Source organism: Ensifer sp. LC384, assembly GCF_001695865.1.
Classification (GTDB): Bacteria; Pseudomonadota; Alphaproteobacteria; order Rhizobiales; family Rhizobiaceae; genus Ensifer.
Map to the genome: position 1 here is coordinate 1 of NZ_MBST01000089.1, position 57,671 is coordinate 57,671.

Annotated in this window: 47 protein-coding genes and 1 pseudogene (1 of these 48 running past the window's edge); 18 read left to right on the forward strand and 30 right to left on the reverse strand. The window is 62.2% G+C overall.

The features are described from left to right. Positions 1-209: 209 nt before the first annotated feature. Both BC363_RS31960 and BC363_RS31965 read right to left on the reverse strand, forming a co-directional pair. Positions 210-1,235 carry a sulfate ABC transporter substrate-binding protein gene (locus tag BC363_RS31960; RefSeq protein WP_065784397.1) on the reverse strand — a complete coding sequence of 342 codons (1,026 nt, stop codon included), beginning with the start codon at positions 1,233-1,235 and terminating at the stop codon, positions 210-212. 350 nt (positions 1,236-1,585) lie between these two features. Next, positions 1,586-2,644 carry a D-TA family PLP-dependent enzyme gene (locus BC363_RS31965; RefSeq protein ID WP_065784202.1) on the reverse strand — a complete coding sequence of 353 codons (1,059 nt, stop codon included), beginning with the start codon at positions 2,642-2,644 and terminating at the stop codon, positions 1,586-1,588. A 180-nt stretch (positions 2,645-2,824) separates the two neighbouring features. On the opposite strand from BC363_RS31965, the pseudogene BC363_RS34045 reads away from it, so the two are divergent. Next, positions 2,825-3,001, forward strand: a pseudogene (locus BC363_RS34045) (amino acid ABC transporter ATP-binding protein); the annotation flags it as partial. A 222-nt stretch (positions 3,002-3,223) separates the two neighbouring features. Here BC363_RS34045 and ugpC read toward each other — a convergent pair. The 6 genes from ugpC to BC363_RS31995 all read right to left on the reverse strand — a co-directional run bounded on the left by ugpC (position 3,224) and on the right by BC363_RS31995 (position 9,442). Then, the gene (ugpC, locus tag BC363_RS31970; RefSeq protein ID WP_065784203.1) at positions 3,224-4,309 is read right to left on the reverse strand and encodes a sn-glycerol-3-phosphate ABC transporter ATP-binding protein UgpC; all 1,086 of its coding nucleotides are present in this window, start codon (positions 4,307-4,309) and stop codon (positions 3,224-3,226) included. Next, entirely contained in the window at positions 4,306-5,241 is a 936-nt protein-coding gene (locus tag BC363_RS31975) for a carbohydrate kinase family protein (RefSeq protein WP_065784204.1), read from the reverse strand. The genes ugpC and BC363_RS31975 overlap by 4 nt, the downstream gene beginning before the upstream one ends. 3 nt (positions 5,242-5,244) lie before the next feature. Continuing rightward, complete coding sequence (locus tag BC363_RS31980) at positions 5,245-6,270, reverse strand: aminotransferase (RefSeq protein ID WP_065784205.1); 1,026 nt, start codon at positions 6,268-6,270, stop codon at positions 5,245-5,247. Continuing rightward, positions 6,267-7,112 (reverse strand): carbohydrate ABC transporter permease, encoded by an 846-nt coding sequence (locus tag BC363_RS31985; protein WP_065784206.1) that lies wholly within the window; start codon positions 7,110-7,112, stop codon positions 6,267-6,269. Before BC363_RS31985 ends, BC363_RS31980 begins: the two co-directional genes overlap by 4 nt. Next, positions 7,112-7,993, reverse strand: a complete 882-nt coding sequence (locus tag BC363_RS31990) for a sugar ABC transporter permease (RefSeq protein WP_065784207.1) — start codon at positions 7,991-7,993, stop codon at positions 7,112-7,114. Before BC363_RS31990 ends, BC363_RS31985 begins: the two co-directional genes overlap by 1 nt. A 210-nt stretch (positions 7,994-8,203) precedes the next feature. After that, positions 8,204-9,442, reverse strand: a complete 1,239-nt coding sequence (locus tag BC363_RS31995) for an extracellular solute-binding protein (protein WP_065784208.1) — start codon at positions 9,440-9,442, stop codon at positions 8,204-8,206. A 231-nt stretch (positions 9,443-9,673) separates the two neighbouring features. Between BC363_RS31995 and BC363_RS32000 the strand changes: the two genes are divergently transcribed. After that, positions 9,674-10,903 carry an ROK family transcriptional regulator gene (locus BC363_RS32000; protein WP_065784209.1) on the forward strand — a complete coding sequence of 410 codons (1,230 nt, stop codon included), beginning with the start codon at positions 9,674-9,676 and terminating at the stop codon, positions 10,901-10,903. 30 nt (positions 10,904-10,933) lie between these two features. Here BC363_RS32000 and BC363_RS32005 read toward each other — a convergent pair whose 3' ends face one another. Next, positions 10,934-11,854, reverse strand: a complete 921-nt coding sequence (locus tag BC363_RS32005) for a LysR family transcriptional regulator (RefSeq protein ID WP_065784210.1) — start codon at positions 11,852-11,854, stop codon at positions 10,934-10,936. A 125-nt stretch (positions 11,855-11,979) separates the two neighbouring features. Here BC363_RS32005 and BC363_RS32010 point away from each other — a divergent pair, with 125 nt between their 5' ends. Beyond that, positions 11,980-12,855 (forward strand): pirin family protein, encoded by an 876-nt coding sequence (locus BC363_RS32010; RefSeq protein ID WP_065784211.1) that lies wholly within the window; start codon positions 11,980-11,982, stop codon positions 12,853-12,855. A gap of 91 nt (positions 12,856-12,946) precedes the next feature. Continuing rightward, positions 12,947-13,636: an isochorismatase family protein gene (locus tag BC363_RS32015; RefSeq protein ID WP_065784212.1), complete on the forward strand. Its 690-nt coding sequence runs from the start codon at positions 12,947-12,949 to the stop codon at positions 13,634-13,636. Between the two features lie 124 nt (positions 13,637-13,760). On the opposite strand, the gene BC363_RS32020 is transcribed toward BC363_RS32015, so the two are convergent. The 8 genes from BC363_RS32020 to BC363_RS32055 all read right to left on the reverse strand — a co-directional run bounded on the left by BC363_RS32020 (position 13,761) and on the right by BC363_RS32055 (position 22,357). Beyond that, positions 13,761-15,020 (reverse strand): M20 family metallo-hydrolase, encoded by a 1,260-nt coding sequence (locus BC363_RS32020; RefSeq protein WP_065784213.1) that lies wholly within the window; start codon positions 15,018-15,020, stop codon positions 13,761-13,763. After that, on the reverse strand, positions 15,017-15,568 hold the full coding sequence (locus BC363_RS32025) for an L-2-amino-thiazoline-4-carboxylic acid hydrolase (protein ID WP_065784214.1): 552 nt from the start codon (positions 15,566-15,568) through the stop codon (positions 15,017-15,019). The genes BC363_RS32020 and BC363_RS32025 overlap by 4 nt, the downstream gene beginning before the upstream one ends. A gap of 357 nt (positions 15,569-15,925) precedes the next feature. Next, on the reverse strand, positions 15,926-17,287 hold the full coding sequence (locus tag BC363_RS32030; RefSeq protein ID WP_065784215.1) for a BatD family protein: 1,362 nt from the start codon (positions 17,285-17,287) through the stop codon (positions 15,926-15,928). After that, positions 17,284-18,855, reverse strand: a complete 1,572-nt coding sequence (locus BC363_RS32035; protein WP_065784216.1) for a VWA domain-containing protein — start codon at positions 18,853-18,855, stop codon at positions 17,284-17,286. The genes BC363_RS32030 and BC363_RS32035 overlap by 4 nt, the downstream gene beginning before the upstream one ends. Next, on the reverse strand, positions 18,852-19,856 hold the full coding sequence (locus BC363_RS32040) for a VWA domain-containing protein (protein ID WP_065784217.1): 1,005 nt from the start codon (positions 19,854-19,856) through the stop codon (positions 18,852-18,854). The genes BC363_RS32035 and BC363_RS32040 overlap by 4 nt, the downstream gene beginning before the upstream one ends. After that, positions 19,843-20,370 (reverse strand): DUF4381 domain-containing protein, encoded by a 528-nt coding sequence (locus tag BC363_RS32045; protein ID WP_065784218.1) that lies wholly within the window; start codon positions 20,368-20,370, stop codon positions 19,843-19,845. Before BC363_RS32045 ends, BC363_RS32040 begins: the two co-directional genes overlap by 14 nt. A gap of 2 nt (positions 20,371-20,372) precedes the next feature. Continuing rightward, entirely contained in the window at positions 20,373-21,368 is a 996-nt protein-coding gene (locus tag BC363_RS32050; RefSeq protein ID WP_083223538.1) for a DUF58 domain-containing protein, read from the reverse strand. Positions 21,369-21,385: 17 nt separating this feature from the next. Further along, the gene (locus BC363_RS32055; RefSeq protein WP_065784219.1) at positions 21,386-22,357 is read right to left on the reverse strand and encodes a MoxR family ATPase; all 972 of its coding nucleotides are present in this window, start codon (positions 22,355-22,357) and stop codon (positions 21,386-21,388) included. A 309-nt stretch (positions 22,358-22,666) separates the two neighbouring features. Here BC363_RS32055 and BC363_RS32060 point away from each other — a divergent pair, with 309 nt between their 5' ends. Both BC363_RS32060 and BC363_RS32065 read left to right on the forward strand, forming a co-directional pair. Further along, positions 22,667-23,596 carry a formylglycine-generating enzyme family protein gene (locus BC363_RS32060; RefSeq protein ID WP_065784220.1) on the forward strand — a complete coding sequence of 310 codons (930 nt, stop codon included), beginning with the start codon at positions 22,667-22,669 and terminating at the stop codon, positions 23,594-23,596. A gap of 145 nt (positions 23,597-23,741) precedes the next feature. Next, complete coding sequence (locus BC363_RS32065; RefSeq protein WP_141690529.1) at positions 23,742-24,704, forward strand: HAD family hydrolase; 963 nt, start codon at positions 23,742-23,744, stop codon at positions 24,702-24,704. Between the two features lie 60 nt (positions 24,705-24,764). Here BC363_RS32065 and BC363_RS32070 read toward each other — a convergent pair whose 3' ends face one another. After that, positions 24,765-25,445, reverse strand: coding sequence for a hypothetical protein (locus BC363_RS32070; RefSeq protein WP_065784222.1), 681 nt, complete (start codon positions 25,443-25,445; stop codon positions 24,765-24,767). Positions 25,446-26,026: 581 nt separating this feature from the next. Between BC363_RS32070 and BC363_RS32075 the strand changes: the two genes are divergently transcribed. Next, positions 26,027-26,302, forward strand: a complete 276-nt coding sequence (locus BC363_RS32075) for a hypothetical protein (RefSeq protein WP_065784223.1) — start codon at positions 26,027-26,029, stop codon at positions 26,300-26,302. Between the two features lie 218 nt (positions 26,303-26,520). After that, a complete protein-coding gene (locus BC363_RS32080; protein ID WP_141690522.1) occupies positions 26,521-28,290 on the forward strand; it encodes a hypothetical protein in 1,770 nt (589 codons plus the stop codon). 42 nt (positions 28,291-28,332) lie between these two features. Here the strand turns inward: BC363_RS32080 and BC363_RS32085 are convergent, their stop codons facing one another. The 9 genes from BC363_RS32085 to BC363_RS32125 form a co-directional block, all read right to left on the reverse strand. Continuing rightward, on the reverse strand, positions 28,333-29,361 hold the full coding sequence (locus tag BC363_RS32085) for an NADP-dependent oxidoreductase (RefSeq protein WP_065784225.1): 1,029 nt from the start codon (positions 29,359-29,361) through the stop codon (positions 28,333-28,335). A 223-nt stretch (positions 29,362-29,584) separates the two neighbouring features. Continuing rightward, the gene (locus BC363_RS32090; RefSeq protein ID WP_083223539.1) at positions 29,585-30,946 is read right to left on the reverse strand and encodes a PLP-dependent transferase; all 1,362 of its coding nucleotides are present in this window, start codon (positions 30,944-30,946) and stop codon (positions 29,585-29,587) included. A 42-nt stretch (positions 30,947-30,988) separates the two neighbouring features. Beyond that, positions 30,989-32,026 carry a 2-oxoglutarate and iron-dependent oxygenase domain-containing protein gene (locus tag BC363_RS32095; RefSeq protein ID WP_065784226.1) on the reverse strand — a complete coding sequence of 346 codons (1,038 nt, stop codon included), beginning with the start codon at positions 32,024-32,026 and terminating at the stop codon, positions 30,989-30,991. A 599-nt stretch (positions 32,027-32,625) separates the two neighbouring features. After that, positions 32,626-32,904: a hypothetical protein gene (locus tag BC363_RS32100; RefSeq protein ID WP_141690523.1), complete on the reverse strand. Its 279-nt coding sequence runs from the start codon at positions 32,902-32,904 to the stop codon at positions 32,626-32,628. A gap of 78 nt (positions 32,905-32,982) precedes the next feature. Further along, positions 32,983-33,708: a TfuA-like protein gene (locus BC363_RS32105; RefSeq protein WP_065784227.1), complete on the reverse strand. Its 726-nt coding sequence runs from the start codon at positions 33,706-33,708 to the stop codon at positions 32,983-32,985. After that, positions 33,705-34,955 carry a YcaO-like family protein gene (locus tag BC363_RS32110; RefSeq protein ID WP_083223540.1) on the reverse strand — a complete coding sequence of 417 codons (1,251 nt, stop codon included), beginning with the start codon at positions 34,953-34,955 and terminating at the stop codon, positions 33,705-33,707. The genes BC363_RS32105 and BC363_RS32110 overlap by 4 nt, the downstream gene beginning before the upstream one ends. 18 nt (positions 34,956-34,973) lie before the next feature. After that, on the reverse strand, positions 34,974-35,195 hold the full coding sequence (locus BC363_RS32115) for a hypothetical protein (protein WP_065784228.1): 222 nt from the start codon (positions 35,193-35,195) through the stop codon (positions 34,974-34,976). Positions 35,196-35,231: 36 nt separating this feature from the next. Further along, positions 35,232-37,103, reverse strand: a complete 1,872-nt coding sequence (locus BC363_RS32120) for a hypothetical protein (RefSeq protein WP_065784229.1) — start codon at positions 37,101-37,103, stop codon at positions 35,232-35,234. Positions 37,104-37,132: 29 nt separating this feature from the next. Next, positions 37,133-37,591, reverse strand: coding sequence for a helix-turn-helix transcriptional regulator (locus BC363_RS32125; protein ID WP_065784230.1), 459 nt, complete (start codon positions 37,589-37,591; stop codon positions 37,133-37,135). A 259-nt stretch (positions 37,592-37,850) separates the two neighbouring features. On the opposite strand from BC363_RS32125, the gene BC363_RS32130 reads away from it, so the two are divergent. The 6 genes from BC363_RS32130 to BC363_RS32155 all read left to right on the forward strand — a co-directional run bounded on the left by BC363_RS32130 (position 37,851) and on the right by BC363_RS32155 (position 46,675). After that, on the forward strand, positions 37,851-40,442 hold the full coding sequence (locus BC363_RS32130; protein ID WP_065784231.1) for an SH3 domain-containing protein: 2,592 nt from the start codon (positions 37,851-37,853) through the stop codon (positions 40,440-40,442). Positions 40,443-40,599: 157 nt separating this feature from the next. Continuing rightward, entirely contained in the window at positions 40,600-42,705 is a 2,106-nt protein-coding gene (locus BC363_RS32135) for a mechanosensitive ion channel family protein (protein WP_141690524.1), read from the forward strand. Positions 42,706-42,730: 25 nt separating this feature from the next. Beyond that, positions 42,731-44,185 carry a lytic transglycosylase F gene (locus BC363_RS32140; protein ID WP_065784232.1) on the forward strand — a complete coding sequence of 485 codons (1,455 nt, stop codon included), beginning with the start codon at positions 42,731-42,733 and terminating at the stop codon, positions 44,183-44,185. A gap of 248 nt (positions 44,186-44,433) precedes the next feature. Continuing rightward, entirely contained in the window at positions 44,434-44,718 is a 285-nt protein-coding gene (locus tag BC363_RS32145; protein WP_065784233.1) for a hypothetical protein, read from the forward strand. A 92-nt stretch (positions 44,719-44,810) separates the two neighbouring features. Then, complete coding sequence (locus tag BC363_RS32150; RefSeq protein ID WP_065784234.1) at positions 44,811-45,908, forward strand: glycosyltransferase family 4 protein; 1,098 nt, start codon at positions 44,811-44,813, stop codon at positions 45,906-45,908. Further along, positions 45,905-46,675: a polysaccharide deacetylase family protein gene (locus tag BC363_RS32155; RefSeq protein ID WP_065784235.1), complete on the forward strand. Its 771-nt coding sequence runs from the start codon at positions 45,905-45,907 to the stop codon at positions 46,673-46,675. Before BC363_RS32150 ends, BC363_RS32155 begins: the two co-directional genes overlap by 4 nt. Here the strand turns inward: BC363_RS32155 and BC363_RS32160 are convergent. Further along, positions 46,662-47,492 carry an MBL fold metallo-hydrolase gene (locus BC363_RS32160; RefSeq protein WP_065784236.1) on the reverse strand — a complete coding sequence of 277 codons (831 nt, stop codon included), beginning with the start codon at positions 47,490-47,492 and terminating at the stop codon, positions 46,662-46,664. The genes BC363_RS32155 and BC363_RS32160 overlap by 14 nt on opposite strands. A 379-nt stretch (positions 47,493-47,871) precedes the next feature. Then, on the reverse strand, positions 47,872-50,376 hold the full coding sequence (locus BC363_RS32165) for an autotransporter outer membrane beta-barrel domain-containing protein (protein ID WP_161952506.1): 2,505 nt from the start codon (positions 50,374-50,376) through the stop codon (positions 47,872-47,874). A 547-nt stretch (positions 50,377-50,923) separates the two neighbouring features. Here BC363_RS32165 and BC363_RS32170 point away from each other — a divergent pair. Next, entirely contained in the window at positions 50,924-52,090 is a 1,167-nt protein-coding gene (locus tag BC363_RS32170) for a DUF3095 domain-containing protein (RefSeq protein WP_065784237.1), read from the forward strand. Here BC363_RS32170 and BC363_RS32175 read toward each other — a convergent pair. Next, complete coding sequence (locus tag BC363_RS32175) at positions 52,087-53,424, reverse strand: nucleotide sugar dehydrogenase (RefSeq protein ID WP_065784238.1); 1,338 nt, start codon at positions 53,422-53,424, stop codon at positions 52,087-52,089. The genes BC363_RS32170 and BC363_RS32175 overlap by 4 nt on opposite strands. 389 nt (positions 53,425-53,813) lie before the next feature. On the opposite strand from BC363_RS32175, the gene BC363_RS32180 reads away from it, so the two are divergent. The 3 genes from BC363_RS32180 to BC363_RS32190 form a co-directional block, all read left to right on the forward strand. Further along, positions 53,814-55,163, forward strand: coding sequence for an adenylate/guanylate cyclase domain-containing protein (locus BC363_RS32180; RefSeq protein WP_065784239.1), 1,350 nt, complete (start codon positions 53,814-53,816; stop codon positions 55,161-55,163). Positions 55,164-55,171: 8 nt separating this feature from the next. After that, positions 55,172-56,122 (forward strand): polysaccharide lyase, encoded by a 951-nt coding sequence (locus tag BC363_RS32185; protein WP_083223543.1) that lies wholly within the window; start codon positions 55,172-55,174, stop codon positions 56,120-56,122. A 125-nt stretch (positions 56,123-56,247) separates the two neighbouring features. Then, positions 56,248-57,671 carry the 5' portion of an ABC transporter ATP-binding protein gene (locus BC363_RS32190; protein WP_065784240.1) on the forward strand. The gene runs 469 nt beyond the window's last position, so only the first 1,424 of its 1,893 coding nucleotides appear in the window; it begins with the start codon at positions 56,248-56,250; the stop codon falls past the right edge of the window.

The following is a 57,671-nucleotide window of genomic DNA, read 5'->3' on the forward strand; positions in this document are numbered from 1 at the left end:
CGCCAGACCGAACCCCGGAAGCACACTCGGCTGGCGAAACCGCCAGCGCCTGTTGTGGCCATGCGCACTCAAATCCAGCTCACCTCTTCCATGCGCCCGGTCAAACCGAAGCGGTCCCCTGATGCCCGCAATTCCCCTGCAGGCTTGTCAAAGCAATCGGCCGGATCGGATGGCCCGGCCGATTGCATCCTGTCGCAAGCAAGGCGCGGTTATTGGCCCGGCTTGTAGATCTGATCGAACAGGCCACCTTCGCCGAAGAACTTTGGCTGCGCTTCCTTCCAGCCGCCAAAGTCGTCGATCGTCACGAGCTTGACGTCACCGAAGCGGGCGACATCCTTGGGATCGGCGACCTCCGGCTTGAACGGGCGATAATAGTGCTTCGCCGCGATCTTCTGGCCGGCATCACTGTAGAGGTAACCGAGATAGGCCTCGGCGACCTTGCGCGTGCCCTTGGCATCGACATTGCCGTCGACAAGCGCGACCGGCGGCTCGGCCTTGATCGAGATCGTCGGCGTGACGATGTCGAAATTATCGGGCCCGAGTTCTTCAAGCGAAAGATAGGCTTCGTTTTCCCAGGCCAGCAACACGTCGCCAAGGCCACGCTGCACAAAGGTGGTGGTCGAGCCACGCGCACCGGTATCGAGCACCGGCACGTGCTTGAACAGCTCCGTCACGAATTCCTGTGCCTTGCCATCGTCGCCGCCGTTGGCAGCGCGTGCGTAGGCCCAGGCTGCGAGGAAGTTCCAGCGCGCGCCGCCCGACGTCTTCGGGTTCGGCGTGATCACCTGAACGTCGTCCTTGACGAGATCGCCCCAGTCCTTGATGCCTTTCGGGTTGCCCTTGCGCACCAGGAAGACGATCGTCGACGTATAGGGTGCGCTGTTGTTTTCGAACTTGGTCTTCCAGTCCGTCGGGATCTTGCCGGTTTCCTTGGCGATCGCGTCGATATCCGCCTCGAGTGCCAGGGTGACGACGTCTGCCTGCAGGCCGTCGATCACGGAGCGAGCCTGCTTGCCCGAGCCGCCATGCGATGTCTGGATCGTCACGGTTTCGCCGGTGTCCGCCTTCCACTTTTCAGCGAAGGCTGTGTTGAAGTCCTTATACAGTTCACGTGTCGGGTCATAGGACACGTTCAGGATCGTCGTGTCGGCAAAAGCCACACTTGCAGCGCCAAGCTGCAGGCCTCCGACGACAATTGCCAGTCCCACAATTCCGGTAATTCGTCCAAAGCCCATCTCGACCTCCATCGGTTACCAGATAAAACTATCAATTTAATCGACTGTCACAACGCAAACTGATGATGCCGGAAGTGGCTATTGGGAAAAGTCCTATCGTTATTGTGCCTTTTTCGGGAACGGTTTGCCCAATGCCGGTTTGCCCGCCGATCTTCGCTGCTCGGCGAACGGGCGGGAGAATAGCATGGCGTCTTGTCAGCCGCGCCCCAAAATTCCGCTCGGTGATTCTCCGGGGCTGCCGCTTGGCCGCGGCTTCGACAATGCGATCCACGGGAATCTGCCCCGTCAGGCGGACGGCCAGCGTTGGAAAGGTCGGCCAGACGGCGATTGCGTCCGCTAAGGCAAGCTGACTAGAGGACGTGGCCGCGCGCGACGATCGGCCAAATGGTCTTGGGCTCGTCGCCTTCGACGATATGCACGGCGTCGACCATGTTGGTGACGACGCAGGCGTGGTTGGGAATGATCCGCAACTGCTCGCCAACAGTCAGGCCGATCGGTCCGTCGCTCACCAGCCGGCCATGTTCCTCCGAGAGCTGGTCGATGCGGATGTCGTCGCGGCCGAGCACATGACCATAACCTGTCAGACCCAGAAGGTCGGCGGTCAGGACCTTGCTGCCGGCATCGATGATCGCGCGGTGTTCCGACGGCACAGAGACGACGGTGGCGAGCACGGTGAGGGCACAGTCGTCCCAGGTTGCGACGCCGTGCGAAACGAGGGAGCGATCGTTGTAGATGTAGGTGCCGGGCCGATATTCGGTCGCAACCGGCGCGCCGGCCGCATGCATCATGCTGGGCGTGCCGCCGGAGGTGATCGCAGGCACGGCGATGCCATCCGCCTCGATCAGGTGCTTGGCTTCGCTCATGAAAGCCTGGACCTTCGCCTCACCTGCGATCGGCGGATAGGTCATCAGCCCCGCAAATTCGATGCCCTTGGCATCGTTGATCCGCTTTGCCAGACGCGCGGCATCCGCGGGCGTGCCGACGCCGCAGCGGTCCGCGCCGGTATTGCATTCGACGAACACGCGCAGCGGCTTCACCTTGTCGGCGAAATGGCCGGAAAGCCCGTCGATGACCGTCTCATTGTCGGCGACGACGGCCAGCGCGATGCGCCGGTTGAGGCGTTCGAGCCGGTTAAGCTTTGGCGTGCCGAGGATGTTGTAGGTGATCAGCACGTCGTTGATCCGCTCGCTGCCGTCAACCATGGCTTCGGCTTCGGTCACCTTCTGGCAGGTGATGCCGACGGCGCCTGCCTCCAGTTGCAGCTCAGCCATCTGCGGTAGCTTGTGGGTCTTGATATGCGGCCGCACGCGGATGCCATGCGCGTCCGCGTAGCCCTGGAACGTGCGGATGTTGCGTTTGGCAATCTCGATATCCACCAGGACGGCGGGTGTTTCGATCGGCAGGGGCATCGCTCATCAATTCCTTTTATCAGGCGCGGCACACGACGAAGCTACATCATCCGCCCTTGACAAGTTATGACCATCGGCTTTTGAGACGTCAATCCGTTGTTCAGGACTATAGTCCGTTATATTGGAGCAGTAATCACACCCCCCAAATGGGAGAATGCAGGTAATCAAGGGGCTCGCGGAGACGGGATGAGCATGTTGCTCGTGACCCACGCGATGCGGTTGGCCTATGAGGTTTCTTCGCGCGTGATCTTCATGAACCAGGGATGCATCGGTGAAGAGGGCAATCCGAGGGAAATGTTCCTGAAGTCGCAGACCGAGCGCCTGGCCGAGTTCCTGAAAACGTCGTCGTTCAATTGAGACCCAGCCACCGGTCGCAAGGCTCGGCCATGGGATGCGACGCGGAAACGCGCCTTCGCCGGTCTTGCGGCCGTTCTAGAGCAATTCCAGGAAAAGTGTGAAACGGTTTTCCGCCCGGAATTGCGTAGTTTCAAAGAGTTAGATCATTTCGCTGTTTCAATGAAACAATGAAATGATCTAGACTCTGGACACGCAGCGAGACCGACTGAACCTTGCCTTGCATTAGCCTAGAAGCAGCGATCGCCCGGTTTCCGGGTCGAACAGATGCAATGCGCCCTCGTCGAAAGCGAATGTCCGCTCTGCATCGATCGAAAGCTGCGTGCGCGGCGGCAGGCAGGCGGTGATGCGCTGGGCGCCGATGCGCGCCGTCGTCACCAGTTCGGGGCCGGTCAATTCGACCACCTCGACGCGCGCCGTCAGTCGCAGCGCATTCGCCTCGTCCGTTGCCAGCCGCAGCGCCTCCGGGCGGATGCCGACCTTGACACGTTGGCCATTCGACACCTTGCCGTGAAAACGCGTCGGCAGGGCGATCGGAGCGTCGCCGCCTTCCACGCGCAGACCGCTGTCTGATATGCCAGCCTCGAAAATGTTCATCGGCGGCGAACCGACGAAGCCGGCGACATAGAGCGTTGCCGGGCGATCGTAGATCTCTTCCGGCGTGCCGAGCTGTTCGATACGGCCATCGCGCATGACGGCAATGCGCGTCGCAAGCGTCATCGCCTCGATCTGGTCGTGGGTGACATAGACCACGGTCGTCTTCAGCAATTGGTGCAGCCGCTTCAGCTCCGTGCGCATCTCCATGCGCAGCTTGGCGTCGAGGTTCGACAGCGGTTCGTCGAAAAGGAAAACCTGCGGGTTGCGTACCAGCGCGCGGCCGATGGCGACGCGCTGGCGCTGGCCGCCGGAGAGCTGGCTCGGCTTGCGCCCGAGCAGGTTTTCGATCTGCAGCAGCCTTGCCGTTTCGTTGACCGCCTTTTCCCGCTCGGGTGCCGGAACTTTACGCATTTCGAGACCGAAGCCGATGTTTCGGGCGACGCTCATGTTCGGATAGAGCGCATAGGACTGGAACACCATGGCGATGTCGCGATCCTTGGGGTGCACGCCGACAATCGAGCGGGTGCCGATGCGAATGTCGCCGCCGCTGGGTTCGGCAAGGCCGGCAATGATGTTGAGCAGGGTCGACTTGCCGCAGCCCGAAGAGCCGAGCAGCACGAGGAATTCACCGCTTTCCAGCGCGATGTCGATGCCCTTCAGCGTTTCGACTTCGCCGTAGCGCTTGTGAATGTTGCGGATCTCAAGCGCGCTCATGCGATCGTCTCCTGAAGAAAGGCGGACAAGGGTTTTCCGTAGCTGCGCGGCAGCGTCGAGATCGCCTGCGAGGCGATGGTGACGCCGGTGCGCAGGCAATCCTCAAGCGCCCCCCCGGCGGCGAGGGCGGCGAGGAAGCCGGCGTTGAACACGTCGCCCGCGCCGATCGTGTCGATCACTTTGACCAGGGGGGCGGCAACGGAGACGATGTCTCCCGTCGGGCCGAGCGCCAGGGCGCCATTCGGCCCGCGCTTGACGACGACGATCGCATCTTCAGGCATATGCGTCTTGAGCGCGCGCGCTGCCTCTGCGGCATCGGCAAGGCCGGTCAGCGTCGTCGTCTCGACCTCGTTGAAGAGCGCGAGGCGACAGCGCTTCAACCAGCCGATGGTCGCGGCACAGTTGGCATCCGTCCAGCCGTCGAGCGGCCAGCCGGTGTCGAGTGCCACGGCGATATCGTGCGCCTCGGCCCAATCGAAGAAATCGTCATAGGCCGCGGTCAGCGCATCGGTCAGGAACGAGCCGGCAAGCAGCGCCAGGCCGCCACGCAGGCGCTCGCCGTCGAGCATTGCGCGGACCTCGTCGAAACTGAAGAGCGGCAGGTGCCCGCGGGTGGTGAAGAAGGTGCGCTCGCCGTCCGGATGAGTGATGCCGACCGACAGTGTCGTGCCGACGTTCTCCACCGGCCAGGCACTTGCCCGCGCGGCAAAGGCGTCCCTCAGCCAGGTGCCGAACTGGTCGTTGCCGATGTTGGCGGCAATCGCATAGTCGACCCCGAGCGAATCCCAGGCAAGCGCGCTGTTGCCGGCGCAGCCGCCGACGCGCAGCTCGTCATGATCGACGATGATCTCGGTCCCGGCCTTCGGCCAGGGAGCAGCCGGACCGAGGATGAGATCGACGTTGACATTGCCGATGACGACAAGAGGACGCATGCTTCATTCGCTCCGGGTAATCTTGGTCGATCGGACCGGCGTTCCGGCATCGGCGACACGTGCCTCGGCAAAGGCGATCATGAACGTTTGTGCCACCGGCAGCATCGCAAAGATCGCCGCCATGCCGGCGGCCGGTTTGTAGGAAAGGGTGGTCACGCCAGGGATCGGTGCCTCGCCGGAGGCATCGAAGACGACGACCGGCGAACCGGCTTCGGCGGCGGAAACCGCCATGGCGCTGACGAGACCGGCGGTCGCGTCGGCGGCGCGAAACAAAACGAGACCGACCGACGGCCCGAGCATTTCCATCGGCCCATGCCGCAACTGCCCGCCTTCGAGCGAGAAGCAGGGTAGCCGGGACAGCTCTGCCAGCCCGAGCCCGATCGCTTCGGCCAATCCTTGCAGCTGGCGCCCCGAGGTGACGACAGCGCGAACACCTGCGAGCGTCGCCAGTGCTGCCGCCAGGTCAGGCGCCTGGCGGTTTTCAATCGCCAGCAGCGACGGCGACGGATCGTCGTCAAGGGCGGCAAGGATCGCGAGATGCAAAGCAAAGCTGATCGTCAGGCTGCGCGTCGCGGCAAAGGCCTTCTCCGTGCCGCCGACGCCGACCAGAGATGGGGCGTTCCGGGCCAAAAAGGAGTCGCCTTCGAGGGTCAGACCGAAGGTATCGCCGGTCGCACCATTCGTCTCGGCGAACCAGCGCAGAACCTCGGCGCTTTCTCCGGACTGGGACGTGACGAGGATCGTCTTGCCTTCGATTGCCAGCGGTTGCCCAAGCTGTTCGGACAGCGGCAGTGCGATCGCATCGATGCCGTGGGCACGGTAGAGCGGTTCGACGGCGCGGCCGACCGCATGCGAGCCACCCATTCCCAGCAGCAGCAGCCTTCCGGTCGCTTTGAGCGACGCGGCGATCCTGCCTGTGAGCGCCTGTGCGGCGTGGAACGAGGCGACGGCGTCTGAAGCCTGGCGGGCCATTTCGTGGTCGATTGCAATGAGCCCGGCCGGGCGGTTTCTGGTATCGGTCATGGTCATCCCTTGACGCCGCCGCTGGTGAGCCCGGAAATCAGGGCTTTCTGCATGATAAGACCGATCAGCACCGGGGGCAGGGCGGCCAGCACTCCGGCGGTTGCGATCAGTCCGTAATCGGAAACGCGGCCGCCGGCGAGATCGGCGATGGCGACCGTCAGGGTTTTCGCGCGCAGGTCCGAGGTGAACAGCAGCGCATAGAAGAATTCGTCCCAGGCAAGCAGGAAGGCAAAGAGCGCCGATGTCGCCATGACGGGGGCGGCGAGCGGCAAGGTGATCAGCCTGAGGATCTGATCGAGCCTGGCGCCGTCGATCATGGCAGCGCTCTCGATCTCCTTCGGAATGGAATCGAAGCCGGATTTCAACAGCCACGTGGTGAAGGGCGCAAGGATGGTGAGATAGACGAGCGCCAGGCCGAAGACCGAATTCAACAGGCCGAGATAGGCAAGCCCCATATAGAGCGGCACGGCCAGCGCCACTGGCGGCAGCATGTAGGTCGCGATCACCGCATAGAGCGACCACGAGACTGAGGGCGTGCGCGACACAGCCCACGCCGAGGGGATGGCGACAGCGATGGCCGCAACCGTCGCCATGCCGGCGACCTTGAGGCTGTTGAAGAGCGAAGCGACGAAGGCGGCGCCGGCGGTGTTTTCGAGCGTGCTCAGCAACAGCCCGTAGCGCGAAAGGTCGATCTCATCAGGCCACCAGCTGAGCGGCTTTGCCGAAAGGTCGGCCGCAGACGAGATGCTCATGATGAACAGCCACAGGACGGGCGCCAGGATGACGGCCGCCAGCAACAGGGCGCCGGCGTAGACGAAGGCGGTGAAGAGCGGGCTCTGGCGTTCCATCAGGTGGCTCCTGCAGCTTTGCGGACCAGAGCCGCATAGGCAACCGCCAGGATCGTGACGAGCAAGGTGACGATCAGCGCCAGCGAGGCGCCGGATCCTGCCCGCTGAAAGGAAAAGGCTTCCTGATAGACGAGGATCGACAGCGTGCGCGTGCTGTTGGCCGGACCGCCGCGGGTCATCACCCAGATGATGTCGAAAACCTTGAAGGCTTCGATCGTCCGCAGCACCAGCGCCACGAGCAGTGGGCCCGCGAGATAGGGCATGATGACGTAGCGGAAGCGATTGAACGGGCCGGCGCCGTCGACGAGCGAGGCGGCCGTGATGTCGCGTGGCACGGCCTGGAGTGCCGCAAGCGCGATCAGGGCGACGAGTGGAAAGTTCTTCCAACAGTCGGCAACGATCAGAGCCGTCAATGCTGAACCGGGTTCGCCGAGCCAGGAGCGATAGCTGTCGATCAGCCCGATCTGCGTCAGGGCCGCGTTGAGCGCGCCATATTCCGGATTGTAGATCAGCCGCCACAGCGTCGCGTTGACGACCGTCGGCAAGGCCCAGGGCAGGATCATCAATGCGCGCAGCGCCGTGCGACCGCGGAACTGCTGGTTGAGCAGCAGCGCCGCCAGCACGCCGATCACCATTTCGGCGGTCACGGAGACAACCGCGAACCAGGTGGTGGTGACCAATGCCCGCTGGAAATTCGAACCGCCGAGAACCTTGGCATAGTTGTCGAGGCCGACGAAACTGCCTTCGGTGCCGACGAGCTTTGCGTCGGTGAACGAAAGCCTGACTGTGTCGACCAGCGGCCAGCCGATGACAGCGATCATGACTACGAGCAACGGCAGCATCAAAAGCCACGCGCGCGTTGTTATCCAGGTACCGGACATGGGATGGGAACCTTTTGGGCCATCTACAGTGTCGCGCGTCAGATATGACGCGCAATGGACGCTGTAGCGCTTTAAACCTGCCGCATAATTTTCTCCTTAAATCGATTCCGATTTAAGGAATTATGCCTTAGGCCATCATGCTATTGCCGGCGAAACCGTTCCGGCAAGTCCCGGGCGGCAGTGCCACCCGGGAGGTCGAAGCCGAAGCGATCAGAGTCCGCTGTTTTCTGCGGCGGTCTTGAGCGCATCCTCGGCGGATGCTTGGCCAAGCAACGCTTCCTGGATCGCCTGCTGCAGGGCTGTCGAAAGCTCCTGGTATTTCGGCGTCGTCGGGCGCGGATACATGGCTGCAAGACCGAGCTTGGCAGCGGCGATCAGCTCTTCCTGGCCCTTGGTGACGGTGGCATCTTCATAGGAAGAGGCCCAGATAGGCAGGCTCAGCTTGGCATAGGCGTTCTGCGTCTGCTGCGAGGTCATGTGGACGATATACTTCCACGCCTCGTCCGGGTGCTTGCTGGTCGAGGTAACGCCGAGACCCATCGAGCCGTTGACGGCCGAAACCTCGCTCTTGCCTGCGACACCCGGTGCCGGCACGACGCCGACCTTGCCGGCGACCTTGCTTTCCTTCGGGTCGTTGGCGAGGTTGTACATGTAGGTCCAGTTGAGCGCGAAGGCGGCTTCACCGTTCTGGAAGACCTTGCGAACGTCTTCCTCAAGGAATTCCTTCGAGTTCGGATTGGTCAGGCCGGACGAATAGCTCGTCACCATGTAGTTGAGCGCGTCGAGACCGCCGCCCGAGGTAAACGCCGGCTTGCCGCCGTCGATGAACTTGCCGCCATAGGCGCTGACAAGCGTTGTGTAGTCGCAGATCGCGGCTTCGGCTTGCGACCAGCTCCAGGCGATCGGCGCTGCGACCAGCCCCTTGTCCTTGATGACCTTTGCCTGTTCGGCCAATTCGTCCCAGGTCTTCGGCGGCGCCTTGATGCCGGCTTTCTCAAGGATTTCCTTGTTATAGAACAGGTATTTGGTGTCGAGGATCCACGGCATGCCGTAGCGCTTGGCGTCATATTCGACCGTCGTCCAGGCGCCCGGCAGAATGCCTGATTTCATTTCGTCGGTGATGCGGTCAGAGACGTCGACCAGCACCTTGTTGGCGGCGTATTCCGCCGGCCAGATCACGTCGAAGAGCACGACGTCGTAGCCGCCGCCGGTGCCCTGCGCCAGCACGGTCTTGTCGTGCAGGCCTTCATAGGGAACGAATTCGAGATTGACCTTCACGTCCGGGTTGGCCTTGGTGAAGGCCTCGGTCATGGCGCGGACATCGGCCTCGCTATAGGCCGCCTGCGCCATGAACAGCGCACTGAGCGTGGTTTCGGCATAGGCGTGGCCGGCAAAGGACAAGCCGAGCAAGGTCGCGCTGAGCAACGTGGTCTTAATGGATTTCAACATTCCTGCCTCCAATAACTGAGTGGTTCAGTTTTCCCGGCACACCTCCCCGGTGGGCCGAATATGAGAAATCCGCCCGCTTGCGGACGGCCGTCGACATATCTATCGGAGCGCTCGTAACGGCCTGCGGCCGCCACCTTCGTTCCCCCGGAGCTCGTTGCGGCTCCCAATTAAGTCAATTGTCTTGACTTATTTCTTGTTCAATATTCTAACAGTGTCAAGTGGGGTTTTGGAATGAATGATTTACGGCCGATCCGGGCCAAGAGCGGCACCAATCAGGAAGGGGCGAGCGCCCACAACCGTCGCGTCATGATCGATGCGCTGCGGTTGAACGGGCAATTGTCCCGCGCCGACCTTGCCCGCGCCACGGCGCTGACGAAGCAGACGGTTTCAAACATCATCGACGAGCTGGAGCGCGACGGGCTCGTCCAGTCGCTGGCAGCCGTTCGCCACGGCCGGGGACAGCCGTCGACGCCCTATCGCCTCGTTGCCGAAGGTGCCTTTGCCATCGGCCTGCAGATCGATCGTCACGTCACCCGCACCATCGCAGTCGATCTGGTGGGCACGGTCCTTGCGCGTGGGGAGGCCAACCTTCCTGCCGGCGGACCGGCGACCGGCGTCGAGACCATTCTCGACCTGATCGAAAAGACCCGACACGACCTTGCGTCGATCGCGCCGCAATCGGAGGATCGCCTGGTTGGCCTCGGTGCGGCGATGCCCGGTCCCTTCGGCATCGAAGCCGAGGACGACGATCCCTGGATGATGGCGGCCTGGCAGAATTTTCCGCTGCTCGAAACGCTTGCCGCCGGCACCGGCCTCGACGTTGGTCTGCAGAACGATTCCGCGGCCGCAGCCACGGCCGAGCGTTTGGTCGGCGCCGCGCATGGCGTCGATCACGCGATCTGCATCTATCTCGGCTACGGCCTTGGCGCCGGGCTGATCCTCAACGGCGAGCTTTATCGCGGCGCCAACGGCAATGCCGGCGAGATCGGCATGATCCTCAGCCGGCCGCGCGGTGTTGCCGAGCATGAGCGCACGCCGCTGGAACACCGCGCGTCGATCGCTTCATTGTGCAAGTTGCTCGAACTCGATCCGGCCGACCCGAACCTCTATGCCCGCATCGATGCGGCGGTGGCCGGCGAGGATGCCCGGTTGGCCGGTTGGCTGGATGCGGCGGTTTACGAGTTGCGTGCGGCCGTCCAGGCGCTCGAAACCATCTTCGACCCGCAGACGGTGATCCTTTGCGGCGGACTTCCGCCTGGCTTGGCGCAGTTGATCACGAATGCGATGCAGCCGCTGCTGCCGTCCCTCGCCGATCGCCGCGATCGCAGCCTGCCGCGCCTGCAGATCGGCTTTACCGATCCCTGGGCGGTCGCGATCGGCGCTGCCGCCGAGCCGATCAGCCGCACTTTCGACCCGCGCTTTTCCGCGATCCTGAAGATCCGTACAGCCGACCTTTCCTGACGGTGCCGTCAGCGCCGTGTGCGGGCACAATCACGTCCCCGGTTCGTCTAGGCGAGCAAGTTCGGCATATTCGGCCGCGAGGAAGTCGAGCAATGCCCTCACCGAGGGAAGCAGTCCGCGCCGGGATGGAAAAGCGGCGTGAATGATTCCGGCCCGGGGCGCCCAGTCGGGCAGCACGTCGACCAGTGTTCCATCCTTCAGGTCCTGCCGCACGACCATTGCAGGCAGTTGCGTGACGCCGACGCCTTTCAGGGCGGCAAGGCGCAGGGCCACCATGTCTTCGGTAACGAGCCGCGGACTATGGCGCACGATGGCATTGGCGCCGTTCGGCCCGTCCAGGCACCATTCATGCTCCTGCCTGTTCGAATTCCATGCAAGGCTCGGAAGGGCCGTGAGATCGGCCGGCGTCAGCGGCCGTGTGTCATGACCGAGCAGTCGGGGGCTGGCGACCAGACGTTGTGCGCTTTCGGCCAGCCTCTTGACCACGAGATCGCTCTCCTCAAGCGGAGGGAAACGGACGCGAATGGCCACGTCTATGCCTTCGCGCAGCACGTCTACCTGTCTGTTGGTGCTTTCGAGCACCACCTCGACCTTCGGGCAGCCGGCCATGAAGCGGGCAATCATCTCCCCGACCTGGAAATAGAGGACCGAGGAGGGACAGCTGACATGCACGATGCCCTGCGGCTCGGAGCGCGTGCGGTCGATCACTTCCTGCGCTGCTTCCGCCTCAACCAGCATTGCCACGCAATGGCGGTAATACTCCCTGCCGATCTCTGTCACGACAAAGTGGCGCGTCGAACGCTGGACAAGGCGGACACCGAGCCGCTCTTCCAGCATGCCGATGCGACGGCTCAGCCGCGAACGCGGCATGTTGAGCTTGCGCGCGGCAGCGGCGAAGCCGTTCTGCTCGACGACATCGACGAAAAGCTTAAGGTCGTTCAAGTCCTGCATCGTGAATTATTGTCCTATTGATAGGACACTATAGTCCCATTTGGCTGTCTACCGCCAGGTTTGTCGCGGGAATATGTTCCTCTCAACGTCATCGCTTGCAAGGCGATGCACAAGGAGAAACAGACATGCGCAAGATACTCGGCATCTTTGGAAACCCCCGGCCACATTGGGTCGGCGATGGCTTTCCGGTCCGCTCGCTGCTTTCCCATGACAGCGTCGGCGAACATGCAAGCCCGTTCCTGCTGCTCGACTATGCCGGTCCGACGGAGTTCGCACCGGCCAGCCGCCCGCGTGGTGTAGGCGTGCATCCGCATCGTGGCTTCGAGACGGTCACCATCGTCTACAGGGGAGAAGTGGACCACCGCGACTCCGCCGGCAATGGCGGCCATATCGGCCCGGGCGACGTTCAATGGATGACGGCCGCCGGCGGCATCCTGCACGAGGAACATCACTCCGAGGCATTCACCAAACAGGGCGGGACGCTGGAAATGGTCCAGCTCTGGGTCAACCTGCCGGCGCGCGCCAAGTCCACAAAGCCGGGATATCAGACCCTGCTCAACCGCGACATTCCCGAGGTGGTGCTACCGGAAGGGGCCGGCACGCTGCGGGTCATTGCCGGAGAATTTGATGGTCGCGACGGACCGGCCAAGACGTTTACGCCGATCAATCTTTGGGACCTTCGCCTGAGCGAGGGCGGTTCGCTCGCGCTCGATCTGCCCGAGGGCAATTCGGTCGGTCTGGCGGTGCTGCATGGTACCGTGCTCGTCAACGGCAGCGACCTGATCGGCGAGGCCCAGTTTGGGCTCATGAGCCGCGAAGGCGGTGCCATTACGCTCGATGCCAGCTCCGATGCGAGCGTGCTCGTGCTGAGCGGCGAGCCGATCGACGAACCGGTGGTCATGCATGGCCCCTTCGTGATGAACACCGCCGACGAAATCCGTCAGGCCTTTGCCGACTTCCAGAACGGCAGCTTCGGTGCCGTCTCGGCGCCGGCGCTTTGAGTTCTCGGAGGCTCGTTTCCTTCGCGCCGAGCCCCAACCTGGCCACGATCGGCCCGAGCGCGCGGAGATCAATCGCAAACAGGAGACAAACATGAGCACGCCCAACACAATCGCAAACTTCAACGGCGCCCGTCCGGTCATCGATCCGGATGATGCGGTCATGCTTCTGATCGACCATCAGAGCGGCCTGTTCCAGACCGTCAACGACATGCCGATGCCGAAGCTGCGCGCCCATGCGGCAGCGCTTGCCAGCATGGCAACGCTGACCAAGATGCCGGTCATCACCACGGCATCGGTGCCGCAGGGACCGAACGGCCCGCTGATCCCGGAAATTCATGCGAACGCACCGCACGCCAAGTATGTCGCCCGTCGCGGGGAGATCAATGCCTGGGACAATCCGGACTTCGTGGCGGCCGTCAAGGCGACGGGCCGCAAGACGCTGATCATCGCTGGCACCATCACCAGCGTTTGCATGGCGTTTCCGGCCATCAGCGCCGCGCATGAGGGCTACAAGGTCTTCGCCGTCATCGACGCGTCGGGCACCTACTCGAAAATGGCGCAGGAGATCACGCTTGCCCGTGTCGTTCAGGCGGGCGTTGTCCCGATGGACACGGCCGCGGTCGCCTCCGAACTGCAGCGGACCTGGCACCGTGACGACGCGCAGCAATGGGCCGAGATCTACACCAAGATCTTCCCGGAGTATCAGTTGCTGATCGAAAGCTACCTGAAGGCGCAACAGGTCGAGAAAGATCACGAGCGGCTGGATTCGACCCGCGGCTGAACCAGTATATCGCATAAAAACAATGGTTTACAGCGTGGCTAGCGAAGCCTAGAGATCGCGGCGTGCTTTAGCAAGTCTTCAAATCGGCGTCGCCGGCAGGGAAGCCCTGCCGGCGGCCTTGCCGTTATTTCAGGTCGATCTGCAGCACGGTCTGCAACAGAACCCCGGCACCGCGCGCGCATTCCTGAGGCGAGGAATATTCTGCCTCGTTGTGCGACAACCCGTCCTTTGAGGGCACGAAGATCATCGCGGTCGGGCAGATGCCGGCAATATGGGCGGCATCGTGACCGGCGCCGGAGACGACCTCGGTCGCGGAGTATCCGAGCGCCCGGGCGCTGGCGCGCACCGCATCGACGATGGCAGGATCGAAGACCACCGGTTGTTTCGACCAGATGGGATTAAGTACGGCCTTGGCATCGATCGCGCCGACGGACCGCTCCAGAGCCGCCTGCATCAGGTCAAGCCCTTCTTCCGATGGGTGGCGCATATCGATCTGCAATTGCACCGCGCCGGGCACGACATTGCGCGAATTGGGGCCGACCGCGACAAAGCCTGTTGTGCCGACGCCGGGGAGATGTCGGTGCGCGATATCGCGCACGGCAAGCACGATCTGAGAGGCCGCGACCAACGCGTCATTGCGCTGCGCCATCGGTGTGCTGCCCGCATGGGCTTCCGTCCCCGTGATTGCGACATCGAACCACCGTACACCCTGCACGCCGGTGACGATGCCGATCTGCGTTGCCGCCGCCTCCAGCAGCGGACCCTGCTCGATGTGGAGCTCGACATAGGCGGCAAAACCGACTTGCCCGACAGGAGTTTCGCCGCGATAGCCGATGGTTTCGAGCGCCGTTTGCACGCTCGTTCCATCCTGGTCCAGCACGGCATCGATCGCTTCCAGGCGCGATGCGCCGGCGAAGACGCCGGAACCCATCATTGCCGGCGAGAAGCGCGAACCTTCCTCGTTCGTCCAGTTGACGACCGTGAGGTTGTGCCGCAACACCGTTGCGGTCTCTTTCAGCGTGCGGATCAGTTCAAGCCCGGCGAGAACCCCCAGGATACCGTCGAACCTGCCGCCCTGCGGCTGGGTATCGAGATGGCTGCCGACGGCGATCGGCGACAGCGACGGGTCTTCGCCGGGGTAGGTGGCGAAGATATTGCCGATCCGGTCGACTTCGATCATGCAGCCAAGCGAACGGCATTCTGCGACGAACCAGTCGCGGACTTGGCGGTCTTCCTCCGTCAGCGTCAACCGGGTGACACCACCCTTGTCGGTGCCGCCGAAGCGCGCCGTGGAAACGATATCCGCCCACAGCCGGTCGCCGTTGATCTCAGGCATGTTGGTGCCCGTGGCCGGCGTGTTGCGCGCGTGTCCGGCCGCGGTCATTTCTTTTCTCCGGCCGCTTCAGTATTCAATCGGTAGCGGAAATCGCAATGGGATGCGCCCTGCATCACCGTTTGCGTGCGCTCAAGCGTGATGCGCGGATCGTAACCGGTGCAGAACACGCCGTCGCGGTTGCAGGACAGCAGATGCCCGATATGGCCGAGCCCCATCTCGCGATAGGTCTCGGCGTATCGACAGCGTTTGACGTTGTAGTGGAATTCGTCGTCGGTCGCCTTGGTCACCTCGATCGTCAGGGCATCGTCCTGCGTCCAGAGATCCTGCAACTCCTGGAACGTCCGAAGATTGGTGCCGCCGGGCGTCTTGGCGGCAAATGCCTTGCCGGCCTCGATGGCGGCTTGGCTGACGGCCTTGTCGATGATCGCCTGGGCGCGCTCCTCGCCGATCTCTTCGCGCATCGCCTCATAGATCGGCGCGATGATCCCGGCCTCGATGCGCCGTCGTGCGAGAATGCCCAACTCGCCTTCCATCGCCGCTCGCGAAGTCGCGGCGCTTTCTGTCTTGTCCGATTCCGCCTTGTCCGATTCCGCCATGAAGATACCCTGCCTCCCTGCCCAACAGATGATTGGATCGATTGAGGTACAGGATACACCGCGAGCGAGGCCGCTGTGTTGCAAATCCGTGCCATTCGCAAAGGCAGCTGCGCAAATATTTCGCGCCGCTTGGCATTTTCCGCGGAATTACTCTTGGCTCGTTAGGGCTCTCCGAACGGCTTGCGCCCATCTGGCGAAAACCGTTGTGCTCAAATCAGCGACATCAAGCGATCCGTTATCGTTCGCTGCTCGAAACAAACCACCGATAATAAGCGTTGGCCGGTTCGATCCGCATCAACAACCCCATATCGCGAGCCCATTCGGCGCGGCAGCCGGCATAGGCGGTGAGAGGCGCTCTCATGCCTCCCTTGGTTCGGCGCCGAGCGCCGGGTTGAGGTCAGGCAGTTCGTTGGCCGGCGCCGGCTCGTCGTCGGAGGTTTGCTCGAGCCAGAGCCGCCTGGCCCTGCGGAGGCCGGTTCTGAGCGGCAGGAGATTGGCCTTCTGCGCCGTATTCTGTGCGCTTCGATAAAGTAACCGCTGGTGCTCGGCGAAGGCTGCCCTTGTCTCCACGTCTGCGAAGCGGTCTAGCCAGCGGGCTAACGGTATGTTTCCCGTCTTTCGCGACCACGCGTCGATCGCCGCCTCAAAACGTTGGGCGTCGCCACTGCGGCATCCCTCATCGACGCGATGGAAAGCCGTGGGTTCGGACTGCGCCCGCCGCATCCGTGCTTCGTCAAGCCACGCCTGAATACGGCCGGTCAAATCGGCGGCAACGTGGATCAGAAGCGCCAGCGCGGTCACGGCCAGCAGGGCGGCGCCCCACCATTGCCAATCGAAGGGTGCTTTCTCCGGCGGTGGGGAAGGCGGGGCTAGAGCGGTCGCATTTGCTGGCGCTGCCGCAACCGACACCTTGGCCCCAGGCGCTTCGGCCGTTTTTGTCTTGCCGACCGTCGGATCGAACCACTGCACGGTGATCGCGGGGATCGCGTAGTTTCCCGCTTTTGCGAAGACATAGGTGGCCGTGTCCTTGCGGACGCCGCCGCGAAATTCGCCGCGGTCCGATCTGTCCTCGGAGAGGACGGGGTCGTGGACATAGACCTGCACGCCGGCCGCCGCCTCGAAGGTCGGTTCGGGGATCATCATCGCCGCCAACCCTTCCGCATGGACGGTGACAGTGCGCACCAGGGCATCGCCGGCGCGCAGGCTCGCCGGGTCCCGGTCGAAGGCCTGGGTGATCGTCACTTTCGCGGCGGTGACGCCGGCTTGGCCGTCAGCGCCGCCGGGCACTGCCGTCACCGTCAGGCGCAGCGCCGGCAGTTTAACGCGGCCTTGTGTAGTTTCGCCGGGGACGGCCGCATAGCCGAACGGGATATCGACAGGCGGCAATACGTAGTCTCCGGCCGCCTGCGGGGTGATCACATAGGTCTTGCGGATGCCGGAAAAGGCGGCGCCATCGACGGTTTCGCTCAGGTTCATGCCGCGATCATCGGGCATAGCGACAACCGCCCCCGGCAGGTCGAACAGCGGAAATTGCGGCGCCGCGAGGAAGTAGTTCGGCACAAAAACATCAACGTCGACTTCTACCTGCTGTCCGGCGTAGATCGTTCCCTTGGTGGCGAGCGTGGCGCGGGCAAATGGCTCGGCGGCAAGCGCGAAGTTCGCCAGCGACAGCCAGAGGGTGAACAACCCGAGGAGAATGGGCAAGATGCGAAGGTTCATGGTTTCGCATCCTTCGCTTCGATCGCGAATTTCCGTGCCAGCAGATCGGCCGGAGAGACCTGGATATTGCGCATCCACATCTCGGTGGTCTGCGGCGCCCCCTGGACTGTGGCCTCCTTGCCCTTTTTGCCCTTGTCGTCGAACTGGACCTGGTCGGGGTCCATGCCCGCCTGTTCCTGCTGTTCATCCTGTTCTTGCTTGTCCTTGTCGGCCTTGCGTTTCTCAGCCACCGCCAGGTTCTGCTTGGCCTCTAGCCAGTCCGGGCGCCGTTTCAGAGCCTGCTGGTAGGCGGCGATCGCTTCTTCAGCCTTGTCGAGATGCATCAGGGCGTTGCCCTGATTATAGTAGCTTTCGGCCGTGTCAGCCTGGGCAAAGGCGTCGATGGCATCCTGGTAGCGCCCGATACGATAGGCCGCGACGCCCTGCCAGGCCGGATCGGTGAAATCGCCGGCCGCCCCCTGGAAGTCACCGCGCTCGAAGGCGCGCTGGCCCTGCTGGTCCGGTGTAAACCAGAGATCGGCAAAGCTGCGATCGGCTGCCTCCGCCTTTGCTCCCGATAACACCGTGCCGACGGCAATCAGATAGACTGCCCAGCGCACCGTCCAGCCCCGACGGAACCAGAACGCGGCGAGGAGCGCGATCGGGATGGTCAGCCACCAGCCGGCGTCGTACCAGCGCGTCACACCTTCGGCGGTCTTTTGCGCAAAGCTGCTCTGGATCCGCCGCACGATCCAACGCACGTCGCTGTCGTCGAGCGTGACCGTCGCGACCTCAGCATTCGAGGCCGCCTGCAATGCCTTCAGTGCATCGATATCCAGTTTTGCGTGAACGCGCGCGCCTGACGCATCGGTCAGGAACTGGCCGTCGGCGGTCTTCACCGGGCCACCGTCCGCGGTGCCGATGCCGAGCACCATCAGGTCGTTGCGGCCCTTGTACTGCGCAAAGGCTTCGAACGCCGTGCGCTCGACGCCATCAGTCATGAACAGGATCGTGCCCGGCACGGTTTCGCTGGAAAGGGCGTTTTCCGTCGCTTGCAGCGCTTTGCCGGTGTCCCTGCCGGCAACCGGCATGATGCCCGGCGACAAGGCTGCCAGATAGGTCTTGACGAGGTTCGCATCGTCGGTGAGCGGCAGCACCATGTGGGCCGTACCGGCATAGGCAAACAGGGCGGTGCGCGCGCCCTTTCGCAGCGAAAGGATGTCCTGCACCTTCAGCTTGGCCCGCTCGAGCCGCGTCGGCGAAACATCGGTGGCATTCATCGTTTCAGTCAGGTCGATCGCGATCGCCAGCGGCGCGGTATCCTCGACGAAGGGTGGCTTTTCGCGTTGCCATGTCGGACCGGCAGCTGCGATCGCGGCGATCATAATCAGGCCAGCCGTCAGATGAACGGGATGAAAGCGGCGCTTCCCGGCTTTCTCGATCAGCAGGTGATCGAGAAGATGCGGCGCAATCATGTCCCGCCATTGGGAGCGCACGTCGGTGCGTCTACCGATCAGAACGACGAGCAAGGGCGCTGCTGCCAGCGCCAGCAGCCAGAGTGGTCTGAGGAAATGGAAGTCGGCAATCATGCCCCGGCCTCCCGTTCGCGACGCCGGTCCGCATGCGCTGACAGCAGCCACATGATCGCGTGATAGGCGAGGACGATGATCAGCGACGCACCGAGCGGATAATGGAACAATTCGATACGTGGCCGCCAGGATAGGGTCTTCTGGTTCGCAGGCGTCAACTGGTCGAGCAACTCGTAGATGTTCTGGAGCGACGTCTGGTCCTGGCCGAAGAAGTAGCGACCGTGCGTCGCCGTAGCGATCTGTTGCAGGATTGATGTGTCGAGCTTCTGCTCCCCTTGCGCATTGGGATCGCCGATACCGACAGTGTGGATGACGATGTGTTTTTCGGCTGCGATGCCGGCGGCCTTGTCGGGCGGCATCTTGCTGGCCGTGTCGTTGCCGTCGGTCAGCAGGATCAGGACCTTATCCGGCGCCGTGCTTTGGTCGAACATCTTGATTGCAAGGCCGATCGCATCGCCGATCGCGGTGCGCGGCCCCGCCATGCCCGGCAGGCTGTCGGCCAGCATCGCCTTGACGGTCTTGTGGTCGAGCGTGAACGGCACGAGCGGGTAGGGCGCGTCGCCAAAGGCGACCAGGCCGAGCCGGTCGTCGGGGCGCTTGTCGATGAAGTCGCCAACAACCGCATGCACGGCATCGACACGGGTCTGCAGATTGCCGCCGGGATCGTGAAAGTCGCGCGTATCCATTGATTGCGACAGGTCGATCGCCAGCATCAGATCGCGCTGCGGTTCGATCTTTTCGATCGGCGGTTCGATATATTGCGGCCGTGCCAGCGCCAGCACGATCAGGACCCAGCAGATCGGCGCAATCAGCTTTTGCCCGAGGTTTGACTTGGGCACGACCGATCCTTCGGTCGCGCCGATGCCCGCCGCCGCGGTGATGTCCTTGAAGAACGGGATCCGGACCGCCGCCGATTGCTCGCGATAGGCGGGGAGGAGCCACCAGATGACGACGGGAAGCGGCAGCAGGACGAGCAGCCAGGAATGATCAAGAACGTACATGGTGCGCCTCGATCCAGTGCCGCGCCGCAGCGACGTGAGCCTTGGCTTCGGCCTCGGGAACAGATGCCAATGCCGCCGGTCCGCGGTATTCCGCCTCTTCGAAGAAACGCGCCGCGGCTTCGGGAAGGACAGGGCCACCGGAATGGGCGTCGAGAAAGCCGATCCAGCCTCTGCCGCTCAGATTGGCAATCGTCTCGCGGGGCCAGACCGCGAGCGCGGTGCGCTTGAGAAGGGCGGGCAGGGCAGCGAGCGCATCGCCACGTGTTTGGGCCGTGCCGATGCCCTCTTCGATCAGACGAAGTTCGCCAAGCGCCTCGCGACGATAGCGATTGATCTCACGGTATCGATACCAGCGCCAGAGCGCGAAGGCGATTGCCAGGACAACGAGCGCGGCGAGCACGGCCCAGGCCCAGGTCTGCGGCAGCATGGAGACGCGCGGCGGCAAGGCGATATCGGCAAGACCGCGGAGCGCGGCAGCGAGACCAGGATCGACCGATGGCGTGGCGCCTTCCATCGCTACCGTCTCCGCTGACGCCAGGCCAATTGGCCGAGCATGTTGCGCAATTGCGGTGCGATCTCTTCCGCCGAAGAAATGGGCAGCATCGGCAGGCCCAGGTCCTGCTGCCATGCCAGCAGCGCACGCCCGCGCTTGCGGGCGAAGCTGTCGATCGCCTCGCGGACGTTTCCGTGGCCAAATTGAAGCTCGGCCTGCTGAGCGCCGCCACTGACGACGATGTCGCCCTTGCGCGGCAATTCCAGCATGAAGGGGTCGTAGATCAGGATAGCGATCACGTCATTGTGGGCCGACAGCTTGAGCAGCATGTCGCGCGTTTCCAGACCGTGCCCGTCGAAATCGCTGATGACGATGATCAAGTGATCATGCTTGGCGATATTGGCGACGGTCGAGAGCACGAGGTCCAGTTGCTCGTCGCCCCTTGCTACCTGAGAGGCAGCGGTGAGCGCCGTATTGTGGCGAACGATGATGTCGGCAAAACGAATGACGGCCTCGCGGCTGTGATAGGGCCGGACCTCGTCGACGGTCTCGTCTCCGAAGACGAAGCCGCCGACCCGGTCGCCGAGCGCGGTGATGCGCCAGGCGCAAAGGGCCGCCACCTCTGCCGCGGCCACCGACTTCATGGCGCGGCGGCTGCCGAAGAACATGTTGATGCGTTGGTCGACGATAACAAGGGCCGGTCGATCCTTCTCCTCGTCATAGACCCGCACGACGGGCTTGCCGGTGCGCGCCGTCACCCTCCAGTCGATGGTTCGGATGTCGTCGCCCGGCAGGTATTCGCGAAGTTCCTCGAAGGAAAGCCCGCGGCCGCGCATGCGCGATTCATGGCGTCCAGCCAGCAAGCGCCGAACCGGCGCCTTGCGCAGGAAGGTCAGATCGCAGGCAATCGCTTCGAGCCCGACCAGTTCGTCGACGGAGGTGTAAGCGCCTGATGCTTCCCCTTTTCCGGGATGGGCGATGCCCTTCGATCGGGCGAATGCGGACAGGGATATTGCCATCGGCCCTTCTCCATCTCTCAGGCGACAGCGACTTGCTGCACGATCCGGTCCACGACCTGGTTGGCAGTGGTGCCGCCGGCATGGGCTTCATAGGAAAGGACGAGACGATGGCGGAAGACGTCGTGTACCGTTGCCTGCACGTCGTCCGGCGTCACGAAGTCTCTGCCCTTCAGCCAGGCGTGGGCGCGCGAGACCTTGTCGAGACCGATGACGCCGCGCGGACTGATGCCCACCTGGATCCATTTGGCCAGGTCCATGTCGAGCTTGTCCGGGTAGCGCGTCGCCATGACGAGGGCGACGATGTAGTCCTCGATCGCGCCCGAGACGGTCACCGTCGAGATTTCCTTGCGTGCCGAAAATACCGCGGCCTGCGCCAGCTTTTCGTCGGACCTGGCTTTGACGGCGGCAGCCGTTTCTTCCGACCGTACCAGCCGCATGATCTCGGCCTCCGACTTGGCGTCGGGGTAGTCGACCTGGATGTGCATCAGGAAGCGATCGAGCTGGGCCTCCGGCAAGGGGTAGGTGCCCTCCTGTTCGATCGGGTTCTGTGTTGCCATGACCATGAAGAGGTCAGGCAATTCGTGACTGGCCCCGCCGACCGTGACTTGCCGCTCCTCCATCGCCTCAAGCAGGGCGGACTGCACTTTCGCAGGAGCGCGGTTTACTTCGTCGGCAAGGATGAGGTTGGCGAAGACCGGGCCTTGCTGAAAGCGGAACTCGCCCTTGCCGCCTTCCGTGAAATAGACTTCCGAACCGGTGATATCGGAGGGCAGAAGGTCCGGTGTGAACTGGATGCGCGACAGCTCGGCGTCGAGGTTCTTCGCCATGCTCTTGATCGCCCGCGTCTTGGCAAGCCCGGGCAGGCCTTCGACCAGCAGGTGGCCGTTGCTCAGCAGGCCGAGCAGCAGGCGTTCGATCATGCCTTCCTGGCCGACAATGGCTTCGCCGATCCGCTTGCCGAGCTGTTCGATGTCGTCACGTGTACCCATGAGATTTAGCCCCTCCCGCCTGCCCGGCGGCGCCAGCCCTTGTGAACTCTCCGCCGAGATTAAGGTTACATGTGGCCCGATGGAAAGAACGTAACAGTAACGAAGCGGGCGATTGCGGTTCTCGATCACTCCGCGGGCGCGGCAAGCGGCGCCCGAATTCAATTCATGTTCCGTCGTAACAGTTACGTACTTTGGCGTCGGAAAGTTTGCGTCTAGACTTCGGGATATCAGGATGGTCGAGACATCTGCCCGGGAGATCGAACCCATATGCAAGCACTAGCCACAAGACCGACCCCCGACGAAACGCCAATGGCGATCAGCGCGCGCGAGCCGATCTGGATCGACGGCGGCACCTTCACCATGGGATCCGACAGCCATTACCCCGAAGAGGCGCCGGCTCACCCGGTGAAGGTCGATGGCTTCTGGATCGACGTCACGCCGGTCACCAACCGGCAGTTTGGCGCATTTGTCGAGGCGACCGGTTATGTCACGGTCGCCGAGAAGGCTCCTGATCCGAAGGACTATCCGGGTGCCAAGCCGGAAATGATGCGTGCGGGTTCGGTTATCTTCGACCCTCCCAAACGTGTCGTCAGTCGGGATTCCTCACAATGGTGGGATTTCAAGTTCGGCGCCGATTGGCGACGGCCCTATGGCCGGCAAAGCAACATTCGCGGCAAGCTCGACCATCCCGTCGTGCACATCTCCTATATCGATGCCATGGCCTACGCGGCCTGGGCCGGCAAGGAGCTGCCGACGGAAGCCGAGTGGGAGTTTGCGGCCAAGGGAGGCCTTGAGGGGGCGGAATACGCATGGGGCGACGAACTGGTTCCGGAAGGTCGCTTCATGGCCAATACCTGGCACGGCGCCTTCCCGACCGAGAACCTGCGTCCTGACGGTTTCGAGCGGACGTCGCCCGTCGCCAGCTTCCCACCCAACGGTTATGGCCTTTACGATATGATCGGCAATGTCTGGGAATGGACAAGCGACTACTGGTCGAGCAACCACCCGGAGCCTGCGCAAAAAAACTGCTGCATCCCCGCCAATCCGCGCGGCGGCGGGGCCGAGGCGAGTTACGACCCGAGGCAGCCGGACATCCTGATCGCACGGCGGGTGGTAAAGGGCGGGTCGCATCTCTGCGCGCCGAATTACTGCCGCCGCTATCGCCCGGCAGCCCGCCATGCGCATGAGGAGAATGCGGCAACGACCCATATCGGTTTCCGCTGCATCCGTCGGCCCTAGGCGTTCCGCGCTCAAATTCTGTTTCAGTTGAGGAGGACACCCGATGCCCATGACAATAGGACCGCTTGCGTCGATTGCGGCGAATGCGCAAGGGAGAGGCTGGCGGCGGCGAACCTTTATGGGTGCTGTGGCATCGCTGGCGTTCATGCTGGCCGCTCCGGCGCTTGTGGTGGCTGCCGATGCGCCTCCAGCCGGTCTTCCCTCCTGGAACGACAGCGAGGCGAAATCGGCCATCGTCGACTTCGTGACGCGGGTGACGACTGAGGGTGGCCCTGATTATGTCTCCGAGGCAGACCGCATAGCGGTGTTCGACAACGATGGTACGCTCTGGACCGAGCAGCCAATGTATTTCCAGGCGATGTTCATCAATGATCGCATCAAGGCCCTGGCCCCGGAGCATCCGGAATGGAAGGACAAGGAACCCTTCGCGTCGCTGCTCAAGGGCGACATGGCGGGCGTTGCGGCGGCCGGTCAAAAAGGCCTTGTCGAGCTTGGCATGGCGACCCATGCGGGCATGACGACGGACGAATTCGCGAAGATCGTCAAGGACTGGTTCGCGAGCGCGAAGCATCCCCGTTTCGACCGGCCCTACAACGAGATTACCTACCTGCCGATGAGAGAGGTGTTGGATTATCTCCGCGAGAACGGCTTCAAGACCTACATCGTTTCGGGCGGCGGCATCGAGTTCATGCGGCCAATGACCGAGCAGATGTACGGGATCCCTCCTGAGCAGGTTGTCGGCAGCACCATAGCCACCAAATATGAACTTCAGGGCGACACGCCGGTGCTGATGCGCGAGCCGACGGTGGATTTCATCGACGATGGCCCCGGCAAGCCGGTTGGAATCAACAGGTTCATCGGTCGCCGCCCGATCTTCGCCGCGGGGAATTCCGACGGTGACTACGAGATGCTGCGATGGGTTACGTCGGGCTCGGGCCCAAGCTTCGGGATGATCGTGCATCACACGGACGGCGAGCGGGAATGGGCCTACGATCGCCAGTCGCATGTGGGCAAGCTCGACAAGGCGATGACCGAGGCGGAACAGCGAAAGTGGCTCCTCGTCGACATGAAGGCCGACTGGAACAAGATCTACGCTTTCGAGAAATAGACAGAGTAGCGGCAATATCACTCGCCGCCGACATAGCGGCGAGTGATGCCGATATGCCTGCTACTTGGATGTAACCTGCGTGAAGGCGATGCCATCGATATGGCCGTCCTTCAGTCGATAGACAAGCGATTGCATGACTATCGTGTTCTGCTCGCCTTGCTGCTCGTGGGCGTAGCGCACCATGCCCTGCTTGGGACCTGCGCCGAAGCGTTTCTCCAGCGCTTCGGTGCCGTCCTTCAAAGTCGGTACCGGCAGCAACAGGGGCGCGAGCGCCACGATCGGGGTGTCGCACGTGTCGGCGTCGCCGGAAACTTCTTCGGTCGAGATGAACGTCACCGCCTTTTCGGCGGGTGCTGAGGCGTCTCTGCCATTGGCGACGAACCAGATCCGCCGCGGCAGATCACCGGTCGAAAGCTCGTAGCACAGCCAGCCGATCGATAGGCCCTCCACAGACCGGCTGCGGAGAGTGCCTCCGAACGCGGTCTTGACCTCGTCGAGAGTCGTCTTCTCGAGCACGATCGAGAGCGGGCCCGCGTTGACGAGATTGTTGAAAGGGGTTTCGAATTGGAACGTCTGAGCTGTTGCCGTTTGTCCGCCGAGGACGAGTGAGGGCAGGCCGCTCAATTTGTCGTCGCTTGCCGCAAGCTCGGTGCTCAGCAACGTCAGAAAGGTCGCGGTGATTCCGGCAAAAAGGAACGTCGCCCCGGATCGGGCATGAGATGTCTTGTCCAAGGATCGCATGGAAATCTCTCCGTTATACTCAGCATGCGCTACGGCCCGTCGCCGCATGTCGTCGCGGGCATTCTAAACATCGCAGTCGTCCGCATCGAAGTACGTAACAGTTACAATCGGCGGCAATCCAACGTCGACGCTTGCCATATTTCGGCTGTGTCACCCGGCTGGGCCAACAGTAGCGCACTATTCAAACCAGACAAGTTGCGGCGATTGCGGTTCGGCGGCGCTCCGTCGGCCCATGACAAAGCGGTTGCGGCGGAAGTCCCCTGACCCTAGGCCGACGAGACGTCAGCGATACGCTTCCGGCTCGCGATCTGGCGTCCGTCAAGCACGCGGAGCCAATGTTACTGTTACGTACTTCCGGAAACGAACGGTTCCTGCGATTTTGTGGGGCAGGAGAGGTATAGGCGGAAGTTGGTCATCTGCCTGACCTGAGACTGCATCCGTCTGGCAGATATATCTCAACGTGACGTTGGCAATCAGAGTAACGGCGGCACTTCTGGATCTGTGCAAGAGGCGCGCGAGCGGGTTCTTTGCGCGCAGGCATGGCATGAAGCATCGATCATCGTTCAATCGGGTAGAGCACAATGCCCAACGAAGCCAAGCAACGCGGACTGTTGAAGCTGATGCTCAAGCTTCCGGCGTTGCGCGGCCAGTTGCAACTCCTGAGCACCAAGAACATGCCGCTCGCCAGCCTTTGCGAGGCATATGACGAGGCGACCTCCATGCTGGATCGGCAGCGTCGGCGTGATCTGCAGGATGCTTCGATGGTGGCGGAGTACGAACTCATCTGTCTTGAGATCGAGGAAGAAGTGATTTCGATCTGCCTATCCGGTGCAGGCAGTGAATCTAATCCATTATGATTAGTAATTTATTCGCGCGGAATCGAAGTTTCTATCGCGTTACCCCTGTAATCTCACTGGTTTTCCAGTTTACTTGTTGTTGCATTTTGAACCTTCGGCATTTCATTGAAAAATGTTTTGTGACGGCCCGATATTTTTCTTTCCGCCGCCAGTCCTGTGATCTAGAGTTCGCTTCGCATTTGCACTCTCTTTTGGGTTGTAGGTAGATGGGGCGTGTTATGAACGCAGGACAAGACGCGGACCGAGCGGCTTACTGCACTGTTGTTGAGCGCGCGGCACGCGCCGAGCTCGACCGCATGTTGGGCGACCCGCGCTTTCATGGGACTGAGCGACACCGCAAGCTGTTGCGATACCTGGTTGACGAGTTCTTCGCCGGGCGCTCAGCGTCGGTAAAAGCCTATACGATCGCGATCGACGTCTTCGCCCGGCCGAGTTCTTTCGACCCGGCGACCGATCCGATCGTGCGCGTGGAAGCGTCTCGACTGCGCGCAGCCCTGGCACAATATTACGAGGCGCTTGGCGATGAAGTCGTCCTGCGCATTGAACTCCCGAAGGGCAACTACGTCCCGCTCTTCGTCAAGGCTGAAGGCAAGCCGCCTGAAGCCTCGCTCGCTTCGCCGACGGTGCCGCTTGGTGCCGCTGCGCCGCCCGCGCAATTGCATTCGGCTGCCGTTGTCGGCCGCCGTATGCCGATGGCGAGTGTTGCCATTGGGGGTGCCGGAGTTTTGGCGATGGCGGTCGCGTTCTACACTTCGACGGCCGACCATTTCCCATGGAAGCCGGTCTTGTCCGAAAAGCCGACCGTCGTTGTCGATGTTCAGCCGCAACGGCCGAAGGATCACCAAGAGCTGAGGAAAGCCGGTGGCTATCTGGTACATGCGCTGTCACAGTTCTCCTCGGTGCGGACGCTGGCGCAGGAACAGCCTGCCGGCATCGACGTCGCTTCGGTGACGGGTTGGGTTGCGCCTGGTCCGGCTGTCCGGCTAGAGAGCAGCAAGGAATACAGACTGTCGATCAGCTACACTGTCACGAACAATGTTCAAGAACTCAGCTGGCAGGTGGTGGACCCGCAAAGCAACGAGGCTCTGCGTTCCGGTGTGTCGAAGGTGCCGATCGAAGGCGACGACGCCGACGAGATTCAGCAGACGCTGGTGGTGAGGCTTGCACGCGCGCTTGCCGGCGAAGACGGTGTCATCACCAGTCTGGAGGCGGCACGTCAGATCACCGCACCATCCCTCGGTTACGGTTGTGTTTTGCAGGCGGATATGGCCCTGGCGCGGACCGATCCTGAAAATCTCGCGAGCGCGCTTGCTTGCCTCGAGCGGTCGCTTGCCTACAAGGAAAACGACCCGGATGTCTCGGCAAGCCTGGCAATGATCCTTGTGGCAAAGGGCGAAGCGAGCACCTCAGCGATCGCTGCCGACAGGGCATTGAAGCTTGCCGACACGGCCGTCGCGCTCGCCCCACAGGCGAGCCAGAGCTACGTGGCACAGATGATGGCGCGCTTTGCGGCGGGGGATATTGAGGCTGCCTTTCTTTCCGGTCAGCGCGCCAGCGCACTCAATCCGCTGGACGAGGCCATTCCGGCGAGACTTGGGCTGTTGCAGTATATCTCGGGTCACTGGGGCGAAGGTGTCAGATTGGCGCGCCTGGCCGAGACGAATGGCGAATACATACACCACGATGCCGCCCTCACGCTGGCGCTCGATGCCTATCGCGGACGCCGTTATGATGAGGCCCTGCTTCGTTTGCGCCAGCTTGCAGACTCGTCGGATCGGGCCGTCAATCTGCTGCGCTTGGCCGTCGCCGGACAGCTCGGCTTGACGCAGGAGGCGGCCAGCGCACTTGAGGAAGTCCGCTCGCAGATGGGGCCCACCGAAATCTCGCTGTTGGCAGAGCCGGTCACAAGAGGCTATGCGCCCGAACTATCAGCGCTCATCGAAGATGGTCTCGGCAAGGCCGGTATCCGGCTTGCCGGAAATCCGTAGAGCAGAGGCATGTGGCGGCAAGACTTGCTGCCGCTCCAGTCTTCAGTTCTCTTCGGCGACGCGAATGACGAGCTTGCCGAAGTTGCGGCCCCCCAGCAGTCCGATGAAGGCGGTGGGCGCATTCTCAAGGCCGTCGACGATGTCTTCCCGGTAACGAATCTGGCCCGAGGCAATCCATCCAGCCATGTCACGGTAAAAGTCAGGACGCTGGTCTGCGAACTCCCTTTGGATGAAGCCGCGAATGTTAAGGCTCTTGCTCAAAACGTCACGCATGACGAGGGGCAGGCGGTCGGCACCAGTCTGTTCGCCGGGACGGTTGTTGTATTGCGCGATCAAGCCGCAAACGGGAATGCGGGCGAAATCGTTGAGGAGGGGGAACACCGCATCCCACACATGCCCGCCGACATTCTCGAAATAGACGTCGATCCCACCAGGGCAGGCGGCTGCCAGTTGCTCGGCAAAATCGGCCGCGTGGTGATCGATCACCGCGTCAAAGCCGAGCTCGTCGCGAACGAAAGCGCATTTCGCAGCGCTGCCTGCAATCCCCACTGCACGAGCGCCCTTGATGCGCGCAATCTGCCCGACCGCCGAACCCACAGCGCCGCTGGCCGCGGCAACCACCACGGTCTCGCCCGGCTTCGGCCTGCCGATCGTCAGCAGGCCGGCATAGGCGGTAAAACCCGGCATGCCCAGGACGCCGAGAGCGGTTGACAGCGGCGCCGCCGACGGGTCGAGCTTGCGTAGGCCCGCACCATCGGAAAGCGCGTAGCTCTGCCAGCCGGAATGCGAAAGCACGAAGTCACCCTCGGTGAAGTCCGGGTGACGCGAGCGCACCACGCGTGCCACCGTTCCACCCTCCATCACGTCGCCGATCTCGACGGGCTTGGCATAGGATTTTCCGGCATTCATGCGACCGCGCATATAGGGATCGAGTGACAGGTAGACGATCTTCAGCAACACCTGGCCATCGGCAGGCTCTGGTACCGCTGCATGCCCGATCTTGAAGTTGTCGGATGTGGGCTTGCCGTTTGGGCGGGAGGCAAGAAGAACCTGGGTGTTTTCGGACGTCATGCTGTTTCCTTCCGTCGCTGGCGCAATCACGGGGAGACAGCGCAGCGGGTTGTGTTTCTGATCGGGTCCACCTTCGCGGGCTGGGCGGAAGACGGCAAGCCGCGGCTTCTGGCCTTGGACCGGCTATCCGAATTGTCGAAGCATTCGCCCGGGCAGCGGACATGTCAAAGGCCCAACCGCTATCGACGGTTGGGCCAAGGAGCCTGTTGTCGACATCGCCAGGTTAGGCGGCGTCTATCGCCTGTTTCAGGTCGGCGATGATGTCGTCGGGATGCTCGATGCCGATCGACAGCCTGACATAACCGGGCGTAACCCCGGTTCTGAGCTGGTCTGCCTCGGAAAGTTGCGAGTGGGTTGTCGTTGCCGGATGGATCGCCAGCGACCGGGCATCGCCGATGTTGGCGACGTGGTAGAGCAGTTGCAGCCCGTCGATGAAGCGACGGCCGGCCTCGCGTCCGTCCTTCAGTTCGAAACCGACCAGTGCGCCATAGTGGCCGTGGCGCAAGTATTTCTCATTTCGCGCCTTGGCTTCTCCATCCTGGAATTTCGGAAAGATGACACGCACGACCTTGGGGTGGCTGCGCAGGAAATCCGCGACCTTGATGGCGTTTTCGCTGTGCTGGCGGATGCGCAGCGGCAAGGTTTCCAGCCCCTGGATGAACTGGAACGCATTCTGCGGACTGACGGCGGCGCCGAGGTCGCGCAAGAGAACGGCGCGGGCGCGCAGGATGTAGGGGTGGAAGTCGATGGTGGCGGCCTTCTGCAGCCATGTCTTGCCCTGATAGCTCGCATCCGGTTCATGCAGATTGGGATGGCGTTCGGCATGTTCGTGCCACGGGAAGGTGCCGCTATCGATGATGGCGCCGCCGATAGAGGTGCCGTGCCCGCCGATATATTTCGTGGTGGAATAGACCACGATCGCCGCGCCGTGATCGAGCGGCCGGATGGTCAAGGGTGCGGCCGTGTTGTCGACGATCAGCGGAATGCCGAACCGGCGGCCGATCTCGGCGACTTCGCCGATCGCGAACACCTCGAGGCTCGGATTGGGGAGCGATTCCGCGTAGTAGGCCCGCGTCCTGTCGTCGGTCGCCTTCGCAAATGCCTCTGGATCGGACGCGTCGACGAAACGCACCTCGATGCCGAAGCTTTTCAGCGTCGAGGCAAAGAGCGCCCAGGTTCCGCCGTAGAGCCCTGTCGCGCTAACGATATTGTCGCCCGAGCGGGCGAGGTTGAGGACCGCAAACGCCGACGCCGCCTGGCCAGAGCCGAGCGCGAGGGCCGCCGCACCGCCCTCGATTTCAGCAAGACGCTGCTCGAATGCGTCCTGCGTCGGGTTGGAGACGCGTGTGTAGAGATGGCCGGCAGCCTCAAGCGCAAACAGCTTGTCGGCGCCATCGGTGCCCGGCAACTGGTAGGAGGTCGTCTGGTAGATCGGCACGGCGACAGCGCCTGTGACCGGATCGAAACGATAGCTGCCGCCATGAAGCGCCAGGGTTTCGGGCTGAAGCGGCCGCGACGTATCGCGCAGGCCGCTCGGTGCCTTGATTTCGACTGCAGCTTCCCTAGGCTTTTGATGGATCGTCATGGATTGCCTCCTTCAGTTTTTGAGTGGTTGCAATGGAATCGATCAGGCCGGCACCGGCGCCTTTAGCTGCTCGACAAGATCGGCATGGTGGGCGGCAGCGACGTCGGGGTGCGATCTGAGGCGTGATTTAAGGACATTGCGCCCGACCTCATGGAACAGCGGGTTGAGCGGATCCTGCGTCACACCGCGAACCTCGGCCGCAAGCTCGGTTGGGAGATCGAGAACCGGAATGGTGGAGGCGAGGTTGGCGCCGAGGAAGAAGGCGACCGACCGGCGATCGCCGCCGGCGGGCGGCGTGACGACGCGATGGATGTTGGCGAGCAGGTAGCCGTTCGATGCCAGTTCCAGCAGCTCGCCGACATTGATGACGAAGGTGCCGCGCTTCGGCGGCGCGTCGATCCAGCCACCCTTGCCGTCGTCGACCTGAAGGCCGCCGACCTCGTCCTGAAGCAGGATGGTGACGAAACCGCCGTCCTTGTGAGCGCCGACCCCCTGGTCGCTTTCGGTCTTGTCGCGGCCGGGATAGCGGATGATCTTCAACAACTGATTGGGGCCGTCGCGGTAGATCGGCTCGAACACATCGGAACGCTGTCCGAGCGCTTCGGCGAAAACCTCGATCAACCTGATACCTAGTTGTGTCACCGCCTCGATCCAGGTGAGGATCGCCGGCTTCAGTGCAGGCAGGGCGTCCGGAAACTGGTTGGGGCCGACCAGCCGCTTCCACGGCGCATCGCTTGCCTTGATCTCGAGGCGTGCGCGCTCGGGTCCAAAGTCCACCTGCTCCCGCCAGTCCTGCGTTCCGCGGGTATATTCCAGACCGGCGCGATTGTAGCCGCGAAAGTGCGGCGACTTGCGCATCTCGATCGCCAGCTTGTCGTGTTCCGGCAGGGCGAAGAAGCGCCGGGAGAGATCGAGGACGCCATCGATCTGCTCCTGCGGAATGCCGTGACCTTCGAGATAGAAGAAGCCCACCGAGCGGGCGACGGACCGCAATTCTTCAAGCGCCGTCGCCCGCCCGGGGTGGCCCGCCGCAAAGCGTGTCAAATCGAGAACAGGCAAGGTTGAGTTGGCGTCGGTCAATGGTGGCTCCCTTCATTTTCTACGCTGCGGCGCTCGGGTGGTGCCGTCATCACCTGTGTGAAGCGGAACCACTGAAATGGCCGGTCGCAAATCGTGAGGGAAAGCCTACCTGTCGCAGTCATTTATTCAATATTGTCTATTGAAAATATAGACTAAATATCACGCTTTGGGCGCAGAAGCATTTGGGCAACGACCGCGTCGCGAGAATTTCCATCCTGATTCGTTCGGCCAAGGAATCTCCGCACCCCCGCCCTGACGTGGCATGACCAGCAGAAAGGCTTGCGACCGGCGCACGCCGGTCGCAACGGATAGACAAAAGCAAAGCGAAGAATGCGACCGCGGGACCGTGTAATGACGAGGGTGCCGCAGCTCGCATTACAGCGCCGCGCGTCTATTTAGACGCGCGGCGCTGTAATGCATGTCGCCGGAAGGTGTGCAGCGGTTTCGTCACAACGAGATGCGAAAAAGCCAAAACTTAAAGCAGGTTGCATAAAACCGTTCGTGTGCAGCGTGCTTTAAATGGAAGAGCCCTGCTTTGCGGGAGCGCGAAGCAGGGCCTTTTCTGTGCCACCAGCGAAATTGATGTCGACGCCGCCTGCTCAGCAGTTTCCGAGGCTGGCGCGGCTCATGAGTTCGTTGGTCAGCAGTGCGGTCTTGTCGCCGCATTCCTCGACTTCCTTGAGCAAAGCGGCCAGCGCCAGCTCGAGGCAATATTGAACGCCTTCGACATTCAGTGTGCGCGAAGAATCGCGTGCGTAGGTGACAAGGCGGGCCAGCGCCAGCAGCTCCTTTTCCTTGTCTTCAGGTTCAAAGGACATGGCGATCGAAGATTGCATGATTTTCCCCAGTTCCCTGCGGATCAGCGCGATCCACTTCAACATGTCAAATCATAGCGTGACTTTTTGTCAGCGCGCGTGACACGAGCGTGACACACGTTGCATGGGAAATCCGTATTCTTAGGATGAAGCGACAAGTTGATTGAGCAACCGCTTCCAAAGGCTTGTGGAATTGAATGCCCAGCCTTCCGGCGGCGCTCCCCGCCGGTCAGGGGCAGAGCAGATGGTATCGAGCAGTTCCAGGGCGTCGAGGCGCTTCTGGTTTATCGTTCCGCCCGCCAGAAGCGCTTCGATCCGTTTGTGATCCGTGCCTTCTGGAAGCTTCGCACGCGCCACGATCGTCGGCCAGCAGCGGTGCTTGTAAAAGATCCCGGCGGCCGCCATCCGCAGTTGTGCGGCAGACGCCGCGTCGATCTGTTGACGCGCGCGCAAATCCTCAAGTGTCGCCACGACATTGACCAGCGGCAGGGTCAAAGGCAGATAACGCAGTTCCGCCGGGCCGTGCAGAAGGGCGACATCGGCATCGTCATCAAGCTCGCCCGCCACATATTGCCGGTAGATCCTGCCGATGCCGATCATGCCGAAAGCTGCGCATTCGGCGGCGCGAAGCGCGCCCATGCTGGCCGCGCCGTAGACGCCTACACCTTGGGAAAGCGCAAACAGGATCTCCTTGTGCCAGACGGGCGCTACCTGTTCGAAATGACCATCGACGAGCCCGATGACGGTTGCGCCGTCCTGCGTGGCGCGCAGGATGTCTCCTTGCACGGCCGGTGGACGCAGTACGATGTCGGTGCCGATAAGCGCTTGCGCGTCCGGCAAGGTCGGCCCGGCAAAGAGGATCTTCATGCGATCTCCAGGGCGTGCGACAGTGCCCGTGCGCCGAAACGGCGCTTGCGTGCTCCATCAGGATTTTCGAGTTCCGGCACGAAGACTTTGACCACGGAAAACGGCAGCGGCTCGGCGAGCAGCGGAACGGCAACCGCGGTGGAGATGCCGGCGCGGGTGAGCGCTTCAACGACGTGCCCGAGCAGCGAGTTTTCGCCGTTGCCTGCAGCCCAGGCAAGCGGGTTCCGGGTGCCCGGCGAGGCCTCGAACAGTTGCTGTGTCTCGGGTGGCAGCCTGCGGGTGAAGGTTTCCGGAAAAACGTCGTCGCGCGCGCCGCTGATATAGGTGAGGCGCGACTGCGCGGCCTCGGTAATGGCCCGGATCGCGGCGCGTCGCGGATCGGGATGGGCGCCATGCCCGATGGTGACGTCATGATAACGCGGTTCTTTGGCGTCGCGGATGCCGGCATCCGCGATAACGGCGGACAGGCAGGGAATGCCGATGTCGCTGGTCATGTCGAACAGGCGAAGCGTCAGGCCCGCGGTGGCGATCCGGTTTGTCATGTCGTCGAGGACGGGATCGTCGAACAGATCGACGTCTATGCAGGTGCGCAGTCGCGCGGCTACGGGCAGCAGCCGCCACAAGGTCTCAGCATCGCGTTCGATGCGTTCGAGCAGCCCGTGCAGGATCGCTTCACCTTCGGTGTTGCCGGAAGCAAGACCGTCCGACGACTGCCAGTAGCGGCAGCGCTCGAGCGTGCGGTCGAGCAGTGCAGCGTGAAACGGTACGAAGGTCGTTTGCTGACAGAGAAGATCGACGCCGCGCAGCCACGCCGTCGGTTCGTCATCGCTAAGATCGGCCTCGCCCGCTGCGACAAGGCCGGGAAGGCCGAGCGCTCTTTCGCCCTTTTCCAGCAGTGCCTGTCGCGTCGCTGTCAGCACCGGTGCTGACGGGTTGCAGGCGACCGCCCGCTCCAGGGCTTCCATCGCCGCCGATACCTTCGCATCGATATCGGTGATACCCTTGCCCTGGTTGATGACGATCGATCTTGCGTTCGGCGAAACCGCGTTCCAGACGGGTATGCCGATACTGTCGAGCCCGGTCAGGCGGGCAAGCCGGCTGATGCCGAAGACAGGTAACAGAGGAGCGATGCGAGCGAAGGTTTCTTCGGGCGCACAGACACGGTCGGAGTAAATGTCGGCATCGTCAGGATTGTCTGAAGCCGGGCGGCTTTCGCTCGCCCGATCTGAATGTGAGGCCGAAACCATGCGCGGGCGCGCCGAGACTTAGCCGTCCATGAACCCGCCGGAGACGGAGCCGGCGGAGTTGGCGCGAACGGCGAAGTTGACGCCCTTGACCACCGTGGCGCCGGCATTTCTGTGCTGGTTCGCCGAAGCCAGGGCGCCTGTGAGCGGCTCTGCGATGCGCGTGACGGTACCCGTCCCGAGGTCGGCAAGCCACAGCCCATCGTCACCTTCAACTCCAAATACAACTACCTGAGTCGTCATCAACCTTCCCCTTATCCCTCATGTGGTGGTGATACGTTAGAAACCGGCCTTGCGCAGGCCTTCGCAGTAATGGGTCCGCTGCCATTCCTCGCGGAACGGAACGATGGCGATCCATTTGTCTAGGTTGAAGTCCGGATGGACCTCAAACGTCTTGCGCACGTATTGGCCCGCCTTCTTGCGATTGCCGAGCATGCCCCAGCTCGCCGCGGCGAGACGATCGGCGGGGGTGGGGTCGCGCATCCGCTCGATATAGGCAAGCGCCTGATCGTACTGAGCAAGCGAGTAACAGGCGCCGGCAGCCGTCCAGAAATATTCGTCCGGCGCCATCGGATTGAGATTGATCGCCGTTTCGATCTTGCGCAGCCCCCCATCCGGACGCGAGGCCTGCACGAGCGTATCGGCGTAGCTGGCAATCACGTTGGCGTGCTGCGGGCTGAGCGCTTCGGCCTTCTCATGAAATTCGATGCTCTCGTCGAATTGCCGGCTGTAGAGTTTGACGACACCGAGCTCGCGGTAGCCGGCCGCGAGCGTATCGTCGATGGCGACCGCGTCGCGGGCGTACTGTTCGGCAAGGGCCAGGAGTTCGCTGTCGCCGCGGGCGGTCAGAAGCCACTCCACGAAATAGGTTCGGGCAAGCCCGCTCATCGCCGGAGCCAGATCGGCATTGTGGCTAAGTGCCTCGCGGAAGCTCTTTCGGGCACGCCGGACCTCCGGCAGATTGAGTTGCTTGAGATAGCGTTGGCCGAGCAGGTAGTTGCGATAAGACCCGCCATTGCTCTCATAGGTCTTGCGCATGGTCTCATTGCGCTCGACCTGGCTGGCAATGGCAAACGCGATCTGTCGCGCGATCTCCTGGCGCGACTTCATCAAGCCATCGTCATCCAGCGTGAAGCGGTCTGCCCAGATCACTTCGTCATTGGCAAAGAAGATCAACTGCGTGAACAGCGTCTGTCGACTGCCCTCGTTCGTCAGCCGGGTATCGAGGATATAGCTGATGGCGTGTTGTTCGTAGGTGCTGGCCTTGTCTGCCTGCAGGCTGATCTGCGCTGCCGTGTAGGGCGCAATCACCGAGACCGAGCGGAGTGCGCAAAGTCCGATCGTGACGTCCTCGATCAGGGAATGAGCGAAAAGCGTTGCAGCCGCGTCGGCATTGCCGGCACCCGGCGGCAGTAGCACCACACGCGGCGGGCGCGTCTCGCCCATGGTCTCCAGCAGTGGGCTGTTGGTCAAAGCGGACGGTGGCGACGCCTTGGCAGTTGCGGCCACCAGTCCGCCGCCCGGCAGAAGGCGCGCGTCATACTGGCGGCCCTCCGAGGCCAGGACGGCCTTGAGGATCTTGCGAACCTCGTCGTCGTCGGGGTTCTGCTCCAGAACTTTGACCGCAGCGGATTTGACGAGCTTTCGATCTGTGCCGGTCGCATTCTCGGCCGCGTCGACCAGGCTCTCGCGCAGCAGCGCCGTATGATCGGCGCGTTGCTGCCCGATCCAGTCGTGAAGCGCTCGGCCCTGCGACTTCAAGTCCTTGAGAAAATCGTCACGGAATTTCTCCGCGGCCCACCGAAAGCGCGATAGCGCGTCCTTGTCGGCGTGCCGGCCGATGTCGTCGAGATCGCTCGCAACCGCATCCGGCTCCAGCCGGACCGTCGACGGCGAGAAGCTGAGGAACGTGTGGCCGAGTTCTTCCTGCCGTGACGTTACGCGGGAGATCGTCTTGCGTAGATTGACGAAGGCCTGGCTCGGAACGATTTCGTCCCACAGAAGCTTGGCCACATCGTTTCGAGACTGCTCGCGATGGCCGCCGGCGATCGCCTGAGCGAGAATAAGCAGACCCTTTTCCGGGAAGGCAACGTCGCACTCGTCTTCGTCGACAAGGCGCAACCGCCCCAGGGTCTGCAATCTGAATTTCATCTGGCTATCTCATCGGCAACCGGTGGCGCCTATCCATGCAGGTCGGGGGCGTGCGCAGCGCTGCCGTGGGCGGCGACTGTTTCTGCCTCGGGCGTCTGTGCGACGGCGGCCACCAGCGAAATGATCTTCTTGCGCAGGATCGGGTCGGTGATCTTCAGGAAGGCCCGATTGAGCGCAATACCCTCCTTCGACGACACGAAGGACGAGATTTCGTTGGGCTCGCGCACATCGCCAAGACCAGCCCGGGGAGCTGCACCCTCTTCGCCTTCCTGGAAGAAAAAGCTGGGGTGAACGCCGAGAACATCGGCGATTGCCTGCAACCGACTCGCTCCGATGCGATTCGTGCCCTTTTCATACTTCTGAACCTGTTGGAACGTGATGCCGAGGCCGTCCGCCAGCTTCTCCTGGCTCAACCCGGCCATCAACCGACGCATCCTGACGCGGGAACCGACAAAGACATCAATCTGGCTGGGTGCTTTTGTGTTCACGTGTGTTTCCTCCGCATGTAGGCGTGACCAAATCATACATATGAGTTTGCTCGAATAAATGACTGGATGCAATCACTACGCGCCAAAACACGGATAATTGCGCTGCGTGACGCCGAACGCTCCCATTGCATCGCCGACGTTACGGCCGTTGTTACTGTTACGTACTTGCGCCGGGTCGCGGCGGAGCGATGTTGTTGAGCAATGAGGGCCATGCCCGCCTGCAACAAAGTCAATTGCGGCAACGTCGGAGAAACCAAAGATGCGCACATTTCCCCTGACCCTGACCCTGCTCGCCCTTGCTTCGGGAACGGCTGCCGCAGGCCCTGCCACGACGACGGCATCGGTCAATTTTCGCGCCGGGCCGGGCACCGGGTTCGACAGCCTCGGCAAGATCGCCGCGGGCGCGCAGGTCGACGTCAAGGAATGCGACGATGCCGGGACCTGGTGCGCCGTCAGCTTCGAAGGGAATGACGGTTTCGTCAGCGGCAAGTACCTGGCCGATGCCGATCCGAAGGGCCTTGGCTGGCCGCGCGCCTACAAGACCGACAAGGGGGCGACGATCACGCTCTACCAGCCGCAGGTGAACGCCTGGAAGGATTTTACCGATCTCGACGCCCTGATCGCCGCCGAATACAAGCAGTCCGACGATGCCAAGCCGATCTTCGGTGTCATCGGGGTGACGGGCAAGACCGTGGCGGACAGCGGCTCGGACGAGGTGGTCGTCTCCGACATCAAGGTCGACGAGATCAATTTCTCGGTTCTCGATCGCCAGGAACTGGCCGACCTCGCCTTGGAGGCCGGCAAGGTGATGCCCGTCGGCACCATAACGCTGTCGGAGGACAAGCTGACCGCGAGCCTTGCCGACTATGAGCGGCTCGGCAATGTCGAAGGTCTGAAGGCCGATCCGCCGCCGATCTACGTCAGCAAGGTGCCGGCGCTGCTGGTGCAGACCGACGGCAAGGCGGTGTTCGCGCCGGTCAAGGGCGCCGAAGGCCTCTCCTTTGCCGTCAACACCAATTGGGACCTGTTCAAGCTCGACGCCGACAGCACCTATTATCTTCGCAACGAAAAGGCATGGCTTCAGTCGAAAGACCTGTCGAGCGGCTGGCAGCCGGTAACCTCGCTTCCCGATCTGTTCGGCAAATTGCCCGATGATGACAACTGGAAGGACGCGAAGGCGGCCATTCCGCTGGCTGCCGGAGAGGGCGCGGTGCCCAAGGTCATCTATTCGGACACGCCGTCGGAACTGCTCGTCTTCGACGGCGAGCCGAAGCTCGAAGCCGTGCCGGGCACCGGTCTGAAGATTGCGACGAACACCGAGAGCGATGTGTTCTATCTGGCTCAGGATTCGAACTGGTACGTGCTCGTCTCCGGCCGCTGGTTCTCGGCTGCGTCGCTCGATGGCCCCTGGACCTTCGCCACCCCCAACCTTCCCCAGGATTTCCAGAATATTCCGGAGGATGCCGCCTATTACACGGTCCGCTCGTCGGTTCCGGGCACCTCGGAAAATGCCGAAGCCAGGTTGAAGGCAAGTATTCCCGAAAAGGCCCGCGTCTCGCTGGACGGTTCGGTGAAGGTTGAGGTCGCCTATAGCGGCGACCCGAAATTCGAGAAGATCGACGGAAGGGCGCTCACCTATGCCGTCAATACCAATGAAACGGTGATCCAGGTTGCCGACAAGTACTTCGTGTTGAAGGACGGCGTCTGGTTCGTCGGCGATACGCCGACCGGTCCGTTCACCGTGGCAAAGGCCGTCCCCGACGAGATCTACACGATCCCGCCGTCATCGCCGGTCTACAACGCTACCTATGTCCGCATCTACGACACCGAGCCGGACGCGGTTTGGTTCGGATACACCATGGGCTATCTCGGGGCCTACCTCGCCTGGGACACGTTCGTCTACGGCACCGGCTGGTACTATGACGACTACTGGGACTATGGTTGGGCCGGTGGCGGCTACTGGCCCTATTATCCACGCCCGGTAAGCTATGGCGTCGGCGCGTTCTACAATCCGGCGGTCGGCACGTTCGGCCGCTATGGCTACGCTTATGGTCCCTATCGCGGTATCGCGGCCGGCGCTGCCTACAACCCGCGCACCGGCACCTATATCCGTGGCGCCGCGGGCTACGGTCCGGCAGGCGAGCGCGGCTTTGTCGCTGCCTACAATCCCCGCACCGGCAATGCGGCGATCGCGCGTGGCGGGCACAATGTCTATGGCAGCTGGGGTACGGCCGCGGTCAAGCACGGTTCGGATTTCGCCCGGATCAGCGGCGGCTCGACCGCCGGCGGCGCCGGTGCCCATTGGCGCACCTCCGACGGCAATCACGGCTTCGTTGCCGGCGGCAAGGGCGGCGACGTCTATGCCGGACGCGATGGCAATGTCTATCGTCGCGACGATGGCCAATGGCAGAAGCACACACCGGACGGCTGGCAGCCGGTTCAAAAGCCGTCGATCCAGGATGCGAAGAGAGCCGGTCAGCAGTTCGCAACCCAGCACCCCGATGCGGCGCAGAACCTGAACAAGCGCATCGACGATCGCGGTCCGGCCGGTGGCGGGAACGCCATCGGCAATCGTGCGCCGGACCACCTGGCGATCGATCGCGCCGGGCGCCAGATCGGCAACCAGCGCTCCTTCGAGCATCAGTCGTTCGACCAGCGTCCGTTGAATTTCCCGAGTAGCGGGGGCTTCGGCGGGGGTGGGTTCGATCGCCCCGGCGGATTTGGCGGTGGCAGCGGCGGATTTGGTGGCGGTGGTTTCCACGGCGGAGGCGGGTTCTCCGGAGGCGGTGGCTTCCACGGTGGGGGCGGCGGCTTTCATGGTGGCGGCGGTGGCGGTTTCCGCCGTCGTTGATCTGAAAAGGCGCACCGAAAACGGAAGTTGGCATAAACGCCGGGGACTGTGTTAGCGTTTGTGCGGATGAGGACAGGAATCGATCGGCGCTCCGCCGGTCGCTGGGGGTATGATCAGCATGTTCGGTGTCAGTTCGCCACGTGGGTTCTGGGGCTCAATGGCCCGTATTCTAGCTTTTTTGACGGTGTTTCTGGGACTTGTGTCCGCGAGCCAGGCTCAGACCCAAGCCACCGCGCCGGCCGCAGAGCCGGCCAAGGTTCAGCAACTGATCGAATTGCTCGACGATCCGGAGGTCCGGCAATGGCTGGCCACCAGACAGCCGGCGACACCAGCCGGCACGACGCCTGCGGCAGCGGCACCTGCCGATGCGGCGCCGGCGAGCGGGTTTGCGGCCCGCTGGACGACCGAACTCCGCCGCCACATGACCGGCATCACCAACGCGGTGCCGCGCATCGGTGCCGAGTTCGATGCGGCGCGGACCCGTCTCCAGGGCGAGATGGAGAACCATGGCACGGCGCCGATCCTCAAAGGGTTCTTCTTCATCCTGTTGATCGGTTACGGCGCCGAATACCTGCTGCGTTATCTGCTGAGACGGACATTGAGTTCTGCGCAGTTGACCGGGCCGGCGCGTTCGATGCTCGTCAAAGTGCTGCCGCTGCTGGTGTTCGCGATCGCCACGACCACCGTGCTTGCTGTGGCCGACTGGCCCTCACGGCTTGAAGAGACCATCGCGCCGCTGCTGGTTGCCTGGATCGGGGCTCGCCTGCTTATCACCATCGCATCCGCGGTGCTGTCCGGCGGGCCGGTTGACGCGACGGATCCGGCCGGCCGGACTGGCTATCTCTCGCTGACGACTGAGGATGCCCGGTTCTGGTACCGCTCCTCGGTGGCGATTATCTGCGCGGCCGCCGCCATATGGGGCATTGGCGACGCCATGCACGCCCTTTCAATCTCCGCAGACGTGCGCAATCTGATTGCCGCCGCCCTCGGTCTGGTCGTGCTGGCGCTTGCCATCCTCACCGTGCTGCGCCGGCCTGTCGGCGCCACCACGGGCTCGCGCCGCGTTGTCGGCAACATCCTGATGGTCGCCTTCCTGGTGCTGCTCTGGCTGCTGTGGGTGGCGGACATGCGGGTGCTGTTCTGGATCGGCCTTTATGTCATCGGCCTGCCGTCGCTCCTGCGTTTCACCAGTGCCTTTGCCAAGACGATGCTCGACACGGCGGCGGACGACGACATGCGGGTGATGCGCAACGTGCTGATTGAACGCGGCGCCAGACTGGTGATCATTGCCCTGGCGGCGGGATGGCTGGCGCTTGTCTTCCGCGTCAACGCGTCGATGATGGTGCAGGACGATGCCCTCAATCGGATCTTCCGTGGCGTGCTTGCCGGTGTCGTCATCGTGCTGGCGGCGGATCTGGTATGGCAGTTGATCAAGAGCCTGATCAGCCTGCGCGTCAAGCATGCCGCCGTCGAAACGACCGATCCCGCTCAACGGGCCCGCAACACCCGCCTGCTGACGCTGATGCCGATCCTGCGCAATTTCCTGGCGGCCTTCATCCTGGTGGTGGCGGTGCTGATGGTGCTCTCCGGCCTCGGTGTGCAGATCGGCCCGCTGATCGCCGGCGCCGGTGTTTTTGGCGTCGCCATCGGCTTTGGCTCGCAGACCCTGGTCAAGGATGTCATCAGCGGGATCTTCTACATGACGGATGATGCGTTCCGTATCGGCGAGTACATTCAAAGCGGCAGCTACAAGGGCACGGTCGAATCCTTCAGCATCCGTTCGGTGAAGCTGCGGCATCATCGCGGCCCGGTCTTCACCGTGCCGTTCGGCTCGCTTGGCGCCGTCCAGAACATGAGCCGCGACTGGGTGATCGACAAGTTCATGATCAACGTCTCCTACGAGGCCGACATCGCCAAGGTGAAGAAGGTGGTGAAGGGCATCGGCGCGACGCTTCTCGAAGATCCGGAACTCGGTCCGATGATCATCGAGACGGTGAAGATGAAGGGCGTCGAGACGTTCGGCGACTACGGCATCACCTTGAGCTTCGCGATGACGACGAAGCCGGGACATCAGACGCAGATCCGGCGCCGGGCCCAGGCGATGATCAAGGAGGCGTTCGACAAGAACGGCATCTCGTTCGCCTCGCCGACGGTGCAGGTGGCCGGCGACGAGCAGACCGCGGCCGCGGCTGCGGCGACGCGCGATGCGATCGCCAAGAAGAATGCGGCAGCAGCGCTCGGTGAGGGCGCACCGCCGGAATAGGGTTTCTCGGGCTGGGGAGGCCAAGATGAAACGGCTTGCATTGTTCATGCTGCTCTTCGCGATCGTTGGCATCGGGAACCTGCAGGCGCAATCGAACGAAAGTACGTTCCAGGCGATCATCGCCCCGCATCTCGGCGATCTCGACGTCATGGAGAAGCGGCGCCTCATTCGGATCGTCGTTCCATTCAGCAAGACCATCTACTTCATCGATCGCGGCCGGCAGCTTGGCACCGCGGTGGAATTCGGGATGGCATTGGAGAAGGAACTCAATGCCGGGCGGAAGAGGGAGATCGAGAAAATTCGCATCGCCTTTGTGCCTGTGCCCCGAGCGCGGCTATTGACGGCGTTGGAGGACGGGCGTGGCGACATCGTGATGGGCAACCTGACGATAACGGAAGCACGATTGGCGAAGGTCGATTTCACTGCCCCTTTGTTCGATGAGGCCAAGGAAGTGCTGGTAACCGGCCCCTCTGCGCCGGCCATTGCCAGTGTCGACGATCTGAGCGGACAGGAGGTCCGCGTGCGCAAGTCCAGCAGCTACCATGAGCATCTGGTCGCGCTGAGTGCCGGATTCGTCAAGGCCGGCCGCGCACCGATATCGATCAAGGATATGGACGAAAATCTCGAGGACGAAGATGTGCTCGAGATGATCAATGCCGGTCTGTTGCCGTGGACGGTTGTCGACAAGTACAAGGCCGACATCTGGGCTACGGTCTTTAGGGATATCAAGGTACGCGACGATATCCTGGTGTCAGATCATGGGCAGATCGCCTGGGCGATCCGCAAGGATAGTCCCAAACTGAAAGCGACGCTCGATGCCTTCGTCAAAACGCATCGCGTCGGCACGACCTTTGGCAATATCCTGAAGAATTCCTACTACAAGAGCGACAAGATGCTGAAGCGCGCCTATGCGCCGGCCGATGTCGAGCGGTTCCAGAAATTGGTCGAGATTTTCCGCAAGCACGGCGACACGTACTCCTTCGATTATCTCATGCTGATGGCGCAGGGCTATCAGGAGTCCCAGCTCGATCAGTCCAGGCGCAGCCCGCGTGGTGCAGTCGGCGTCATGCAGCTCCTGCCGTCGACGGCGGCCGACAAGTCCGTTGGCATCAAGGGGATCGACAAGGACCAGGATCTGAACGTCCAGGCAGGGTCGAAGTACCTCCGGCACCTGGTGGACACGTACATCGCCGATCCCGCGATCACGCCGCGCAACCAGCTCCTCTTTGCATTTGCAGCCTACAATGCCGGCCCGGGAAACTTGCGCAAGTTCCGGGCGAAGGCGAAGGATATGGGGCTCAATCCTGACCTCTGGTTCGGCAATGTCGAAAATGCAGCCGCCGAGATTGTTGGGCGCGAGACGGTTCAGTATGTCGGCAATATCTACAAGTACTACGTGGCCTACGGGCTGTTGGCGGAACATGCCAAAGCGGCGCCTACGGCACAGGCACCGGCTGCTACCGACGCTGGCGTAGAGTAATTTCGCATCACGTCTGCTTGAGCGGCTCGGCGCCTTTCTTGACGACGGCAATCCGAAGACTAGGTCCAGACCCTAGATGGAGCGCAAGGCGGCAGAAGCGGTATTGCTTGATCGCTCAAGTTGGAGCCGAGTTAAGGAGTTATGCCGCGAGTTTAATGTGCTATCGCGACCTTTGCAGGCGATCCCCAACGCGCGACGCTGTGGGCCCAAAGCACCTTGTTTCAGGCCGGCCTTAGGAGGCATTGGTGATGATTGATCCTAGACATGTGTCTCGTTTCGGCGGGCCGTTGGTGTTGTTCGCGGTGCTCGGCCTGGCACTTGCCGGCTGTACGACGCCTGACCTGGCGCCGATTCCGGGCAGCATCACCTATGGCGGGCAACCGCGCACCAAGCTGACGAAAGCACCGGTCGGCAGCATCGTGCCGCATAATTTCATGAGCGGAAACAGCTTCGTCAAAGAGACTTACATTATCCAGCCGGACCGATCGCTCAAGCTCGTTCGGAGGGATTACTACGACATACCTATCGATTGATCCGGTGAGGGTCCGAGTGCAGCCCAAAGGCTGCGCTTGCACTGCCCGCCGCCGTTGACAGCGCCAAAGGAAGGCGCGATAGCTCGCTCTGCATGAAAATCGCCTTTTACGCGCCGCTGAAATCCCCCAGCCACCCTGTTCCATCCGGTGACCGGCTGATGGCGCGCATGCTGATTGACGCCCTACGGCAAGCGGGGCACGAGGTGTCGATTACCAGCGAGTTGCGTAGCTTCATGGCGGACGCTTGCGAGGCGCAGTTCGCATCGATCACGGCAGCCGCAGTTGGGGAAGCGGAGCGGATTCGCACCCTCTGGCTGGCCGAAACGCCGCCGAATGCCTGGTTTTGCTATCACCCCTATTACAAGGCACCTGATCTGATAGGGCCGGGGCTTGCGGCCGAGTTTTCCATTCCCTACGTCACGGCGGAGGCCTCCTACTCTCTCCGTCGCAATGAGGGCGTCCGCGCCGTTGCCCAACGCCATGTACTGCGCGCGATAGAGCAGGCGGCGGTCAATATCTGTCTGACGCGGCGGGACCGCGATGGTCTGCTGGAGGCAGCGCCCGATTGCCGGCATACAATGCTCCCTCCCTTCATCGATACGAGCCCGTTCTCGTCGCAATCCCACGCAGCCGTTGATGGCTGCCGTCTTGTCGCCGTGGCGATGATGCGCAGCGGCGACAAGCTGAACAGTTACCGCATGCTTGCGAGCTCGCTAGCGTTGCTTGTCGATCGGCCCTGGACAATGACCATTGTCGGCGACGGGCCGTGCCGACAGCAGGTCCGCGATGCTTTTTCTGCATTGCCCGCGGATCGGTTGTTCTGGCTTGGCGAAAAGGACGCGCGCGACATTCCCGCCATCCTCAGCGAAAGCGGGCTTTATCTTTGGCCCGGCTGCGGTGAAGCCTATGGGCTGGCCTATCTCGAGGCGCAGGCGGCAGGGCTGCCCGTCATAGCGCAGCGGACGGCCGGCGTGCCGGAGGTGGTGAGGGATGGCGAGACCGGATTGCTGACGCCCGAGGGCGACGTCGAGGCCTACGCCGCCGCGATCCGCCGCCTGATCGATGAACCGTTTACCCGCCAACAACTTGGCGACGAAGCTCGACGCTTCGTCCACGAAGAGCGATCCTTTCCCGCTGCGGCGAGGCGATTGGGTGAGATTTTCGACGAATTTCTGGAGAAGACCACTTGACCGTTGATGCTGGCTGGCAATCGCTCGTCGATGAACTCGACCGCGCTCGTGTGCGGGGACGAAAGGTCGATTTCTGGCTGAGGGATGACGACGCCGTCGAGCCGACTGCGCTGCTCGACCGGCTGCTTTTGCTTGCGGCAAGCCATGCTATCCCGGTGACACTCGCCGTGCCGCCTGCGCCGGCTACCGACGCGCTGGCACGGCGTGTCGCTGGCATTGCCGATATCAGCGTGGCGGCCCATGGCTGGGCGCACCGCAATCATGCGCCACCCGAGGAGAAAAAACAGGAACTCGGCGCCCATCGGCCGCACGCCGTCATCCTCGATGAACTGCGCCGCGGGGTCGAGCGTTTGCAAACGCTTTTTCCCGAACATTTCGTTCCAATGCTCGTTCCGCCTTGGAATCGGATCGACTCCGCCTTGCTGCAGCGATTGCCGGAGATCGGATTTTCTGTCCTCTCGGTGTTCGGACCGGAGAAGCCGTCGCCGTTCCCGCTCGCCAACACTCACGTCGATGTCATGGATTGGCGCGGTACGCGCGGATGCCGGGACCACAGGCTCATCATCGCCGATATCGTCGAGCGCATCCGGCAGGTCTGCGGCGACATTGAGGGTCGGGAGGATCAGTCGGGCCGCACGGTCGGGCTGCTGACTCATCACCTCGTGCATGACGAGGCCGTGTGGGATTTCCTTGAAATGCTCTTTACCGTCACTGCCGGACATACCGGTTGCCGTTGGCGTCAGGCGTCTGATCTCATAGGTCGATGATCTGTCCGTCGCGGGCAGCGAACGCGCCGGCGAACATGGATCGTACGTCGACTTCCATTGCGTCCAGCTGTGCATCTGTTCGAGCGGGATCGTGATGGAACATCGCCAGGCGCTTGACGCCCGCCGCCATGGCGAGGCGCGAGCCATGGACCCCGGTCGAATGACCATAGCCGCGATAGTGCGTCATCTCGCTTTCGAGGTAAGTGCAGTCATAGATCACCATGTCGGCGCCGGCGATCAGCTCAAGCACCGCCGGGTCGAGAACGCCGGGTTCATGTTCGGTGTCGTAGACGAGCGCAACGGCACGGCCGTTCCATTCGACGCGGTAGCCGACGCAACCGCCGGGGTGGGTAAGGCTCGTCGTGCGGATCGTCACGCCCTCGCGCGGGGTCAGCACGTCTCCGGGCTTGAAGTCGACGCCTTCGAGGCTTGCCTGACAGATGTCCGGATCGACCGGGAACCACGGTGGCCGCATGAAGTCGCGGATCATTTCCTTGGTCGTCATCACGCCGTGCAGGTGTCCCGACCAGAACCGCACGGACGACTGACACTTGTAGATCGGCTTGAAATAGGGAAGGCCGATGATGTGGTCGTAGTGACTGTGGGTGAAGAAGAGGTCGTAGTTGTCGACGCCCTCGGCGATCAGCGAGGTGCCGGCTTCGCGCAATCCGGATCCCGCATCGAAGAGCAACACTTCCTTGCCGCATCGAATTTCGATGCAGGATGTATTTCCCCCATAGCGCAGGAACTGCTCACCGGATACCGGTAAGCTCCCTCTTACGCCCCAGAACCGCACTCGAAAGTTGTCTTCTTGCATTCCTGTTTCGGCTTCACGCTGCCCGCGCAAGCCTGGTTGCCTGCGCCTGACCAATAGACAAGCACATATGACCACCCCCCTGCAATGCCAAGGGTTATTGTTTAGACATTAACCTTATCAATGCCCACAATCACGGTGGCATATCTGATGTTGCGTCGGGTGGGCCGAAGCCTTGTCGCAGGCAGCGACCAACGGCCCGTTTTTGCAACAACCGTCAGGCTTTTCGGGAGCTTATCCGGTCACGCGGCTGTCGTAGCTGTTGCTCCTCCTCAAGCTGACACGGCGATTTCTTGCAATCGCCAGCGTATGTGAAGCGGCACATCCCAAGTGCTGCTTCGTCCTCTGCCCAGGACGTTTGCGGCAGGATCTGGTGACGATGTCACCATTTTATGCTGATGCCGATATTCCCCTCCAGCACTTGCGTTTTGTCTCCGCCGAGGTTGGTCGTGTAGTCCGCCGTCGCGAAGAGGCTGGTCGATTCCGACAATTTTGCAACGAGACCACCGCCGATTTCCAAAGCGGTGCCGCCGACTTTGGTAGCTATGGGATCCGTGCCGAAGTTGACGTGCTGGTCCGCATCGAAGCCGTGCCAGATATTGGCTTTGATGTAGGGCTGAAGCGTTGCCGTTTCCGTCGGAACGTCGCCTTGCAGGCGGAAGCCCAGCCGCCCCGTGACTGCATCGTCGCTGTCGAAATTTACTGCCGAGAATGCGTCACGTTGATCGTCCAAGGAGAGGTGCTGCCAGATCAATTGTGCCTGAGGCTCGAGCGTCCATCCCTCGGCCAACGAAATGGGATAACCACCTTCCAGCGACGCCGTTATGCCGGTGCCATCGATTTCGATGCCGGTCGCCCCGATCGATGTTGCGTCGCCGCCGAACTGCGTTCCCATCAAGACGGCATCGAGATACCAGTCATTTGGGCCGATATGCGTCCAGTATCCTCCGATACTGGTTGCGTCGACGTCGATTTCTCCGACGCTCAGATTATTCCAGCCGAGCGCCTGTCCCTTGATGTCGCCGCTTGTGCGGGCATATCCGACCAACAGACCGACACGATCGTGATGCCCGCCTTCGCCTTCCCACGCGAAAAGATCCTGGCCAGCTTGAAAGCCGAACAAATTGCCGTCGAAGCCGGGCGAAACGGTCCCTTCCCATTCGAACTCGGCGTTCTGACCGAAGACGCGCATCCAACTCGCCGGCAATGCTCCGGCGCCGTCGAGCAGCGCTTGATCTCCGCGGCGCTCATGAAACGTGCCGAGGCTAGATAGGGCGAGATACTGGGCGACGGGCGGGACGGCGGAATAGGTAGGAACTTCAACGCGGTAGAGCGGAACGACCTCCACAGCTGTCGGCGTGCCGCCTATTGACACAACCACCACCTCGGGGGCTACCGGCGTGGCATCCTCCGAAGGTGGCGTAACGCCTGGTCCAGGCGGTACTATTACGACGTCCGGTGTGACGACTTCCAGCACGGGTGTCGTCACTGGCGGCTGAACGATCTCCACAGGCGGGACGATCACGGGCGGCGGGACCACCGGAGGTGTGACGAGGGTGGAGCGCAGATAGAAATTCTCCGCAGTGCCGGCCGAAATGCCGCCCTTGAAGAGAAAATATTCATGGGCGCCGGCCGCAACCCGCCCATTGAGCCCGAAAGCGCCGGCGGCCGCTGTTGCGCCATTGGTGAGCTCGACCACCAGGATGCCGTCCAGCAAGGTCGAGGCTCCGCTCCCGCCGGTGTTGACGATGCCAATGCCGGTGGTGCCGGACGCCGTGCCGCCTGAGACGACCAGTCGGTCGGATGGCGAAGAATCGGTGCCGAGTACGCTGTTGAGCAGGAGCAGGCCACCATTGCCGGTGTAATTGCCGTTGATGGTAAAAGTGTCGCTCGTGCCGGCACCGCCATTCGTGAGGTCGATGCTGCCGCTGTTGATGAGACTTGCGAATTGTCCCGCTGTGGCAGCTGATATTGCGGAGTTGGTGCCGCCGGCGAGAAGCGTGCTGGATGAACTGACATCAAGCGTTCCCGTTCCGGTGCCGCTATCGCCAAGCGTCAGGGTTCCGTCGAAGGTCAGCACAGTGCCACTGGTCGCGGCGATGGTTTCCCAGTTCTGCAGCCGAGCGACGCCGTCCGTTGTGACGTTCGCCAGTGTCAGGTTGTCAACGCCAAGGCCGCCCGTGATCGCATCCGTGCCGCCGAGGTTCGCACTTGTGAGGTTGCTGAGCGTCGCGGTGTCGTCGTCGCCGCCGAGCTCGACTGTTCCCTGGATGACGCCGCCGCCATCCCAGGTAAACGTATCAGCCCCAAAACTCATCAACACGTCGCCAGCGAGGGATCCACCCGTCACGGTCAAACTGTCCGTACCGCTGCTCACACTGATGTTGCCAGCAATCGTGCCCCCGGAGAGGATGATCGTGTCGTTGCCGAGGCCGGTAACGAGGTTCCTGTCGATGACGCCGCCTGACATGTCAAAGAAATTGTCGTCGAGACGCATGTTGACGCGGCCGATCCGGCCGCCGGTCATGATTGCATGGTCCCCTGCCTCGAAATAATCGATGATCCGGCCACCCGACATTAAGAAGGTGTCGAGGCCGTCTCCCTGCTCGAGCGATTGGAGCGTGCCATCCGTCATGGTGAAATCATCGATCCCGTCACCCTGTTGCAGGTTGCCGGTAATGGTGCCGCTGTGAATGGCGACGGTATCAGTGCCGGCACCGAAGGTGACAGCGCCGTTTATCGTACCGCTGCCACCGGCGGGAAGCGTGAGGCTATTGTTTCCATCGAGGTCGGTGAGGCTGCCTGATGTGCCGCTGTCGCAGACATAAACGCTGTTGCCCGGTGTTGGTGTCAAGGTGCAGGCAGCACTGGCCGGCGAGCCTTGCATCAGTACCAGGCCGAGCGCGGTCGAGGCCAGGAGGCCGAAGTAGCGCGGCGCGGCGCTCGGAGATTTCGGGGCTTGCGGGCGACAGCGGGGCGGAAAAGCGAAGGGGAGATGGTTTGCAGACTTCTCGGTTTCACCGTCCATAAGTGCCCTCCTTTTCCGTAACTGCGCCCGGTAGTATGCTGGGATATTGGTTGCTTCCCGGTTGTAGCGGAATTGGGCACGCGGACGGCAACCTGACAACCGTCAAATTTTAGGAGAACGCTTGAACGGTCGATCATTATTGCCAGGACGTTACGCCCTGACGCGTGTCGATGCTTTCCTTGCCGGCATATGAGCTGTGGCTCGCGGCCTCGTTGGGCCAATCGTGCCAAATTGAGACGGGTCAACTTGATGAGCCGTTTGGCGACTGTCGCGACATGGGGTCGCCCATCGCTTCGCCATCGCCAAGGCTGGCTCTGCAATGCGACGCCGTGCCATGAAACTTTTTCTTGCGGTCTTGCGTGGAATGTCTATCGACAAAGCCAGCGGTTAAGAGGTCGGAGCACTCATGGCGCAGGCAGGTGAAACAGGGTTTTACGATAGCGTGCCGCTCTTCGATGCGTTCGAAGGCGTCGCAGACGAGGCGAACTATCGCGCCTTGCCCGATGGCTGGATGCTTGCCCTTGCCGATATCGTCAACTCCACCGGGGCGATCGCCGACGGGAGGTACAAGACCGTAAACATGGCTGGTGCAAGCGTCATCTCCGCGCTGATGAACGCGCTCGACCAAAAGTCCATGCCCTTCGTTTTCGGAGGCGACGGCGCCTTGGCGGTTCTGCCGGCGTCAATGACCGAGCGCGCGAAGGACGCGCTTTCTGCCGTGAAGACCTGGGTCCTGGAAGAACTGGGGCTTGAATTGCGTGCTGCACTGGTGCCGGTCAGCGATATCAGGGCGGATGGCCTCGATATGCGCGTCGCCCGCTTCAAGGCGAGCGAGGAGGTTTCCTACGCGATGTTTTCCGGCGGCGGTGCAAGCTGGGCGGAAGCGGCCATGAAGGCGGGGCGTTACCAGGTGGAGGCAGCACCGCCAGGCACGCGCCCAGATCTCACGGGGCTTTCGTGCCGCTGGAACCCCATCCAGTCCCGCCACGGCTCGATCGCATCGATCATTGCTGTGCCCGGCGAAAAAGGGAACGGACCGGGATTTCAGGCGCTGATCGCCGACATCGTTGCTCTTGCCGACGGGGAAGAGCGACACGCGCATCCCGTTCCCGAGCTTGGGCCCGAACCACGTTTTTCCACCCAGGGCATAGAAACCGAGGCACGCGCGAGGGCACCGCTGCGAGGGCGGCAGCTGACACGTTTTTGGATCACGTTGCAGACATTGGCGCTGTTTATCTGTTTTCGGTTGGGCTGGAACCTCGGCACGTTCGATACGACCCGCTATCGGCGCGATCTCGCCAACAACACCGATTTTCGCAAATTCGACGACGGCCTGAAGATGACGATCGATATCAGCGCAGCGCGCCTCGCCTTGATCGAGGCGCGGCTACGCCAGGCCGAGGCGGCCGGTGTCGGCCGCTACGGTCTGCACCAGCAGGACTCCGCATTGATGACCTGCATCGTGCCCACGCCGATGAGCCGCGACCACATGCACTTCGTCGATGGAGCCTCCGGCGGCTATGCGGTTGCCGCCAGCAAGCTGAAGGCGGCTTTGGCTGGGCCCCGACCCTAGGCCTTGACGATGTGCTCGCCGGTCAGGCCCTGGCGATGAAACACGTTGCGCGTATCGACGATAAGGGCTGAGGCGGAAGCAAGGGCGGCGTAGTCGATCCGGTCGTGATCGGTCGCCACCAGCACGGCATCGAACAGCCGGATCGATTGCTCGTCGAGCGCCACGGACCGTCTGCCTTTCAGGGCACCATGTTCCCGCGTAGACGGGATCTCGGCGACATAGGGGTCGTGGTATTCGCAACGGCCGCCGCGTTCCTCGATCAGTTCGATCAATCTCAGCGAAGGGCTTTCGCGAATGTCCGGCACGTTCTTCTTGTAGGCAAGGCCGATGACGAGGATCTTCGATCGGCTAAGCGCCTTGCCCGCGTGACGGTCGAGCGCTTCGGCGAGCCGGCTGACCACGTGACGCGGCATTGCCGAGTTGATCTCGCCGGCCAGTTCGATGAACCGGGTGGGCAGTTCGTATTCCCGCGATTTCCAGGTGAGGTAGAAGGGATCGATCGGGATGCAGTGCCCGCCGAGCCCAGGTCCGGGATAGAACGGCATGTAGCCGAACGGCTTGGTCTTCGCCGCCTCGATCACTTCCCACACGTCGATGCCCATGGCCTCGTAGACGATCTTCAATTCGTTGACGAGGGCGATGTTGACCGAGCGGAAGATGTTCTCCGTCAACTTGACCGCTTCCGCCGTAGCGTTGGACGATACCGGCACGACGGTTTTGACCACCGCGGCATAGAATCGTTCCATCAGGCTTGCTGCAAACGGCCCGTCGCCGGCCACGACTTTCGGGATGCTGGTCGTCTCGTAGACCGGGTTGCCGGGATCCTCACGCTCGGGCGAAAAGCCGACAAAGAAGTCGGTTCCCGATTTGAGGCCGGTCTCCTCGAGGATGGTGCGCACGACGTCGTCGGTCGTTCCCGGATAGGTCGTCGATTCGAGCACGACGAGCTGGCCGCCCCTGAGTGTTGCAGCGATAGCGCGCGACGTCTTTTCGACGAAGGAAAGGTCGGGATCGCGATGCTTCGTCAGGGGCGTCGGCACGCAAATGACGATGACGTCGCAACTGCCGAGCCGTCCGAAATCGGTCGTGGAGCGGAAACGGTTGGCTGCTGCCTGCTCGGCAAGGACGGCGTCCGGTACGGCCGCGATATAGGACTTATGTGCATCCAGCGCGACGATCTTTCCCGGGTCGATGTCGAAACCGGTCACCGAAAAGCCGGCGCGCGCCGCCGCGATCGCGAGCGGCAAGCCGACATAACCAAGTCCGATGACGCCGACATGGGCGGCGCGCGCCGAGATCGACGCCAGCAGCCTTTCGTGATGGGGTGAGGTCAAGTTTCGGTTCCAGCTCTTGTGAATGGGACGTGCCAGCCTGGCGACATGCCGTGGTTTGTTGGATATAAACAAGCTGCAAGTCAAGCATGGCGCCGACGCCTTCCCCCGACTGCGGTGCATTCGCCGGCCATCAAATATTCGTGTGGGCGCGGCGCGAAACAAAAAATTCACTCGCCTCTGGAAATTGCAGAGGGCCATCAATATCTGCAACATATAAGTGCCGCATTCCGGGTGCCTGCACGTCATCGACGCCGGAATCGGTTGGAGCATTTTCTTAACGGGCACGTATCATCATCACCCGCCGCGAGCGAACGCCGACACATCGCCGGGCCGTTTGCCCATCGCAAAAGGGCATGGTGCTGGACTGTCTGTCACGGTGAGGACGCGAAATGGGCCCGGTAAACGACAACGTATCTGAAATCCTGATCGACAAGGTCGCGGATTGGCTCATGCGGACGTCGCTCAGCGACGAGTCGCTGGAGACGATCGTCAAGGGCTTCTGCGAGCGGCTCGCGGCTGCCGGCCTGCCGCTGATGCGCGTGCACCTTTCCTTTTCGATGCTGCATCCGCTCTATGACGCGCTCGGCTTCACCTGGGTGCGCGGCAAGGGTGTCGAGGTCAGCGGCCTTCGGCACGAAGAACTGGCGCTCAATCCGGAGCGGTTCCTGCGCAGCCCCTACTATTACCTGCTGAACAACAATCTCGAGCATGTGCGTCGGCGCCTTTACAAGGACACGCCGTCGGAGTTCCCGATCTTCGACGAACTGAAAGAGCAGGGGGCGACCGACTATATCGCCTTCATGCAGTCGCTCGGCGCCGATTCCGGTCATGGCATGGTCGGCTCCTGGACGACGGACCGCCATGGCGGCTTCACCGATGACGTCATCGGCGGTCTGCTGCGGCTGCAGAACCATCTCGCGGTCGCGGCCAAGATGGCCGTTCTCGGCAAGCTCGCCGACAATATGCTGACCACCTATCTCGGCTCGAGCGCCGGCCGGCGCGTCATGAGCGGTCAGGTCCGTCGCGGCGACGGCGAGACGGTGCGCGCTATCCTCGTGATGGCGGATATGCGCCGCTCGACAATGCTCGCGGAAAAGGAAGGCCGCCAGTCCTATATCGAGACGCTGAACGGCTACTTCGATGCGATCGCCGCACCGTTCAACCGCAACGGCGGCCACATCCTGAGCTTCGTCGGCGATGGTTTCCTGGCGGTCTATCCCTGCGGCCGGCACAAGGAGCCTTCCGAGTTTGCCGCCCGCGAGGCGTTCGGCGCCGTGCGCGCCGCGACCGCCCGCATGGAACTGCTCAATTCAGAGCGGCGCAAGCAGGGGCGCGACCCGATCGGCTATGGTGTCGGACTGCATGTCGGCAATGTGATGTTCGGCAATGTCGGCCTGCGGGACCGGTTGACGTTCTCCGCCTTCGGCTCGGCAGTCAACGAAGTGCAGCGGCTGCAGAACCTGACGAAGAAATACGCCCATAGCGTCGTCGCCAGCGAGGCCTTCGTCAACTACTGTGGCGGCGACTGGACAGCGCTCGGCCAGGAGAAGCTGCGCGGCGTGCGTCAGAAATTCACCATTCTCTATCCGAACGAGGCAGCACTTCTGCCCAGATCGGATGAGCGACTTGAAGATGTGCTGCAGGATGGACTTTCCGAGGCCGAACATGTCATGCTGCTCCATCGCAACACCCGTCCGTTGCAGCCGCCTCGCGGTCTCATCGACAAGATGCTCCAGTAAGGATCCGTATGTTCCGAACAGCCCTCATCGTCGCAAGCTTCTTCATTACTGGCGTCGCGGCAGCGCAACCTTGGGAAACTAAGCTTTTCGACGGGTTCGAGGGGGAGAATTTCTCGCCGGATGGTGGGCTTTATTACCGCGAGAATTTCGAGCAGAGCGCGGGGACGGCCGAGTTTCAGAGCCTCGTCAAGCGCAGCGGCAATGGCGGGCTCAAACTGAGCGTCGTGCCGACCTGTCCGGATTCGCTCGATGGCTGCAGCGAGAGAGCGGAGATCTGGGAGCAGACGGCGCTGCGCGTGCCCTACGACCAGGGTGTATGGTACGGCTTCTCGGTGAAGTTTGCCGACCCCATCCCGTCCGGCGACCATCGTTACCTCGTGGCGCAATGGAAGCGCGAGATCGACCCGGGCGCTGAAGGCGATTTCAGCCCGTTCCTGGCGCTGCGCATGAATTTCGGCAAATTGTTCGCGACTGTGGAGACCAACTATCTCGCGCCGGTTTCCTCCGGACCGGACGGGGTTGCCGCCAGCTGCAAGCCGGGTGAAGTGCCGGTCTGGGGGCGCCCGGGCGTCAATCAGATGCGCATGCTCGTGGCAGCGGATCCTGCCTGGAACGCGGAAGACGGCAATCTGTTCAATGGCTGCACCGACGCAATCGCCGTCACGAACCACGGTAATCCGCTGCCGGATCCGAAATCGGGCTGGATCGATTTCGCGATTTATACAAAACCAGGCGCCGACGGCAGCGGCCACATCGAACTTTTTGCCAATGGTAAGCCTATCATCACGGTCAAGGGCCATGTCGGGCATGCGGACAAGGGGCTCGGCCGCAACCAGTACTTCAAGTTTGGGCCCTATCGCGCAGCCGATGTGACCGACTGGACGCTCTATTACGATGATTTCCGTCGATCGCCGTACTGCGCCGACGTGCTGTCTCAAGAGGCTTGCCCTTCTCCCTGACGATTGCGACACGACGGTGAACTACGCTGCGGTTGCAAGGGCCTAAGCTGGACAGCCCCCTGAAGCTGCGATAGTCTTTTTTTTAGAGGCGGCGGATGCAAGGGCAATGAGGGAAGTGTGTTGCGATGACATCAGGGGCGGACCTGCTTCGAGTTGAAGGTCTGCGGATCACATTCTCGGTGCTCGGCGGCGAAGTTGAAGCCGTCAAGGAAGCGAATTTCAGAATTTTGCCAGGAAAGGTGACCGCGCTCGTCGGCGAGTCCGGTTCCGGAAAGTCGGCTATCAGTCAGGCCGTCATGGGCATCCTGCCGAATGTTGCGCGGGTTGGCGGGCAGGTCCTGTTCAACGATCCAGAGGCCAAGGGCAAGCCGATCGACCTGCTTTCGCTGGAGCGCGAAGGCGAAGAAATACGGGCGTTGCGCGGCACGCGGATCAGCAAGATCTTCCAGGAGCCGATGACGTCTCTGTCGCCGCTCCATACGATCGGCAACCAGATCTCCGAAGTCCTAAAAATTCATACGGATGCGGAAAAGGCCGAAAGGCGCGCGCGAACGGAGGAGCTTCTTGGCTACGTTGGGTTTTCGAACCCGAAGCGCGCCTATGACATGTATCCTTTCGAGCTTTCCGGCGGCATGCGCCAGCGCGCCATGATCGCCATGGCACTGATCTGCCGACCGGCATTGTTGATCGCCGACGAGCCGACAACAGCGCTTGACGTGACGGTGCAGGCGCAGATCCTGCAGTTGCTGCGCGAGCTGCAGGTCAAACTCAACATGGCGATGCTGTTGATCACCCACGATCTCGGCGTGGTCGCCAATATGGCTGACGAAGTCGTCGTGATCTATCACGGCCAGATTGTCGAGGCTGGCCCGGTCGACGCGATCTTCCGCAATCCGCAGCACCCCTATCTCAAGGGCCTGATGGCTGCAGTTCCGCATTTCGACATGAAGCCGGGAGAGCGGCTGAAGGCGTTGCGGGAAGTGCCGGTCAAAGCAGGGACATTGCTCGGGGCCAAGGATTCCGCCAAGGCGGCTGGCCCCGACGTTCTCCTGTCGGTGCGCAACCTTTCCAAGACCTATGGCACGCGCAAAACGTCGTGGTTCGGCAAGAAGGACCCATCTCGCCATCGTGCGGTGGACAATGTCAGCTTCGATATCCGTCGCGGCGAATGTCTGGGTCTGGTCGGAGAGAGCGGCTGCGGCAAGACGACGGTCAGCAAGATCTTGATGCGGGCCGTCACGCCGGACGGCGGCAGTGTCAGCTTCGATGACGGCGAAGGTCCGATCGACGTGCTCAAGGCCGAAGGCGATGAGCTTAAGACGCTGCGCTCGAAGATCCAGATGGTTTTTCAGGATCCGGTGTCATCGCTCTCACCACGCATGACCGTCAAGAATATCCTGAGCGAGCCGCTCGAGATCCATGGGCGCGGAACGGCAAAATCACGTGAAGAGACGGTACGTTCGCTGTTGCAGGCCGTTGGCCTCGACCAGCGGTTCGTCAACCGTTATCCGCACAGTTTTTCCGGTGGCCAGCGTCAGCGCATCGGTAT

Bases quoted from the DNA above. Each gene is read 5' to 3' on its own strand.
- BC363_RS32110 (WP_083223540.1), bottom strand. From the start codon at position 34,955: ATGGTTTCGGCCTCACATTCAGATCGGGCGAGCGAAAGCCGCCCGGCT.
- BC363_RS32020 (WP_065784213.1), bottom strand. From the start codon at position 15,020: ATGACCGCGGCCGGACACGCGCGCAACACGCCGGCCACGGGCACCAAC.
- BC363_RS32165 (WP_161952506.1), bottom strand. From the start codon at position 50,376: ATGCAAGGCTCGCCGGCCAGTGCTGCCTGCACCTTGACACCAACACCG.
- BC363_RS32150 (WP_065784234.1), top strand. From the start codon at position 44,811: ATGAAAATCGCCTTTTACGCGCCGCTGAAATCCCCCAGCCACCCTGTT.
- BC363_RS32015 (WP_065784212.1), top strand. From the start codon at position 12,947: ATGAGCACGCCCAACACAATCGCAAACTTCAACGGCGCCCGTCCGGTC.
- BC363_RS32160 (WP_065784236.1), bottom strand. From the start codon at position 47,492: ATGCAAGAAGACAACTTTCGAGTGCGGTTCTGGGGCGTAAGAGGGAGC.
- BC363_RS31975 (WP_065784204.1), bottom strand. From the start codon at position 5,241: ATGCGTCCTCTTGTCGTCATCGGCAATGTCAACGTCGATCTCATCCTC.
- ugpC (WP_065784203.1), bottom strand. From the start codon at position 4,309: ATGAGCGCGCTTGAGATCCGCAACATTCACAAGCGCTACGGCGAAGTC.
- BC363_RS32010 (WP_065784211.1), top strand. From the start codon at position 11,980: ATGCGCAAGATACTCGGCATCTTTGGAAACCCCCGGCCACATTGGGTC.
- BC363_RS32120 (WP_065784229.1), bottom strand. From the start codon at position 37,103: ATGAAATTCAGATTGCAGACCCTGGGGCGGTTGCGCCTTGTCGACGAA.
- BC363_RS31990 (WP_065784207.1), bottom strand. From the start codon at position 7,993: ATGTCCGGTACCTGGATAACAACGCGCGCGTGGCTTTTGATGCTGCCG.
- BC363_RS32025 (WP_065784214.1), bottom strand. From the start codon at position 15,568: ATGGCGGAATCGGACAAGGCGGAATCGGACAAGACAGAAAGCGCCGCG.
- BC363_RS32055 (WP_065784219.1), bottom strand. From the start codon at position 22,357: ATGGGTACACGTGACGACATCGAACAGCTCGGCAAGCGGATCGGCGAA.
- BC363_RS32005 (WP_065784210.1), bottom strand. From the start codon at position 11,854: ATGCAGGACTTGAACGACCTTAAGCTTTTCGTCGATGTCGTCGAGCAG.
- BC363_RS32065 (WP_141690529.1), top strand. From the start codon at position 23,742: ATGCTGGCCGCTCCGGCGCTTGTGGTGGCTGCCGATGCGCCTCCAGCC.
- BC363_RS32115 (WP_065784228.1), bottom strand. From the start codon at position 35,195: ATGACGACTCAGGTAGTTGTATTTGGAGTTGAAGGTGACGATGGGCTG.
- BC363_RS32035 (WP_065784216.1), bottom strand. From the start codon at position 18,855: ATGATTGCCGACTTCCATTTCCTCAGACCACTCTGGCTGCTGGCGCTG.
- BC363_RS32040 (WP_065784217.1), bottom strand. From the start codon at position 19,856: ATGTACGTTCTTGATCATTCCTGGCTGCTCGTCCTGCTGCCGCTTCCC.
- BC363_RS32105 (WP_065784227.1), bottom strand. From the start codon at position 33,708: ATGAAGATCCTCTTTGCCGGGCCGACCTTGCCGGACGCGCAAGCGCTT.
- BC363_RS32130 (WP_065784231.1), top strand. From the start codon at position 37,851: ATGCGCACATTTCCCCTGACCCTGACCCTGCTCGCCCTTGCTTCGGGA.
- BC363_RS32045 (WP_065784218.1), bottom strand. From the start codon at position 20,370: ATGGAAGGCGCCACGCCATCGGTCGATCCTGGTCTCGCTGCCGCGCTC.
- BC363_RS32180 (WP_065784239.1), top strand. From the start codon at position 53,814: ATGGGCCCGGTAAACGACAACGTATCTGAAATCCTGATCGACAAGGTC.
- BC363_RS32000 (WP_065784209.1), top strand. From the start codon at position 9,674: ATGAATGATTTACGGCCGATCCGGGCCAAGAGCGGCACCAATCAGGAA.
- BC363_RS32060 (WP_065784220.1), top strand. From the start codon at position 22,667: ATGGCGATCAGCGCGCGCGAGCCGATCTGGATCGACGGCGGCACCTTC.
- BC363_RS32170 (WP_065784237.1), top strand. From the start codon at position 50,924: ATGGCGCAGGCAGGTGAAACAGGGTTTTACGATAGCGTGCCGCTCTTC.
- BC363_RS31965 (WP_065784202.1), bottom strand. From the start codon at position 2,644: ATGCCCCTGCCGATCGAAACACCCGCCGTCCTGGTGGATATCGAGATT.
- BC363_RS31960 (WP_065784397.1), bottom strand. From the start codon at position 1,235: ATGGGCTTTGGACGAATTACCGGAATTGTGGGACTGGCAATTGTCGTC.
- BC363_RS32080 (WP_141690522.1), top strand. From the start codon at position 26,521: ATGAACGCAGGACAAGACGCGGACCGAGCGGCTTACTGCACTGTTGTT.
- BC363_RS32085 (WP_065784225.1), bottom strand. From the start codon at position 29,361: ATGACGTCCGAAAACACCCAGGTTCTTCTTGCCTCCCGCCCAAACGGC.
- BC363_RS31980 (WP_065784205.1), bottom strand. From the start codon at position 6,270: ATGACCATGACCGATACCAGAAACCGCCCGGCCGGGCTCATTGCAATC.
- BC363_RS32075 (WP_065784223.1), top strand. From the start codon at position 26,027: ATGCCCAACGAAGCCAAGCAACGCGGACTGTTGAAGCTGATGCTCAAG.
- BC363_RS32135 (WP_141690524.1), top strand. From the start codon at position 40,600: ATGGCCCGTATTCTAGCTTTTTTGACGGTGTTTCTGGGACTTGTGTCC.
- BC363_RS32070 (WP_065784222.1), bottom strand. From the start codon at position 25,445: ATGCGATCCTTGGACAAGACATCTCATGCCCGATCCGGGGCGACGTTC.
- BC363_RS32030 (WP_065784215.1), bottom strand. From the start codon at position 17,287: ATGAACCTTCGCATCTTGCCCATTCTCCTCGGGTTGTTCACCCTCTGG.
- BC363_RS32185 (WP_083223543.1), top strand. From the start codon at position 55,172: ATGTTCCGAACAGCCCTCATCGTCGCAAGCTTCTTCATTACTGGCGTC.
- BC363_RS31995 (WP_065784208.1), bottom strand. From the start codon at position 9,442: ATGTTGAAATCCATTAAGACCACGTTGCTCAGCGCGACCTTGCTCGGC.
- BC363_RS32050 (WP_083223538.1), bottom strand. From the start codon at position 21,368: ATGGCAATATCCCTGTCCGCATTCGCCCGATCGAAGGGCATCGCCCAT.
- BC363_RS32090 (WP_083223539.1), bottom strand. From the start codon at position 30,946: ATGACGATCCATCAAAAGCCTAGGGAAGCTGCAGTCGAAATCAAGGCA.
- BC363_RS31985 (WP_065784206.1), bottom strand. From the start codon at position 7,112: ATGGAACGCCAGAGCCCGCTCTTCACCGCCTTCGTCTACGCCGGCGCC.
- BC363_RS32145 (WP_065784233.1), top strand. From the start codon at position 44,434: ATGATTGATCCTAGACATGTGTCTCGTTTCGGCGGGCCGTTGGTGTTG.
- BC363_RS32140 (WP_065784232.1), top strand. From the start codon at position 42,731: ATGAAACGGCTTGCATTGTTCATGCTGCTCTTCGCGATCGTTGGCATC.